Annotated in this window: 60 protein-coding genes, 1 tRNA gene and 1 pseudogene (1 of these 62 only partly in view); 29 read left to right on the forward strand and 33 right to left on the reverse strand. The window is 73.9% G+C overall.

The window, feature by feature from the left end; genetic code table 11:
• A pseudogene (locus QWJ41_RS15400) lies at positions 1–459 on the reverse strand (hypothetical protein); the annotation flags it as partial.
• 38 nt (positions 460–497) lie between these two features.
• Entirely contained in the window at positions 498–839 is a 342-nt protein-coding gene (locus QWJ41_RS15405) for an NADH-quinone oxidoreductase subunit A (protein ID WP_204797296.1), read from the reverse strand.
• Between the two features lie 59 nt (positions 840–898).
• Between QWJ41_RS15405 and QWJ41_RS15410 the strand changes: the two genes are divergently transcribed.
• Genes QWJ41_RS15410 through QWJ41_RS15420 form a run of 3 tightly spaced genes read left to right on the forward strand, consistent with a single transcriptional unit; the run spans position 899 to position 2927 of the window.
• Positions 899–1273, forward strand: coding sequence for an ArsR/SmtB family transcription factor (locus QWJ41_RS15410; protein WP_193667614.1), 375 nt, complete (start codon positions 899–901; stop codon positions 1271–1273).
• Complete coding sequence (locus tag QWJ41_RS15415) at positions 1270–1440, forward strand: hypothetical protein (protein WP_302709290.1); 171 nt, start codon at positions 1270–1272, stop codon at positions 1438–1440. Before QWJ41_RS15410 ends, QWJ41_RS15415 begins: the two co-directional genes overlap by 4 nt.
• Positions 1437–2927, forward strand: a complete 1491-nt coding sequence (locus QWJ41_RS15420) for a multicopper oxidase family protein (RefSeq protein WP_302709291.1) — start codon at positions 1437–1439, stop codon at positions 2925–2927. Before QWJ41_RS15415 ends, QWJ41_RS15420 begins: the two co-directional genes overlap by 4 nt.
• Positions 2928–2946: 19 nt before the next feature.
• Here the strand turns inward: QWJ41_RS15420 and trxA are convergent, their stop codons facing one another.
• The 10 genes from trxA to QWJ41_RS15470 form a co-directional block, all read right to left on the reverse strand.
• Positions 2947–3312 (reverse strand): thioredoxin, encoded by a 366-nt coding sequence (gene trxA, locus QWJ41_RS15425; RefSeq protein WP_193667611.1) that lies wholly within the window; start codon positions 3310–3312, stop codon positions 2947–2949.
• 29 nt (positions 3313–3341) lie between these two features.
• Positions 3342–4229, reverse strand: a complete 888-nt coding sequence (locus QWJ41_RS15430) for a cytochrome c biogenesis CcdA family protein (RefSeq protein WP_302709292.1) — start codon at positions 4227–4229, stop codon at positions 3342–3344.
• Positions 4226–4969 carry a DsbA family protein gene (locus QWJ41_RS15435; RefSeq protein ID WP_302709293.1) on the reverse strand — a complete coding sequence of 248 codons (744 nt, stop codon included), beginning with the start codon at positions 4967–4969 and terminating at the stop codon, positions 4226–4228. Before QWJ41_RS15435 ends, QWJ41_RS15430 begins: the two co-directional genes overlap by 4 nt.
• The gene (locus QWJ41_RS15440) at positions 4966–5439 is read right to left on the reverse strand and encodes a hypothetical protein (protein ID WP_302709294.1); all 474 of its coding nucleotides are present in this window, start codon (positions 5437–5439) and stop codon (positions 4966–4968) included. The genes QWJ41_RS15435 and QWJ41_RS15440 overlap by 4 nt, the downstream gene beginning before the upstream one ends.
• Complete coding sequence (locus QWJ41_RS15445; RefSeq protein ID WP_302709295.1) at positions 5436–6104, reverse strand: ArsR/SmtB family transcription factor; 669 nt, start codon at positions 6102–6104, stop codon at positions 5436–5438. Before QWJ41_RS15445 ends, QWJ41_RS15440 begins: the two co-directional genes overlap by 4 nt.
• A 108-nt stretch (positions 6105–6212) precedes the next feature.
• The gene (locus QWJ41_RS15450; RefSeq protein WP_193667606.1) at positions 6213–6413 is read right to left on the reverse strand and encodes a DUF8730 family Cys-rich protein; all 201 of its coding nucleotides are present in this window, start codon (positions 6411–6413) and stop codon (positions 6213–6215) included.
• 67 nt (positions 6414–6480) lie between these two features.
• Complete coding sequence (locus QWJ41_RS15455) at positions 6481–8652, reverse strand: MMPL family transporter (protein ID WP_302709296.1); 2172 nt, start codon at positions 8650–8652, stop codon at positions 6481–6483.
• A 31-nt stretch (positions 8653–8683) separates the two neighbouring features.
• A complete protein-coding gene (locus tag QWJ41_RS15460) occupies positions 8684–9508 on the reverse strand; it encodes a sulfite exporter TauE/SafE family protein (protein ID WP_193667604.1) in 825 nt (274 codons plus the stop codon).
• 2 nt (positions 9509–9510) lie between these two features.
• Positions 9511–10896 (reverse strand): MBL fold metallo-hydrolase, encoded by a 1386-nt coding sequence (locus QWJ41_RS15465; protein ID WP_302709297.1) that lies wholly within the window; start codon positions 10894–10896, stop codon positions 9511–9513.
• 8 nt (positions 10897–10904) lie between these two features.
• Entirely contained in the window at positions 10905–11207 is a 303-nt protein-coding gene (locus QWJ41_RS15470; RefSeq protein ID WP_193667602.1) for a rhodanese-like domain-containing protein, read from the reverse strand.
• A 153-nt stretch (positions 11208–11360) separates the two neighbouring features.
• Here QWJ41_RS15470 and QWJ41_RS15475 point away from each other — a divergent pair, with 153 nt between their 5' ends.
• Genes QWJ41_RS15475 through QWJ41_RS15485 form a run of 3 tightly spaced genes read left to right on the forward strand, consistent with a single transcriptional unit; the run spans position 11361 to position 12759 of the window.
• On the forward strand, positions 11361–11783 hold the full coding sequence (locus tag QWJ41_RS15475) for a DUF302 domain-containing protein (RefSeq protein ID WP_302709298.1): 423 nt from the start codon (positions 11361–11363) through the stop codon (positions 11781–11783).
• Positions 11783–12049 (forward strand): metal-sensitive transcriptional regulator, encoded by a 267-nt coding sequence (locus QWJ41_RS15480; RefSeq protein WP_302709299.1) that lies wholly within the window; start codon positions 11783–11785, stop codon positions 12047–12049. Before QWJ41_RS15475 ends, QWJ41_RS15480 begins: the two co-directional genes overlap by 1 nt.
• Positions 12050–12090: 41 nt before the next feature.
• A complete protein-coding gene (locus QWJ41_RS15485) occupies positions 12091–12759 on the forward strand; it encodes a glycine cleavage system transcriptional repressor (protein WP_302709300.1) in 669 nt (222 codons plus the stop codon).
• On the opposite strand, the gene QWJ41_RS15490 is transcribed toward QWJ41_RS15485, so the two are convergent.
• Positions 12680–13099 (reverse strand): DUF1801 domain-containing protein, encoded by a 420-nt coding sequence (locus tag QWJ41_RS15490; protein ID WP_302709301.1) that lies wholly within the window; start codon positions 13097–13099, stop codon positions 12680–12682. The two genes, QWJ41_RS15485 and QWJ41_RS15490, sit on opposite strands and share 80 nt — an antisense overlap.
• Positions 13100–13135: 36 nt before the next feature.
• Here QWJ41_RS15490 and QWJ41_RS15495 point away from each other — a divergent pair, with 36 nt between their 5' ends.
• On the forward strand, positions 13136–13834 hold the full coding sequence (locus QWJ41_RS15495) for a TVP38/TMEM64 family protein (protein ID WP_302709302.1): 699 nt from the start codon (positions 13136–13138) through the stop codon (positions 13832–13834).
• Here the strand turns inward: QWJ41_RS15495 and QWJ41_RS15500 are convergent.
• On the reverse strand, positions 13823–14191 hold the full coding sequence (locus QWJ41_RS15500; protein WP_302709303.1) for a Crp/Fnr family transcriptional regulator: 369 nt from the start codon (positions 14189–14191) through the stop codon (positions 13823–13825). The two genes, QWJ41_RS15495 and QWJ41_RS15500, sit on opposite strands and share 12 nt — an antisense overlap.
• A gap of 35 nt (positions 14192–14226) precedes the next feature.
• Between QWJ41_RS15500 and QWJ41_RS15505 the strand changes: the two genes are divergently transcribed.
• The 3 genes from QWJ41_RS15505 to QWJ41_RS15515 all read left to right on the forward strand — a co-directional run bounded on the left by QWJ41_RS15505 (position 14227) and on the right by QWJ41_RS15515 (position 17510).
• Positions 14227–15033, forward strand: a complete 807-nt coding sequence (locus QWJ41_RS15505) for a sensor histidine kinase (protein WP_302709304.1) — start codon at positions 14227–14229, stop codon at positions 15031–15033.
• 88 nt (positions 15034–15121) lie between these two features.
• Positions 15122–15712 carry a copper resistance CopC family protein gene (locus tag QWJ41_RS15510; protein ID WP_302709305.1) on the forward strand — a complete coding sequence of 197 codons (591 nt, stop codon included), beginning with the start codon at positions 15122–15124 and terminating at the stop codon, positions 15710–15712.
• Positions 15713–15776: 64 nt separating this feature from the next.
• Complete coding sequence (locus QWJ41_RS15515) at positions 15777–17510, forward strand: CapA family protein (RefSeq protein ID WP_302709306.1); 1734 nt, start codon at positions 15777–15779, stop codon at positions 17508–17510.
• Between the two features lie 50 nt (positions 17511–17560).
• Here QWJ41_RS15515 and QWJ41_RS15520 read toward each other — a convergent pair whose 3' ends face one another.
• The 4 genes from QWJ41_RS15520 to QWJ41_RS15535 all read right to left on the reverse strand — a co-directional run bounded on the left by QWJ41_RS15520 (position 17561) and on the right by QWJ41_RS15535 (position 21835).
• Complete coding sequence (locus tag QWJ41_RS15520; RefSeq protein ID WP_302709307.1) at positions 17561–18475, reverse strand: SGNH/GDSL hydrolase family protein; 915 nt, start codon at positions 18473–18475, stop codon at positions 17561–17563.
• Positions 18476–18610: 135 nt separating this feature from the next.
• Positions 18611–20386: a selenocysteine-specific translation elongation factor gene (locus tag QWJ41_RS15525; RefSeq protein WP_302709308.1), complete on the reverse strand. Its 1776-nt coding sequence runs from the start codon at positions 20384–20386 to the stop codon at positions 18611–18613.
• 5 nt (positions 20387–20391) lie between these two features.
• On the reverse strand, positions 20392–21696 hold the full coding sequence (gene selA / locus QWJ41_RS15530) for an L-seryl-tRNA(Sec) selenium transferase (RefSeq protein WP_302709309.1): 1305 nt from the start codon (positions 21694–21696) through the stop codon (positions 20392–20394).
• Positions 21697–21740: 44 nt separating this feature from the next.
• Positions 21741–21835: transfer RNA gene (locus QWJ41_RS15535), tRNA-Sec, on the reverse strand.
• A 122-nt stretch (positions 21836–21957) separates the two neighbouring features.
• On the opposite strand from QWJ41_RS15535, the gene QWJ41_RS22420 reads away from it, so the two are divergent.
• From QWJ41_RS22420 to QWJ41_RS15560, 6 genes are all read left to right on the forward strand, one after another.
• Positions 21958–22518 (forward strand): dehydrogenase, encoded by a 561-nt coding sequence (locus QWJ41_RS22420; protein ID WP_193667587.1) that lies wholly within the window; start codon positions 21958–21960, stop codon positions 22516–22518.
• A 12-nt stretch (positions 22519–22530) separates the two neighbouring features.
• Complete coding sequence (gene fdh, locus QWJ41_RS15540) at positions 22531–25221, forward strand: formate dehydrogenase (RefSeq protein WP_500684572.1); 2691 nt, start codon at positions 22531–22533, stop codon at positions 25219–25221.
• Complete coding sequence (locus QWJ41_RS15545) at positions 25218–26192, forward strand: 4Fe-4S dicluster domain-containing protein (RefSeq protein WP_302709311.1); 975 nt, start codon at positions 25218–25220, stop codon at positions 26190–26192. Before fdh ends, QWJ41_RS15545 begins: the two co-directional genes overlap by 4 nt.
• Positions 26189–27142 (forward strand): NrfD/PsrC family molybdoenzyme membrane anchor subunit, encoded by a 954-nt coding sequence (nrfD, locus tag QWJ41_RS15550; RefSeq protein ID WP_302709312.1) that lies wholly within the window; start codon positions 26189–26191, stop codon positions 27140–27142. Before QWJ41_RS15545 ends, nrfD begins: the two co-directional genes overlap by 4 nt.
• An 11-nt stretch (positions 27143–27153) precedes the next feature.
• On the forward strand, positions 27154–28146 hold the full coding sequence (selD, locus tag QWJ41_RS15555; protein WP_302709349.1) for a selenide, water dikinase SelD: 993 nt from the start codon (positions 27154–27156) through the stop codon (positions 28144–28146).
• A gap of 130 nt (positions 28147–28276) precedes the next feature.
• A complete protein-coding gene (locus QWJ41_RS15560; protein WP_302709313.1) occupies positions 28277–28735 on the forward strand; it encodes an arsenate-mycothiol transferase ArsC in 459 nt (152 codons plus the stop codon).
• Here QWJ41_RS15560 and QWJ41_RS15565 read toward each other — a convergent pair.
• A complete protein-coding gene (locus tag QWJ41_RS15565) occupies positions 28721–29908 on the reverse strand; it encodes an ArsO family NAD(P)H-dependent flavin-containing monooxygenase (protein WP_302709314.1) in 1188 nt (395 codons plus the stop codon). The genes QWJ41_RS15560 and QWJ41_RS15565 overlap by 15 nt on opposite strands.
• Positions 29909–30068: 160 nt before the next feature.
• On the opposite strand from QWJ41_RS15565, the gene QWJ41_RS15570 reads away from it, so the two are divergent.
• Positions 30069–30857, forward strand: coding sequence for a hypothetical protein (locus QWJ41_RS15570; RefSeq protein WP_302709315.1), 789 nt, complete (start codon positions 30069–30071; stop codon positions 30855–30857).
• On the opposite strand, the gene QWJ41_RS15575 is transcribed toward QWJ41_RS15570, so the two are convergent.
• Together QWJ41_RS15575 and QWJ41_RS15580 are read right to left on the reverse strand one after the other, a co-directional pair.
• Entirely contained in the window at positions 30832–32457 is a 1626-nt protein-coding gene (locus tag QWJ41_RS15575) for an MXAN_6640 family putative metalloprotease (RefSeq protein ID WP_302709316.1), read from the reverse strand. The two genes, QWJ41_RS15570 and QWJ41_RS15575, sit on opposite strands and share 26 nt — an antisense overlap.
• A 95-nt stretch (positions 32458–32552) precedes the next feature.
• Positions 32553–32969, reverse strand: coding sequence for an FAD synthase family protein (locus QWJ41_RS15580; protein ID WP_193667579.1), 417 nt, complete (start codon positions 32967–32969; stop codon positions 32553–32555).
• Between the two features lie 47 nt (positions 32970–33016).
• Between QWJ41_RS15580 and QWJ41_RS15585 the strand changes: the two genes are divergently transcribed.
• From QWJ41_RS15585 to QWJ41_RS15595, 3 genes are all read left to right on the forward strand, one after another.
• A complete protein-coding gene (locus QWJ41_RS15585) occupies positions 33017–34288 on the forward strand; it encodes a DUF445 domain-containing protein (protein ID WP_302709317.1) in 1272 nt (423 codons plus the stop codon).
• Between the two features lie 399 nt (positions 34289–34687).
• Entirely contained in the window at positions 34688–36022 is a 1335-nt protein-coding gene (locus tag QWJ41_RS15590) for an HNH endonuclease (RefSeq protein ID WP_302709318.1), read from the forward strand.
• 35 nt (positions 36023–36057) lie between these two features.
• Complete coding sequence (locus QWJ41_RS15595; RefSeq protein WP_302709319.1) at positions 36058–36318, forward strand: RNA-binding S4 domain-containing protein; 261 nt, start codon at positions 36058–36060, stop codon at positions 36316–36318.
• Positions 36319–36335: 17 nt separating this feature from the next.
• Here the strand turns inward: QWJ41_RS15595 and QWJ41_RS15600 are convergent, their stop codons facing one another.
• Both QWJ41_RS15600 and QWJ41_RS15605 read right to left on the reverse strand, forming a co-directional pair.
• Complete coding sequence (locus QWJ41_RS15600; RefSeq protein WP_302709320.1) at positions 36336–37499, reverse strand: lactate 2-monooxygenase; 1164 nt, start codon at positions 37497–37499, stop codon at positions 36336–36338.
• Positions 37500–37514: 15 nt separating this feature from the next.
• Entirely contained in the window at positions 37515–37883 is a 369-nt protein-coding gene (locus tag QWJ41_RS15605; protein ID WP_302709321.1) for an FKBP-type peptidyl-prolyl cis-trans isomerase, read from the reverse strand.
• Between the two features lie 73 nt (positions 37884–37956).
• Between QWJ41_RS15605 and lepB the strand changes: the two genes are divergently transcribed.
• Complete coding sequence (lepB, locus tag QWJ41_RS15610) at positions 37957–38733, forward strand: signal peptidase I (protein WP_302709322.1); 777 nt, start codon at positions 37957–37959, stop codon at positions 38731–38733.
• Between the two features lie 9 nt (positions 38734–38742).
• On the opposite strand, the gene QWJ41_RS15615 is transcribed toward lepB, so the two are convergent.
• From QWJ41_RS15615 to QWJ41_RS15660, 10 genes are all read right to left on the reverse strand, one after another.
• Positions 38743–39171 carry a hypothetical protein gene (locus tag QWJ41_RS15615; RefSeq protein ID WP_302709323.1) on the reverse strand — a complete coding sequence of 143 codons (429 nt, stop codon included), beginning with the start codon at positions 39169–39171 and terminating at the stop codon, positions 38743–38745.
• Positions 39168–40457 (reverse strand): FAD-dependent oxidoreductase, encoded by a 1290-nt coding sequence (locus QWJ41_RS15620; RefSeq protein WP_302709324.1) that lies wholly within the window; start codon positions 40455–40457, stop codon positions 39168–39170. The genes QWJ41_RS15615 and QWJ41_RS15620 overlap by 4 nt, the downstream gene beginning before the upstream one ends.
• Positions 40454–41347: a DICT sensory domain-containing protein gene (locus QWJ41_RS15625; RefSeq protein WP_302709325.1), complete on the reverse strand. Its 894-nt coding sequence runs from the start codon at positions 41345–41347 to the stop codon at positions 40454–40456. The genes QWJ41_RS15620 and QWJ41_RS15625 overlap by 4 nt, the downstream gene beginning before the upstream one ends.
• Positions 41348–41392: 45 nt before the next feature.
• Positions 41393–42475, reverse strand: a complete 1083-nt coding sequence (gene arsB, locus QWJ41_RS15630) for an ACR3 family arsenite efflux transporter (protein ID WP_302709326.1) — start codon at positions 42473–42475, stop codon at positions 41393–41395.
• A complete protein-coding gene (locus tag QWJ41_RS15635) occupies positions 42472–42885 on the reverse strand; it encodes an ArsR/SmtB family transcription factor (RefSeq protein WP_302709327.1) in 414 nt (137 codons plus the stop codon). Before QWJ41_RS15635 ends, arsB begins: the two co-directional genes overlap by 4 nt.
• Before the next feature lie 47 nt (positions 42886–42932).
• Positions 42933–43367 (reverse strand): CBS domain-containing protein, encoded by a 435-nt coding sequence (locus QWJ41_RS15640; protein WP_302709328.1) that lies wholly within the window; start codon positions 43365–43367, stop codon positions 42933–42935.
• A gap of 126 nt (positions 43368–43493) precedes the next feature.
• Positions 43494–44396: an inositol monophosphatase family protein gene (locus QWJ41_RS15645; protein WP_302709329.1), complete on the reverse strand. Its 903-nt coding sequence runs from the start codon at positions 44394–44396 to the stop codon at positions 43494–43496.
• Positions 44397–44405: 9 nt separating this feature from the next.
• Positions 44406–45425: a ribosome small subunit-dependent GTPase A gene (rsgA, locus tag QWJ41_RS15650; protein WP_302709330.1), complete on the reverse strand. Its 1020-nt coding sequence runs from the start codon at positions 45423–45425 to the stop codon at positions 44406–44408.
• 7 nt (positions 45426–45432) lie between these two features.
• Complete coding sequence (gene aroA, locus QWJ41_RS15655; RefSeq protein WP_302709331.1) at positions 45433–46773, reverse strand: 3-phosphoshikimate 1-carboxyvinyltransferase; 1341 nt, start codon at positions 46771–46773, stop codon at positions 45433–45435.
• Positions 46774–46810: 37 nt separating this feature from the next.
• Positions 46811–47350, reverse strand: a complete 540-nt coding sequence (locus QWJ41_RS15660; protein ID WP_302709332.1) for a DoxX family protein — start codon at positions 47348–47350, stop codon at positions 46811–46813.
• Positions 47351–47423: 73 nt separating this feature from the next.
• On the opposite strand from QWJ41_RS15660, the gene QWJ41_RS15665 reads away from it, so the two are divergent.
• The 8 genes from QWJ41_RS15665 to QWJ41_RS15700 all read left to right on the forward strand — a co-directional run.
• Positions 47424–48254, forward strand: coding sequence for an SOS response-associated peptidase (locus tag QWJ41_RS15665; protein WP_302709333.1), 831 nt, complete (start codon positions 47424–47426; stop codon positions 48252–48254).
• On the forward strand, positions 48251–48961 hold the full coding sequence (locus QWJ41_RS15670; RefSeq protein ID WP_302709334.1) for an alpha/beta hydrolase family protein: 711 nt from the start codon (positions 48251–48253) through the stop codon (positions 48959–48961). Before QWJ41_RS15665 ends, QWJ41_RS15670 begins: the two co-directional genes overlap by 4 nt.
• A 99-nt stretch (positions 48962–49060) precedes the next feature.
• Positions 49061–49744 carry a sigma-70 family RNA polymerase sigma factor gene (locus QWJ41_RS15675; RefSeq protein WP_302709335.1) on the forward strand — a complete coding sequence of 228 codons (684 nt, stop codon included), beginning with the start codon at positions 49061–49063 and terminating at the stop codon, positions 49742–49744.
• On the forward strand, positions 49741–50055 hold the full coding sequence (gene rsrA / locus QWJ41_RS15680; RefSeq protein WP_302709336.1) for a mycothiol system anti-sigma-R factor: 315 nt from the start codon (positions 49741–49743) through the stop codon (positions 50053–50055). Before QWJ41_RS15675 ends, rsrA begins: the two co-directional genes overlap by 4 nt.
• A 161-nt stretch (positions 50056–50216) precedes the next feature.
• Positions 50217–50636 (forward strand): TadE family protein, encoded by a 420-nt coding sequence (locus tag QWJ41_RS15685; protein WP_302709337.1) that lies wholly within the window; start codon positions 50217–50219, stop codon positions 50634–50636.
• Positions 50633–52273: a TadE/TadG family type IV pilus assembly protein gene (locus tag QWJ41_RS15690; RefSeq protein WP_302709338.1), complete on the forward strand. Its 1641-nt coding sequence runs from the start codon at positions 50633–50635 to the stop codon at positions 52271–52273. The genes QWJ41_RS15685 and QWJ41_RS15690 overlap by 4 nt, the downstream gene beginning before the upstream one ends.
• Positions 52274–52325: 52 nt before the next feature.
• Positions 52326–53105 carry a Flp pilus assembly protein CpaB gene (gene cpaB / locus QWJ41_RS15695; RefSeq protein ID WP_302709339.1) on the forward strand — a complete coding sequence of 260 codons (780 nt, stop codon included), beginning with the start codon at positions 52326–52328 and terminating at the stop codon, positions 53103–53105.
• On the forward strand, positions 53102–54187 hold the 5' portion of the coding sequence (locus QWJ41_RS15700) for a CpaE/TadZ family protein (protein ID WP_302709340.1). It continues 111 nt past the right edge of the window; 1086 of the gene's 1197 nt are visible here — the first part of the coding sequence; its start codon is at positions 53102–53104; its stop codon lies beyond the right edge, outside the window. Before cpaB ends, QWJ41_RS15700 begins: the two co-directional genes overlap by 4 nt.

Raw genomic sequence — 54187 nt, forward strand, 5'->3', positions numbered from 1 at the left:
GCCGTGGTCCATGTCGCCGTGGTCCATGTCGCCGTGGTCCATGTCGCCGTGGTCCATGTCGCCGTGGTCCATGTCGCCGTGGTCCATGTCGCCGTGGTCCATGTCGCCGTGGTCCATGTCGCCGTGGTCCATGTCGTCCTCGACCCAGGAGCCCGCGGGTTCGCGGTCGCGCTCGCGGGCGTCGAGGCGCTGCTGCGGGTCGTCGCGCAGGGACGCCTGGGCCCTGTCGAGCTCGGCGACGACGTCGTCGGGGCCGGTGGGACAGGCCCGGGTCCGGGGGCCCGGCAGCTGGTCCCAGAGCAGGTCGACGGCGCTGGCCAGCTCTTCGGGCACGCTGCCTGCCAGGAGCAGCACGTCGGCGCTCCCCGGCGCTGTGCCGGGGGGCCAGCCGCGGCGGTCGAGCTCGCGCTCGGCCGCCATCCGTGCCTGCGTGCCGCCCGGCATCTCGATCACGAGCACCCGCGGACGGCTGGTCGCGGCACGTACGAGGAGCTGTCTCAGGCCCAACGGAAGGCCCCCTCGCGGCGTGCCCAGGCAACGGCACTCAGCAGGATCGCCAGGAAGGCGAACATCTCGATGACGGCGCCGGGGCCGAGGTCCTCGACGACGACCGCCCAGGGGTACATGAAGAGCATCTCGACGTCGAAGGCCAGGAAGACGACGCTGGCCGCGTACCAGCGCGGGTGGTAGCGCGACAGCGCGTGCTGCAGCGGCACCCGACCTGAGGTGTGCGGCAGCACCAGCAGCGGCGTGGAGTCCACCGTGAGGACCCGGTGCCACACGAGGAGGGTGAGCAGCACCCCGGCCACCAGTGCCAGCGTGGTGACGAGCTCGAGCACAGTGCCTCCTCTTCCGCATGTCCGTACGATGGTGCGAACAAGCCTAGGAGAGGAGCTACATGAGCGTCCACACCCATCCGGTTGACCGGGCCGCGGTCGCACGGGCCCGTGACCGGCTCCCGTCCGCCGAGGTCGCCTCCGACGTGACCAGCGTGCTCACGCTGATCGCCGACCCGACCCGCATGCGCCTGCTGTTCGCGCTCGACGCCGCCGAGGAGCTCTGCGTGGGCGACCTGGCGCTCGCCCTGGAGGTCAGCGAGGACGCTGCCAGCTATGGCCTGCGGATGCTGCGCACCGCTGGCCTGGTGCGCCGGCGCCGCGAGGGAAGGATGGGGTTCTACCGACTGGCTGACGGGTTCCCAGAGCCGTTGCGCCAGCACTGCCTGCTGCGGCTGGGAGAGATGGGCACGCACTCCGAGGAGGACCTGACGTGATGCCGAGCGAGCTGGTGGTCATTCTTCAGGCCCTGGTGAAGGCACAGGGGACCCCCGGCGTCGAGAGCGGCGGCTGGGGTGTCGCCGACATCCGCTCGTGGTTGGTGACGCTGCTCGTGCTGGGCCTGCTCGCCGTCGTGGCGTGGTGGGCGCGAGGGCGGCGGTGAGCGCCGGCGGGTCGGGTCCGCAGGAGCGGGGGGTCACGCGCCGCGGGGCGCTGCGGATCGGCGGCGTCGGCCTGCTGGGGGGGGGCGCGGGAGCCGCTGGCTGGTGGCGCTTCGGGCCGGAGTCGGCCCTCGAGCCCCGCACCGGTGCGGCACTGGTGGAGCCGGCGGTCGTGAGCAGCGAGTCGGGCCTCCTGGACGTGCGGCTCGTGGCTGGTCGTGGGGAGCGCCTGGTGGCGGGGCGACGGGCCGACGTCCTCGGCTACAACGACGGGCTGCCGGGCCCGACGCTGCGGGTGCGACCGGGCGACACCCTGCGCATCGAGCTGGTGAACCGGCTCGATGCGCCCACCAACCTCCACGTGCACGGGTTGCACGTGTCCCCGGAGGGCAACGGCGACAACGTCTTCGTGGCCGTGCAGCCGGGGGAGTCGTTCGAGTACGAGCACCGGTTGCCCGACGACCACCCGCCGGGGGTGTTCTGGTACCACCCCCACCACCACGGCAACGTGGCCGACCAGGTCTTCGGGGGCCTGTACGGCGCCATCGTGGTCGAGGATCCCCCCGACGCCGCCGGCGGTGCGGAGGTCGAGGTGGCCCGTGAGCGGGTGTTGGTCGTCTCCGACATCAGCCTCGACGAGTCCGGGTCCCTCAAGGGGGCCTCGATGCAGGACCGGATGATGGGTCGCGAGGGCGACCTGGTGCTGGCCAACGGCCAGGTGATGCCCGTCCTCGAGGCGCGTCCTGGCGAGCGGGAGCGGTGGCGGGTGGTCAACGCCTGCGTCTCGCGCTACCTGGAGCTCGACCTCGGCGACCAGCAGCTGGACCTGGTGGCACGCGACCTCGGTCCGCTGACCGAGCCCAGCGCGGGGGAGGCCGTCGTGCTGGCTCCCGGCAACCGGGCCGACATGGTGCTGACGGCGGTCTCCGGCTCCACCACGGTCCGGCTCGTGCCGGTCGACCGGGGTGAGTCGGGGATGGGCGGGATGATGGGCGGCGACGGAGCCGCGTCAGATGCGGTCGACCTGCTGACCTTCGAGGTGGCGGGGACCGTTGTCGGGGGCGGGCGTCCCCTGCCCAGCCCCGTGGCGGCGCGCGACCTGCGCGGCCAGGAGCCCACGCGCCGCCGCGAGCTCGTCCTCGAGACCGGCATGGGGATGGGCGGGATGAGCTTCACCTTCGGAGGGCGCGCGTTCGACCCGGACCGCACCGACCAGGAGGTCGCCCTCGAGGCCGTCGAGGACTGGACGATCCGCAACGACAGCTCGATGGACCATCCGTTCCACCTGCACGTGTGGCCGATGCAGGTGCTCGACGCCGGTGACGGTCCGGTGCAGGACCCGGTGTGGCGCGACGTGGTCAACGTCCCGGCGCGTGGGACGGTGACGGTCCGGGTGGCCTTCGACCTGCCCGGCCGCACCGTCTACCACTGCCACGTCCTCGACCACGAGGACGCCGGCATGATGGGCGTCGTCCGGGTCGGGGGGTGAGCCCGGCGCGAGGGAATCCTCAGGAGCCGGACTGGGCGGCTGCCTCGGCCTTGGCCTTCTCGACGTCGAGGGCGCGCACGGCCCCGATCAGCTCGCCGAGCGCCGGCGCGGGCAGGGCGCCCGGCTGGGCGAAGACGAGGGTGCCGCCCTTGAAGGCCATCAGCGTCGGGATCGAGGTGATGTTGGCCGCGGCGGCCAGGCTCTGCTCGGCCTCGGTGTCGACCTTGGCGAAGACGATGTCGCTGTTCTCCTCCGAGGCCTTCTCGAAGACCGGTGCGAACTGGCGGCACGGGCCGCACCAGGAGGCCCAGAAGTCGACCAGGACGATCTCGTTGTCGCTGATGGTGGTCTCGAACGTGGCGGCGGTCAGGTCGGTGGTGGCCATCGGGTGGTCTCCTGTTCGGTCGGAAGTGGTCATCCCCTAGGGGGGTTACTGGTCCCAACAGGTGTCGCCTGGTCGTTGTTCCCGCCCGCGTCGCGGCGCACCCGGCGCAGCGCCGTGAGCCCGGCCACGACGAGGACCGCGGCAGGCACGACCCACAGGGGGATGGCGGCCGCCCACTCGCCGATCGCCTGCTGGGCGGCGAACTCGAGGTCGACCGTGTCGACGCCCAGCACGCCGGTGATGCCCGCGGTGCCGTCGTAGCGCAGGAACAGGACCCCGATGACGATGAAGAGCACGCCGGCGACCGCGGAGGTGGTGTGCACGCTGACGCGGCCCCACGACAGCGTGCGACCGCGCAGCCACCGCCGGCGGCCCAGGTCGTAGCGGTCCCACAGCGCGGCCAGGACCAGCAGGGGCGCGGCCATGCCCAGCGCGTAGACGGCCAGCAGCACCCCGCCCTGCCAGGGCGAGCCGGAGGTCGCGGCCACCGTCAGGATCGCGCCCAGCACCGGGCCGGAGCAGAAGCCGGCGAGGCCGTACACGGCGCCCAGCACCAGCGTCGACGCCCAGCCGCTGCCGCTGCGCGAGCCCGCCCACGACTGCAGGCGCGCCGAGAACGGCACGGCGAAGCCGCGCCCGAGCAGCTGCAGCACGCCGAGGGCGATGATCGTCCACCCCGCGACCGTGATGAGGGTGCCGCGGTGGCCGTAGAACAGCTCGGAGGCGAAGCCGGCGCCGGTGCCCAGTGGCACCAGGGTCAGCAGCAGGCCGAGGTAGAAGACCGTCGTGCGGGCCACCAGGGCACGGGCGTCGGCGAAGGCGTAGGCGAAGAACGACGGCAGCAGCAGCGCGCTGCACGGCGAGAGCAGAGCCAGCACGCCGGCGGCGAAGGCCGCGACCACGCCGATCTCGGTCATCGGGAGGCGGTGTCGTCAGCGGCAGCGTCGGCGGCGTCCTCGATGACTTGCTCGAAGGTCGCGGTCGGCTGCGCACCGATCACCGGCTGGCCGTTGATGATGAACGCCGGGGTGCCGGTGACCCCGATCTGCTGACCCTCGGTGAAGTCCGCCGCCATCGCCTGCTGCGCCTGGGGGCTGGCCATGTCGCGGCGGAAGTCGGCGACGTCGAGCCCGATCTCCTCGGCGATGGCGTCGAGGTACGCCTGGTCGATCGCGCCGCTGTTGGGGCTGGGCTGGTCGGCGTACATCGCGTCGTGGAACTCCCAGAACCTGCCCTGCGCCGCAGCGGCACGTCCGGCCAGGGCGGCGGTGGCCGACTCCTGGCCCAGGTAGGGGAAGTCGCGCCACTCGATGCGCAGGGTGCCGTCCTCCACGTACTGCTCCACCAGCTCCGGCTCGGTGTCCCGGGCGAACTTCCCGCAGAAGGGGCACTGGAACTCGGAGTAGCTGACCATCACGACGGGGGCGTCCACGTCGCCGAGGGCCATCGGGTCGCCCTTCTCCCGGCGCGGCAGCTGGGCGAGCGGGTCGTCCTCCGGCGCCACCTGGGGCGAGGTGTCGGTGACCTCGGCGCGGGCGCCGGCGTCGGGCTCGGAGTCGTCAGACCCGCCGGTGCCGACGAGCACGCCGACCAGGGCGACAGCGGCGATGCCGGCCACGGCGAGGGGAACGACGGGGGAGGTGCGCTTGCGGGTCACGAGGGATCACTCCGGACGGTGGTGGCGGGCACGTTCGTGGGGGTGGCGCAGCTGCGCTCGCCGGCCAGGCGGCGCTGCAGCGCCCAGGCCAGCAGGGCGACGGCGACCAGCTGGAGGAGGGGCTGCACGGGCTCGAACCAGGTCATCGCGCCGGCGCTGCCCAGAGCGAGGAGCACGAGCTTGTTGCAGACCGGGCAGCCGACGGCGAAGAAGGTGAGGGTGCCGCCGATCCAGCCGTCCCGCCCGGCGGGGTCGGGGCCCTGCTGCTCCGGCGCGGCGACGTACGTCGCCACCAGCAGGCCGGCCAGCAGCGAGGAGACGACCAGCGACGGCCAGGCCCACCAGGTCGGGGGCACCTCGCGGCCGAAGACCGGGGTGTCGACCAGGTCGGTGGGCACGGCCACGACCAGCGCGAACGCCAGGCTCGCCACGGCGGCGGCGCCCCACCGGCGCGGCGTCCAGGCGGTCATGCGCCGACCTCGACGGGGTGCCCGTGGGTGCGCCACTCGAGCATCCCGTCCTCGAGGCGGCGGGCATCGATGCCGGCGGCGGCCAGGATGCGCACCGCGTCGTGGGCCATCACGCAGAACGCGCCGCGGCAGTAGGCGATGACCGGGCCACGGGCGCGCAGGTCGTCGACCGCGGTGGCCAGCTCCGCCAGCGGCACGCTGCGGGCCCCCGGCACGTGCCCGGCGAGGAACTCCTCGACGGGGCGCACGTCGATGACGTCGGCGCTGCCCTCGTCGAGGGCCGCCGCGAGGTCGTCGCGGGTCACCAGGCCGACCTCGCCGGAGCCGGGCACGTCGAGGTAGGCCGCCAGGGCGCGCTCTACGTCGGCCGAGCGGTGCCGGCCCACGGTGCGCAGGGCGTCGTACAGAGCCGCGACGTCGTCACCGGCGAGGCGGTAGTGCACGCGCGTGCCCTCGCGCCGGGTGCTGACCAGGTTGGCCAGCTTGAGCACCTGCAGGTGGGCCGAGACCGTGGTGACGCCCATGCCCGCGGCGCGGGCCAGCGCGTCGACGGTGCGTTCGCCCTGGGCCAGCAGGTCGACCAGCTCGAGGCGGCGCGGGCTGGCGAAGGCCTTGCCGACCACCCCCAGCTCGTCGAAGAGGGAGCTGCGTCGCTCGTCGTCCATCCATTCCTCCAATGATCTTTGGAAGACCGTACCCGAGGCGTGGGGACGCGCAAGGGCCGGCGGGAGGTCTCCCTCCCGCCGGCCCCTCGGGTCACGTGCGGTGGTGCGTCAGCGGCCCAGCAGGCGGCTGAACCAGCCGCCCTGGGAGCCGGCGCCCTTGGCCGCCTCGCGCGCCTCGCGGAGCTCGGCCTGGGAGTGCCCGGGGCACCACTGGCCGGCGGGGACGCTCGCCTTGACCTGGGCGACGTGGTTGCCGCAGCCGGCCCAGGTGGTCTTCTGACAGGTCTTGCAGGTGGTGGGGCGGCACATGGTGCCTCTCCTTCCCGCGGCCTCGGCCGCAGTCGTCGTTTGATCGTCGATCAGTCGTGGTGGGGGATCAGTCGTGGGCGAAGGTGATGTTCGGCAGCACCTTGCGCAGCCAGGCCGGGGTGTACCAGGCGGCCTTGCCGGTCAGGCGCAGCATCACCGGCAGCAGCACCAGGCGCACCAGGAAGGCGTCGAGCAGCACCGCGATGCCGAGCACCACACCCATCTCCTTGGGCGGGATCGGGCCGGAGAGGGCGAAGGTGAAGAACACCGCCACCATCACCGCGCCGGCCGCGAAGATGACCCGGCCCGAGTGGGCCAGCGAGCCGACCATCGCCTGCTTGGGGTCGCCCGTGCGCTCGTAGTGCTCCTTGGCCGAGGCCAGCAGGAAGACCGTGTAGTCCATCGCGATCGCGAAGATCATCGCGAAGAAGAACACCGGCGCCCAGGCGTCGAGGAAGCCCTGGGGCTCGAAGCCGAGGAAGTCGGCGCCGTAGCCCTCCTGGAAGATCAGCCGGGCCACGCCGAAGGCCGCGGCCGTCGAGAGCAGGCTGGCCAGGGTGCCCAGCAGCGAGATGAGCGGTGCCTGCAGGGCGAAGAGCAGCAGCAGGAAGCCGAGCACCATCACGATGCCGATCACCAGCGGGGTGGACTCGTCGAGCTGGTCCTTGAGGTCGAGGTTCTCGACCGCGGCGCCACCGACGAGCGCGGACTCCGGCAGGTCGCCCCGCAGCCGGTCGACGGTCTCGCCGAGCTCGGGGTCGGACGGGTCGACGGTCGGGACGGCCTGGATGAGCACCAGGTCGCTGTCGTCGCTGGCCGGCATCGGGGGCATCGCGCCGGCGATGCCCTCGTCGGCCTGCAGGGTGGCAGCGGTCTCGTCGGCGTCGGCTGCGTCGGCCACCACCTGGAGGGTGCCGGGGGCGCCCTCACCGAACGACTCCTGCACCAGGTCGTAGCCGACCCGGGCCGAGGACTCCTCGGGCAGCACCTTGATCGAGGGCATCGCGGTCTTCAGGCCCATGATCGGCGCTGCGAGCGCGAGCAGGACCACCAGCGAGGCCAGGCCCCAGACCAGCGGGCGCTTCCACAGCCGCTCGCCCCAGGCCTCGAAGCGCGGCGAGCGGTGCTCACCGGACTTCGACCAGGGCAGCGCGCCCTTGTTGATCTTGTCGTCGAGCTTGTGCAGCACCAGTGGCAGCAGGGTCAGCGTGGCGGCGAGGATGAAGACGACCGAGAGCATGATGCCGCCGGCCATCGAGCGGAACGAGGGCGAGGGCACGATCATCACCGCGGACAGCGAGACCAGCACGGTCAGGCCCGAGAGGAGCACGGCCTTGCCGGCGGTGTCCATCATCTGCGCGATCGCCCACGGCTTGTCGTGCGGCCGCGCGGCCCGGGCGGCGCGGTAGCGCACCACCAGGAACAGCGCGTAGTCGATGCCCAGCGCGAGGGCGAACATCATCGCGAAGTTCATCGCCCAGATCGAGACCGGCACCAGCTCGTTGATCAGCACCAGCGAGCCCGCCGAGGCGACCAGGCCGGACAGGGTCAGGATGAGCGGGAGCCCGGCAGCCACCAGGGCGCCGAAGGCCAGCACCAGGATGGCCATGGTCACCGGCCACGACATCAGCTCGGACTGCAGCATCGCCTCGAGGTTGGCCTCGTTGAAGTCCGACCACAGCAGCGACGAGCCGGTCGGGTTGACCTGGACCGTGTCCGTGGACAGGCCCTGCAGCTCCTCCTTGATGTCGGTCGCGACGCGCACCATCTCGTTGGTGTCGACGCCGGCGCCCGCCAGCACGATGGCGGTCGAGCCGTCCTCCGACAGGGTTGCGCCCGGCTGGGGCGCGATCACGTCGGCGATGCGCGGCTCGTCCTCGAGGATCGCGGTGACCTCGGCGATGACGGCCTTGCCCTCACCCTCGGTGACCGGGCCCTCGTCGGAGTGCACGACGACCTGGATCGCCGAGGAGGCGTTGCCGCCGAAGCTGTCGCGGGCCAGCTCGCGCGCGGCCACGGACTCGGAGCCGTCGGCCTGCCAACCGGCACCGGAGAGGTTCTTCTCGACCTGCGGGGCGAAGACGCCCAGCCCGACGATCAGCAGGGCCCACACGATCGCCACGAGCTTGCCGTGGCTGGTGACCCACAGGCCCAGGCGGCCCAGGGGGCCGGCCGAGGGCGGTGCGGTCTCGTCGGGCGGGGTCCCGGCCTTGTGGGCCGGGGTCGTGGTGGTGCTCATGGGGGTCCGTTCTGTGAGTCAGGTCTGTGGGTCAGAGCAGTGCGGGGAAGGCGCGGGCGGCGGTGTAGACCGCGACGCCCAGGACGAGGAGCGTGAAGGCTCCCTGGAGCTTGTCGGTGTCGATCCGGTCGGCCAGGCGGGCGCCCAGCACGGCCGCGATGGACGAGGCGATGGTGAGCGCCAGGACCAGCCACCAGTCGGGAGCGGCGCCGGCGCCGGCACGCACGACCAGGGCCGAGGCCGAGGTGATGGTGATGACCACCAGCGACGTGCCGACGGCGTACGTCATCGGCAGCGCCAGGGCCAGCAGCAGCGCCGGCACGACCAGGAAGCCGCCGCCCACGCCGAGGAAGCCGGTCAGCAGGCCGACCACGGTGGCGGTGACGAGCACCTTGAGTGCGCGCGGGCAGTTGCAGGCGAAGGTGGGGCTGAAGGTGATGATCGGGTCGTCGAGACCCGGCCGGCCGCCCCGGTCGGGCTTCGTCGGGTCGCTGTGGGCGAGCCGGCGCCAGGCCATCAGGGCGCCCACGAGCAGCATCAGCGCCGCGAAGCAGGCCAGCAGCACGTCGTCGCTGACCAGGGCGGCACCGGTGGCGCCGGCGGCCGCGCCGCCGATCGCGACGACGCCGAAGACGACGCCGCGACCCAGCAGCACGTTGCCCTGGCGGTGCGCGGAGACGGCGCCGGCCAGCGACGTCACCCCCACCACCACCAGCGAGCCGGTCGTGGCCTGCGTGGCCGACTGGTCGAGCAGGTAGACCAGCACCGGCACGGCCAGGATCGACCCGCCGCCGCCGAGCGCGCCCAGGGACAGCCCGATGAGCGCGCCCGCGGCGACGGCGAGGACGAAGGTCACGCTCAGGCCTCGGGGCCGACCAGGTGCAGGCCGACCTTCTCGGCGTTCTCGAAGCTGTCGTCGATCGAGACCAGGTCGCGACCGGCGGCCGCCAGGAAGGACGCGGCGACCGAGGCGCGGTAGCCCCCGGCGCAGTGCACCCAGACCTCGCCCTCGGGCACCTCGTCGACGCGCCGCGGGATCTCGTGGATCGGGATGTTCACGGCGCCGTCGATGGCGGCCTTCTCGTGCTCGTCGACACGACGGACGTCGAGCACGACCACCGGACGGTGGTGGCGCACCTGGGCGAGGTCGGCGAAGGTGGCGGTCTCGAAGCTGCCGAGGTCGCGGTCGCTCCAGTCTTTGGGGCCGCCGGTGGCGTGCGCCGCCGGGCGGTCGATGCCGATGCGCACCAGCTCGCGCTGGGCCTCGGCGACGTCGTCGGCGCTCTCGCCGAGCAGGGTCACCGGGGTGCCCCACTCGATGAGCCAGCCCAGGTACGTCGCGAACCCGCCGTCGAGCCCGAAGTTCACCGTGCCGGGCGCGTGACCGGCCGCGAAGGCGGTGCGGTTGCGCAGGTCGACGACCCACTCGCCGGCCTCGATGCGCCGGCGCAGCTCGGCCGCGTCGGCGCGCTCGGGGGTGCTCAGGTCGGGGGCGTCGGGGCCTTCGGCGTTGCGGCGGCCCATCTGCGCGTAGTACGCGGGGTAGGCGCCCAGGCCGTCGAGCAGCTCGCGGACGTAGGTCTCCTCGTCCTGGGTCAGCACCGGGTTCTGCGACTTCTCCTGGCCGATGGTCGAGGAGGTCGCGTCGCTCTGGGTGGCCGAGCAGAACGAGCCGAAGCCGTGGGTCGGGAAGACCTCGGCTTCGTCGGGCAGCTCCTCGGCCAGCTTGTGCGCCGAGGCGTGCTGGTGGCGCACCAGGGCGTCGGTGTGCTCGGGGCCCATCAGGTCGGGCCGGCCGGTCGCGCCGAAGAGCAGCGAGCCGCCGGTGAAGACGGCGAACGGCTCGCCGCCGTCGGTGACGGCGTACGACAGGTGGGTGAAGGTGTGGCCGGGGGTGGCGATGGCGCGCACCGCGATCCGGTCGCCGACCTCGACGACCTCGCCGTCGGCGACGGGGGTGCGCTCGAAGGAGACGTCGTCCTCGCCGTTGACGAGGTACGCGGCGCCGGTCTCGCGGGCCAGGGCGAGCCCGCCGGTCACGTAGTCGTTGTGGATGTGGGTCTCGAAGACGTGCGTGAGCCGCACGCCGTCGGACTCGAGGATCTCGAGGACCCGGTCGATGTCGCGCTGCGGGTCGACCACGATGGCGACCTCGCCGTCGTGGACGACGTAGCTGCGGTCGCCGAGGGTGGAGGTCTCGATGACCCGCACGGTCAGCTCGTCCTGCTGGGTGTGCTCGCTCATGGTGCTCCTCACTTCTCGGTCGGACGGCCGGCGCGGATCCACGCGGACGTGCCGCCGGCGATGTTGACGGCGTCGAAGCCCGATCCGGTCAGGAAGTCGGTCATCGCGCCGCTGCGGTTGCCCGAGGCGCAGACCACGTAGGTGGTGGTCTCCTTGTCGAGCTCGTCGGTGCGGCCGGGCAGCTGGCCCATCGGGATGTTCACGGCGCCGGGCAGGTGGCCGTCGGCGTACTCGGAGGGCTCCCGCACGTCCACCACGGTGGCGCCCTGCTCGAGCGCTGCGGCGGCCTGGTCGATGTCGATCTCTCGCATGTCGTCTCCTCTGCGAAGTGGTCGGGAGGGCTCGCTCTCGAACCCCTGGGGGGGATGCTTGCCAACCTAGCACAACCCCCTAGGGGGATGTATAGTTCGTGGAGCAAGCAGCCACGTCACCCGTCCGGGTGACGACTCGACGAGAGGACGTCCATGAGCAGCTACACGATCAGCACCACCCTGGACCGCCCGTACGACGAGACCGTCGCGGCGGTGCGCGAGCAGCTCTCCGAGGCCGGCTTCGGGATCCTGACCGAGATCGACCTGCGCGAAACCCTCAAGAAGAAGCTCGACGTCGACGTCGCGCCCCAGGTCATCCTCGGCGCCTGCCGCCCCCAGCTGGCCCACCAGGCGCTGGAGGTCGAGCCCTCGATCGCCGCGCTGCTGCCCTGCAACGTGGTCGTGCGCGCGCTCGACGACACCACCACCGTGGTGGAGGCCTTTGACCCCGACGTCATGATGTCGGTGGGACTCGGGGACGCCGACGGTCCTGCCGGCGACGCGATCCGCAGCGTCGCCACCGATGCCCGCGAGCGTCTCTCGAAGGCCCTCGCCTCCCTGGAAGGAACCACCTGATGGAGCTCGAGCCCGACGAGATCAAGGCGATCATCACCCGGATGAAGCGCGCCAACGGCCACCTGGCCAGCGTGATCCGGATGATGGAGGAGGGCTCGGACTGCGAGTCCGTGCTCACCCAGCTCGCTGCGGTCAACAAGGCGCTCTCGCGCGCCGGCTACGCCATCGTGGCCACCGGCCTGCAGCAGTGCCTGACCGCCAACGACGACGACCTCGACGGGGTCGACGTCAAGAAGATGGAGAAGCTCTTCCTGGCGCTGGCCTGAGCCGCGCCGGCCGGGGCCCGTGCGGGCGGTAGCCTGCGGCCATGGCCTCCCTGCTGCTGACCGTCATCGGCGACGACCGGCCGGGGCTGGTCTCGGCCGTCTCCGCGCTCGTGGAGGCCCGCGGCGGGTCCTGGCAGCGCAGCCAGCTGACTCGCCTGGCGGGGAAGTTCGCCGGCATCGCGCTGGTCGAGGTGCCCGACACCCAGCGCACCGGCCTCGAGGAGGCCCTCGCGGCGCTCGCCGCCGAGGGCCTCTTCGTGCGCGTGGAGGACGCCGGCCCCGCTGGTGCTGCCGACGCCCGGGACGAGGCCCCCGCGACCTTCACCCTGCACCTGGTCGGCCAGGACCACCCCGGCATCGTCGCCGAGATCTCCTCGGCCCTCGCCGCGCGCGGCGTGGGCATCGAGGAGCTGCTCACCGACGTCGTCGACGCCCCGATGGGCGGCGGCACCCTCTTCGAGGCCCGCGCCACCTTGCGGATGCCTCCCGGCGCCGACGCCGAGGTCCGCGCCGACCTCGAGCGGCTCGCCGCCGAGCTGATGGTCGACCTCGCGCTGACCCGTCCCGAATCTCGCGCTGACCCGTCCCGAATCTCGCGCCGAGTCGGCCCGAACTTCGCGCCGAGCCGGCTCAGTCCGAGTGGTTGGCCTCCCACGAGCGTGCGACCAGCTCGCGCAGCACCTCGTGGTCGAGGTCCTCGAAGCGCTTGACGTAGAGACAGCCCTTGCCGGTCGTGTGCGGGCCCAGCCGCTCGAGCAGGTCGGCGTTGCTGTCGTAGTAGGTCAGGCCGTAGAGCGTCAGCGCCGCCTTGCGCGGCGCCAGGCCGATCGCGAACCACTGGTGCTGCTTGCCGTCGGCGGTCGTGTAGTCCTGGCGACCGAACCCGACCATCGAGGCGCCCCACATCCGGGGCTCGACGCCGCTGACCTCGCGCATCAGCGCCAGCGCCGCCAGGGCGTCCTCGCGGCGGCGCGGCTGCTCGACGGAGTCGAGGTAGGCCTCCACGTCGGCGTCGGTCGGCTGGGTCTTGCGGGTGTCCCTGTCGGCCATGGGCACGATGCTCGCAGACCCGGCTAGCGTGGCGGGGTGCACCCGACCGACGACGCCACGCAGGCGCCCGTGACGCGCCCGGCGCGCGGCAGCGTCGTACGGCTCGCGCTGCTGGGGGCCCTGGTGCTGGCGCTGGTGCTGGCCTGGGCGACCGGGCGGGTGCCCGAGGTGTCGTCGCTGCGCGACCGGGTCGACGAGGCCGGCGCGTGGGGCCCCCTCGCCTTCCTGCTGGGGTACGCCGCCCTCGCGCTGCTGCCCACGCCCAAGGGGCTGATGACCGCGCTGGGGGCGGTGCTCTTCGGCTTCGTCGTCGGCGCGGTGCTGGCGTGGGGTGCGGCGATGCTGGCCGCGCTCGTCGCCTTCTGGCTCAGCCGGCTGCTGGGGCGTGACGCGGTCGACCGGCTGGTCGGGGGCCGCCTGGACCGGGTCGACGCGCTGTTCCGCGAGCACGGGCTGGTCGCGGTGGTCGCGGTCCGGCTGGTGCCGGTGGTGCCCTACACCGCCATCAACTACGCGGCGGGCCTGGTGCCGCTGGGCCTGGGCGCCTACCTGCTCGGCACCGCCATCGGGATGGTGCCCGGCACCATCGCCTACGCTGCGCTGGGTGCCTTCGGCACCAGCCCCGAGCGGCTCTTCGTGGGTCTCGCGGTGCTGGTGGCGCTGACCGTCCTGGCCGCGCTCGTCGGGCGACGGATGCTACGGGGCGGCGCGCCGAGGGGACGCTCAGCCGGTTGAGCCGTCGGGCCAGGGCGCGCGCAGGGCGTCGGGGTCGAGCACGGTGATGCGCCCGCGACCCAGTCCGACCACGCCGCGCGCGGCCAGCTCGCCGAGCACCTTGGTGGTGGTCTCGCGGGAGGTGCCGACCAGCGCGGCGAGCTGCTCGTGGGTGACCTGCACGACCGGCGCCCGCCCGAGGCTGCGCTGGGAGGCCAGGGGCAGCAGCGTCTCGCCGACCCGCTGCGGGACGCTCTTGAAGACGGTGTCGGACAGCCGCTGCTCGAGGGCGGCCAGGCGCCGGCCGAGGATCTCGGAGATGCGTGCCGCGACCCGCGGGTCGGCCAGCAGCAGGCGGCGTACGTCGCTGCGGCTCATCACGCACACGGTGACGTCGTCGAGCGCCTCGGCGTATGGCCACGGAGCAGATGGAGCGTGACGCCGACGAGCTCGTGGTCCTGCTCGTGGGCCTGGCAGTCGGGTCGCTGGTGCTGTTCCTGGTGGTGGTGCTGCCGCTCGCGCTGACGCTCGGCCGGCGCGTGCAGCACGCCGAGCAGGGACGGGCGAGGCTGCTGCGTCACGTCCTGCTCGCCTCCGACCTCGAGCGCCGCCGCATCGCCGCGGTGCTGCACGACGGGGTCGTCCAGGACCTGGCGGGGATGGGGTACGCGTTGCCGGCGGTGGCGGCTGCCCTGCCCCCGGAGGCGGAGGCCCCCGGTGTCCGGGGCGTCCTCGACAGGCTCACCGACCTGGTGTGCGACGACGTCTCCAAGCTGCGTCAGCTGTTGGTCGACATCCACCCTCCCGACCTCGACGGCGACGGGCTCGCCAGCTCGGTGCAGGAGCTGGTCGCCAACGAGGCGACGGCAGGGGCCATCGAGGCCGAGGTCCGCGTCGCTGCCGACCTGGGCCTCACGTCGGATGCCGCGCGCCTGGCGTACCGCGTCGTCCGCGAGGGGGTGCGCAACGTCGTCAAGCACGCCCAGGCCGAGCACGTGAGCGTCGACATAGGCCGCAGCGGCGGGCTGGTCCTGGTGCGCGTCAGCGACGACGGTCGGGGGCCCGTCCCGGGCCGGGACGCGGAGGCCGAGGGCCACCTGGGGCTGCGGCTGCTCCGTGACGCCGTGCGCGACCTGGGCGGGCGCCTGGACCTGGCGTCGGTCGCCCCGGTCGGCACCGAGCTGAGCGCCGCCTTCCCTGCGTCGCTCTCGACGCGGTGAGTGCAACCTGTCCCCAAGGTCGCGGCACGAGGCTGGGGCGAGAGCGGCCGGCGGTGTCGTCACGTCGCGGCGACGGAGGGAGAAGCAGATGAGGTGGCAGAGGTCGAGCGTGCCGGTCGTGCTGGTCGTGGCGGCGGTCGTCACCCTCGCAGCGTTGATCGGTGCTCCGGCGTCGGCCCACACCGGGCTCGTCGCCAGCACGCCCAGCGAGGGTGACCGGGTCGGTGCCGACGTCTCGCGGGTGGTGCTCGTCTTCGGTGCCCCGCTCGACCCCCGCCGGACCGAGGTGGTCGTGCAGGACGGCGACGGCCGCACCGTCTCCCACGGTGGCCCCAGCGTGAGCGGAGCGGACGTCGAGCAGTCGGTGCGCGTCACGGCGCCCGGTGTGCACACGGTCGGCTACCGCGTCGTCGGCCTGGACGGCCACGCGGTCGTGGGCTCGTTCGACTTCACCGTCACCGGCACCACAGCGCCCCCCACAGCGCCCCCGGCACAGACCCCACGGCCGGTCTCCGCCGGCAATGGTTTCGACGTCGCCGTCGCCGACCCCGGCGAGGGCGTCCCCCTCCCGCACCCGGTCGTGCTGGTCCTGGCGGTGGTGGCTCTCGCGCTGCTGGCCATGAGGGTCGGTGGCCACCGGGCCCGGGGTCCGCGTGCCGACGCCGGTCCGGGCGACTAGCTGGTCGGTCGGGTCCAGCGTGCCGGCTTGGAGGCCCGCGGAGGATGGCGGGGGAGGTCACGACATGTCCCGACACCGGCGCCGCGTCACTGTGGGGGTGGCGGTGTGCGCGCTCGTCGTCACCGTGCTGGGCCTCGCCGTTCGTCAGCACGACGACGGGCCTGGCGCCGACGTCCGCGAGCGCCCCCGGTCCGGCAGTACCGACGCGCGCGGGCCCAGCGGTGTCGTCACACTGGCGATCGGGGGTGACGTGCACTTCGAGGCCGGGGTGCGCGCCCTGCTGGACCGGCCCCGCGCCACGCTCGGTCCGGTCTCGACGGTGCTGCGCGAGGCCGACGTGGCGATCGTCAACCTCGAGAGCGCGCTGGCGACCCGGGCCTCGCCGACGCGCAAGGAGCTGGAGAGCCCGGACGACAGGTACTGGTTCCGCAGCCCTCCCGCAGCGCTCGACCTGCTGGCCCGCTCCGGCGTCGACGTCGTCTCGATGGCCAACAACCACGGCGCCGACCACGGTCGCGCCGGGCTGCGCCGGACGCTGCGGGCCGCCCGCGACGCCCCGGTCGCGGTGGTCGGTGTGGGCCGTGACGCGCGTGAGGCCCACCGCCCCCACCGCGTCGAGGTCGGGGCCACCACGGTGGCCGTGCTGGCCGCCGACGCCTCCCCCCGCGAGAGCGCCGACGGCATCTGGGCCGCCGGCGCCGACAGCCCCGGTCTGGCCACGGCGCGCCAGGACCCGCCCCGGCGGCTGCTGGCCGCGGTGCGCCGCGCCGACCGGGCCGGCGACCTCGTGGTGGTCTACCTGCACTGGGGGCAGGAGGGCGCGCGCTGCCCGACGGACGACCAGCGCCGCCTGGCCGGCGCGCTGGCCGAGGCGGGCGCCGACGTCGTCGTGGGCGCGCACGCCCACGAGCTGCAGGGCGCCGGCATGCTCGGTGACACCTACGTGGGCTACGGGCTGGGCAACCTGCTCTGGTACCACGGCCGCCGCCCGCAGACCGGTGTGCTGCGGCTGCGGGTGGTCGACGGCGAGGTGCGCCACGAGACGTTCCGGCCGGCGACGATCCCGGCCGGGGGCGGCCAGCCGCGGCTGCTCCGGGGCCGCGCCCGCGCCGACGGCGTCGCCCGGTGGCGCGACCTGCGCTCCTGCACCCGGCTCGCCCCGCTGCCGGGCGAGGAGCTCCGCGCGCCGCAGTCGGGTCCCGAGCAGGCCGGGCTGCCGGCGTACGACGCGAGCGTGCGGCGGATCGGGCCCGAGCTGGCCCGCCGGATGCGCAGCAGCCACGACCCCGACCGCTGCCCGGTGCCGCTGGGCCGGCTGCGGCACCTCACCGTCAGCCACGTCGACTTCGAGGGCCGCGCGCGCACCGGCGAGATCGTGGTGCACCGCGACCACGCCGTCGACGTGGTCGGGGTCTTCCGCGAGCTCTACGACGCCGGCTTCCCGATCCGCCGGATGCGCCTGGTCAGCGCCTACGGCGGCGACGACGACCGGTCGATGGCGGCCGACAACACCTCCGGCTACAACTGCCGGCGCGTGGCCGGCACCCGGCGCTGGTCGCGCCACGCGTTCGGCGAGGCGATCGACATCAACCCGCGCGAGAACCCCTACGTCACCGGCACCGGTGTGCAGCCACCGGCGGGACGCCGCTTCGCGGAGGTCTCGCGGGCGCCGGGGGCCGACACCGCGCCCGGGGTGGTCCGGCGCGACGACGTGGTGACCAGGGCCTTCGAGCGGATCGGCTGGTCGTGGGGCGGCGTGTGGAGCCGGCCCGACTACCAGCACTTCACCGCGCCGTGAGCGCGCCCGCCGGCCGCCAGCGGGTCAGGTCGGCGGGTCAGGTCAGCGGGTCAGGGCAGCGGGGAGGGCGTGATGGTGCCCGGCAGGCCGAGGACCTTCATCGTCCGACGCGCCATCTGCTCCTCGCCGAGCGCGTTGGGGTGCACGACGACCGGGTTGGTGCCGGCGAGCACCGGCTCGACCCACCGGGTGCCCGGCAGCTGGCAGGCGTCGTGGCCGTCGGAGGCCCTGTTGAGGTTCACGTACGTCGACCCGGTGGCCTTCGCAGCGCGCTTGACCGCGTTGTTGAGGGTGCGCTGGATGGTGCGCAGGTAGGGCACGTCGCCCCGGGCGACCGGCATCAGCGGGTAGCAGCCGACCCGCTCCGGCATGATCCACGGGTAGCCCAGGATCGCGACCTCGGCCTTCGGCGCCCGGCGGTGCACGTCGCGCAGCGCCCGTCGGATCGCGGGGAAGGTCGTCTGGCGGATGGTGTCGGTGAAGGAGTCGCCGTACTGGTCCTTGCAGGGGCTGCCCTGGCCGGCCGTGGTGACCCCCGCGGCGCCGCACTGCAGGATCGAGTTGATGAACACGCTGCTGTCGTTGCCGCCGATGGTCATCGTGACCAGCCGGGTGCGCCGGCCCAGCGCGTCGAGCTGGGGCGCCACGTCGGGGTGCTGCGAGCCGCGGTAGTCGCCGGTGTCGGCGGCCCCGCAGGAGACGTCGGTGAGCCGGGCGCCGACGGCCTCGGCCAGCACGTGGGGGTAGTTGCGCAGCGAGCGCAGGCACTGCGCCGGGGCGGCCGGGTCGAGGGGGAGCACGCCCGAGGCGGCGCTGTAGGAGTCGCCCATCGCGACGTAGCGCAGGCCCGCGCGCTCGGCGATCGCCGGCTCGGACGGGTCGGCGACGGCGGTGGTGCCCGACGGCAGCAGGGCGCCCACCAGGGCGAGGGCGGCGGTGGCGAGCAGGGCGGGGCGACGGGACACGGAGACTCCAGGCGGGCGGCGGGTGTGCACGAGGTGCGGCGGTGGCGGCTCGCGAAGAGTAGGCCGGTGCAGTGGCGTGGGCCACACCCCGCCCATGGTGCGGACGCAGTCGCAGGAACTGGCGCCGGCTCGCGGTCAGGTGCGCAGGCGGCGGGTGTCGTCGGCGAGGCGCACGGTGCGCCCGCCCTTGTCGAGGTGGGCCAGCAGTGCGAGGGCGACCCGGCGGCTGGTGCCCAGGGCGGTACGGGCGGCGGTGACGGGGAACGGCTGGTCGAGCTCGCCCAGCACCGCCAGCGCCTGCGCGTCGGCGCCGGCGCGCACCACCACGCCGCCGCCCAGGTGCAGCAGCGCGCCGGCCCGGTCGAGGCGGGCCAGCGCCCGGGCGTCGAGGCCCAGCTCGCGCAACCGGTCGGCGCTGGGCGCGACGAACGGCCCGGCCGCGAGCTCGTCCTGCAGCAGTGCCAGCGCCGGGGCCAGGTCGGCCGGGACGTCGGGCGCCCCGGGAGTGCCGGTGCGCCAGCGGCCGTCCTCCAGACGGGCCCCGGGGGGTCCGCCGGGCCCGCGCAGCACCGGCTCGAGCAGCGCGGGGTCGGGCAGGCGGGCGGCCTTCGCGAGCTCGGCGGGCGCCAGCCCGTCGGCGGCCCCGGGGTCGGCCAGTGCCGCCGACGCCAGCTCCAGGGCCGCGGTCGCCCGGGCCGGGTCGAGCACCCACCCGCCGGCACGCACGGAGCCCGCCGGAGCACGGGCGGGGTCTAGCCCGGCGCGGCGCAGGTCGGCGTCGCGGGCCAGTCCGCGCACCCGCAGGTCGGCGGCGGTGGACCCGTCGAGGCCGGCGAGGTCGACCGCCCGTGCCCGGGCCGCACCGCGGCGGCGCAGCGAGGGCGGCCGCGGGTCGAGCACGCGGACGCCACGCACGACCCGGTCACCGGTCGAGCGCAGCACCGCGCGGTCGCCGACGCGCAGCGGCAACGGCCGGTCGAGCCGCAGCCGGGCCAGCCCGGGGGCCAGCGGACGCGCGTGCACCTCGAGCTGGGCCGAGCCGACGTGCAGCAGGGGACGCTCGGGCAGGGCGTCGAGGTCGGGGCCGCTGACCGCGACGTCGACCTGGTCGACCGCCAGGAAGGCACCGGGGCTCAGCAGCGCGTCGCCGCGGCCCAGGGCGGCCACCGCGCCGGGGGAGCGGTCGACCAGCGCCAGCGCCACCCGGGCCACCCCGCTCACTGCGTCGCGACGGCGGCCCAGCGACTCGACGCGGCGCACCCGCACCGGCCCGCCCGGGCCTGCGAGCTCGTCGCCCTCGCGCACGGTGCCGGCGGGCAGGGTGCCGGTGACGACCGTGCCGGTGCCGCGCACGTGGAAGACCCGGTCGACCCACAGCCGCACGTCGGCACCCGGGTCGGGCGACGGCACGTCGCTGAGCACCCGTGCGAGCGCGGCCCCGACCTCCTGGCGCAGGGCGCCGAGCCCGGCCTCGTCGCCGGCCCGGGTCACGACGTGCGGCACCCCGGCCAGGCCGGTGCGGGCGAGCTCGTCACGGGCTCGGGCCAGGGCGGGGACAGGGTCGGCCAGGTCGGCGCGCGAGACCACCAGCAGCCCGTGCCGCACGCCCAGGGCGTCGAGCACGGCCAGGTGCTCGGCGGTCTGCGGCATCCACGGGTCGTCGGCGGCCACGACCAGCACCGCGACCGGCACCGGCCCGACCCCGGCGAGCATCGTGGACACGAACCGCTCGTGGCCCGGCACGTCGACGAAGGCCACCTCGCCGGCGCCCGGCAGGTCCATCCACGCGTAGCCCAGCTCGATGGTCAGCCCGCGCCGCTTCTCCTCGGCCAGCCGGTCGGGGTCGGCCCCGGTCAGGGCGCGCACCAGCGTCGACTTGCCGTGGTCGACGTGGCCCGCGGTCGCCACCACGTGCACTAGCGACCGCCCTCGGCGTCGTGCGCGAGCAGGCGGCGTACGCCGTGGGCGACGGTGTGGTCGTCGTCGGGCGGCAGCGCCAGCAGGTCGAGCAGCAGCCGCCCGTCGTGCACGTGGCCGACGATGGCGGGGGAGCCGTGGCGCAGCGGTGCGGCCAGCCGGTGCGGCAGGGCGACCGCGGCGCTGGGCAGGGGCACGCCGGGCGCGCCGCCACCGCCCACGTGGCCCTGCGAGACCACGGCCTCGGCCGGCGCGCCGATCGCCGCGGCCAGCCGCCGGGCCCGCTCGAGGAGCTCCTCGGGCCGGGTGGCCAGGGCGGCCGCGACCGGCGGCACCGGACCGGTCAGGGTGGCCTCGAGCGCGGCCAGGGTCAGCTTGTCGACGCGCAGCGCGCGGGCGAACGGGTGGCGCCGCAGCCGCTGCACGAGCCCGGCCTCGCCGAGCAGCAGGCCGGCCTGCGGGCCGCCCAGCAGCTTGTCGCCCGAGGCCGTGACCAGGTCGGCGCCCGCGCGCAGCGTGGTCGCGGCGTCGGGCTCGTCGGGCAGCCGGGGGTGCGGGGCCAGCAGCCCCGAGCCGATGTCGGCCACGACCGGCACGCCCAGGCCCTGCAGCCCCTCGACGGGCACGGCGGAGGTGAAGCCCTCGACCCGGAAGTTGGAGGGGTGCACCTTGAGCACGAACGCCGTGCGGTCGCCGACCGCCCGCTCGTAGTCCTCGCGGCGCACCCGGTTGGTGGTGCCGACCTCGCGCAGCCGCGCGCCCAGCGACTCCATCAGCTCGGGGATGCGGAAGCCGTCGCCGATCTCGACGAGCTCGCCGCGTGAGACCACGACCTCGCGCCCGGCCGCGAGGGCGCAGGTCACCAGCGCCAGCGCGGCGGCGCCGTTGTTGACCACGTGCACGCCGCCGGCGTCGGGCACGGCGGCGGCGAGGGCGGCCAGGGCCGCCGCGCCGCGCCGTCCGCGCAGCCCGGTCTCGAGGTCGAGCTCGACGTCGGTGGCGCCGGCCGCCAGGGCCAGGGCCTCGACGGCCGCCGCCGACAGCGGTGCCCGCCCCAGGTTGGTGTGCACGACCACGCCGGTGGCGTTGAGCACCCGTCGCATCGACACCGGCGCGGCGGGCAGGTCGGCGAGGACCGCGGCGACCACCTCGTCGGGCGCCAGGCGGCCCTCGCGGCAGGCAGCCTGCGCCGCCGTGACCGCGGCCTTCACGCGCGGCCGGCCCAGGCGGGCCAGGGCCGGCGCCAGGGCCGGGTCGCCCAGCACGGCGTCGGTGCGCGGGACCCGGCGTCGGGCGTCCTCCACGGCGGTCCTCCGGCGACGGTTGGGCGACGGTTGCTGGGCAGAGCTGGCGGAGGCGGACGGGAATCGAACCCGCCTGACCGGGATGCCCGGTCACTACGGCTTTGAGGGCCGCGCCCGTCACCAGACGAGGTACGCCTCCGCACTCAACATAGCCCGGCGCCGTCCCGCCCCCGTCCCACCCCCACGCCCAGCCCCGGGCCCGCCACGCCCCACCCCCTCGGGTGCTGGCAACCGGGTGGGACGTACGGCAGGGTGCAGCCCATGGAGCAGTTCCTCGGGTGGCCGCTGGTGCGGCAGGTCCTCGGTCGAGACAAGCTGGGACGCGGTGCCGCGGCGATGTCGCAGCGCAGCCGCACCCTCGAGCCACGCACCGTGCAGGCCGACCGGGTCGTCGACTCGGTCTGCCCGTTCTGCGCCGTGGGATGCGCCCAGAAGGTCTTCGTCAAGGACGAGAAGGTCGTGCAGATCGAGGGCTCCGCCGCGAGCCCCATCTCGCGGGGTCGCCTGTGCCCCAAGGGCAGCGCCAGCAAGCAGCTGGTCACCTCCTCGAGCCGGGTCACCAAGGTCCGCTACCGCCGCCCGCACGGCACCGAGTGGGAGGACCTCGACCGCGAGACCGCGCTCGACATGATCGCCGACCGGGTCATCGCGACCCGCAAGCAGTTCTGGCAGTGGGAGGACGAGGAAGGACGGCGCACGCGCCGCACCCTCGGCATCGCCAGCCTCGGAGGGGCAGCCCTCGACAACGAGGAGAACTACCTCATGAAGAAGCTGTACACGGCCATGGGGGCGATACAGATCGAGAACCAGGCCCGTATTTGACACTCCTCCACGGTGCCCGGTCTGGGTACCTCGTTCGGCCGTGGTGGGGCTACCACCAGCTTGCAGGACCTGCAGAACGCTGACTGCATCCTCATCGAGGGCTCCAACATGGCGGAGGCCCACCCGGTGGGCTTCCAGTGGGTGATGGAGGCCAAGCGCCGGGGCGCGACGATCATCCACGTCGACCCCCGGTTCACCAGGACCTCGGCGGTCTCCGACCTGCACGTCCCGATCCGCGCGGGCAGCGACATCGCGTTCCTGGGCGGTCTGGTCAACCAGGTGCTGAGCAACGACCTCGACTTCCGCGAGTACGTCGTGGCCTACACCAACGCCGCCAACATCATCGACGCCGACTACCAGGGCCCCGACGACCTCGACGGGCTGTTCTCCGGCTTCGACCCCGAGACCGGGCAGTACGACCCGATCTCGTGGCGCTACGAGCCGCCCGAGGAGATGAACGAGGAGGAGCGCCAGCGCGACCGCGAGCTGCGCGAGGAGGCGGACGCGGCCGGCACCGGACAGGACGCGAAGCGCTCGCACCAGGCCGCCCGCTCCGAGAGCCACGGCTCCGGTGGTGCTCCGGTGAACTGGAAGGGGCTGCGCGACGAGACGTTGCAGCACCCGCGCTGCGTCTTCCAGATCCTCAAGCGGCACTTCGCCCGCTACACCCCCGAGATGGTCGAGGAGGTCTGCGGGATCCGGCCCGAGCAGCTGCACCAGGTGGCCGAGGCCCTGACCTCCAACAGCGGGCGCGAGCGCACCACCGCCTTCGCGTACGCCGTGGGCTGGACCCACCACAGCACGGGCGCGCAGATGATCCGCACCGCCTCGATCCTGCAGCTGCTGCTGGGCAACATCGGGCGGCCGGGTGGCGGCATCCTGGCGCTGCGCGGGCACGCCAGCATCCAGGGCTCCACCGACATCCCGACGCTGTTCAACATCCTGCCCGGCTACCTGCCGATGCCGCTGGCCGACCACCACCAGAGCCTCGACGAGTGGGTGCGCGCCGACGAGGGCAAGGCCGGCTTCTGGGGCAACATCCGCTCCTACGCCGTCAGCCTGCTCAAGTCCTACTGGGGCGACGCGGCCACGCCCGAGAACGACTTCTGCTTCGACTACCTGCCGCGCCTGACCGGCGACCACTCGACGTACAGCACCGTCAAGGGGCAGATCGAGGGCAAGGTCAAGGGCTACTTCCTGGTGGGGGAGAACCCCGCGGTGGGCTCGGCCAACGGCAAGATGCAGCGCCTGGGCCTGGCCAACCTCGACTGGCTGGTCGTGCGCGACCTGCAGATGATCGAGTCCGCGGACTTCTGGAAGAACGGCCCCGAGATCGAGACCGGCGAGCTGGTCACCGAGGACATCGGCACCGAGGTCTTCTTCATGCCCGCGGCCAACCACGTCGAGAAGGCCGGCTCCTTCACCCAGACCCAGCGGATGCTGCAGTGGCGCGACCAGGCGGTCCAGCCGCCCGACGACTGCCAGAGCGAGCTGGAGTTCTACGTCGACCTCGGCAACCGGATCCGCGAGAAGCTCGCCGGCTCCACCGACGAGATGGACCGTCCGCTGCTCGACCTGGCCTGGGACTACCCGGTCGACGAGCACGGCGAGCCCGACGCGGAGGCGGTGCTGAGGGAGATCAACGGCACCGGCCCCGACGGGGCGCCGCTCTCGTCGTACACCGAGCTGAAGGCCGACGGGTCGACCTCCTGCGGCTGCTGGATCTACTGCGGCGTGTTCGCCGACGGGGTCAACCAGGCCCGGCGGCGCAAGCCGCACTGGGAACAGGACCAGGTGGCCTCGGAGTGGGGCTGGGTGTGGCCGGCCAACCGGCGCATCCTCTACAACCGGGCCTCCGCGGCCCCCGACGGCACCCCGTGGAGCGAGCGCAAGCGCTACGTGTGGTGGGACGCCGAGCAGGGTCGCTGGACCGGCTCCGACGTGCCCGACTTCGTCGTCGACCGGGCTCCCGACCACGTGCCGGCGGACGGGGCGAAGGGTCCCGACGCGATCGGCGGCCAGGACCCGTTCGTGATGCAGACCGACGGCAAGGGGTGGCTCTTCGCCCCGGTCGGCGTCGCCGACGGTCCGCTGCCGGCGCACTACGAGCCGCCCGAGTCGCCGGTGCACAACCCGGTCTACGCCCAGCAGAACAACCCCGGGCGCAAGCAGCTCTCGACCCCGTCGAACCCGATCAACCCGAGCTTCTCGGACGTGTTCCCCTACGTGTTCACCACCTACCGGCTCACCGAGCACCACACGACGGGGGCGATGAGCCGCACGCTGCCCTACCTGACCGAGCTGCAGCCCGAGCCGTTCTGCGAGGTCTCGCCGCGCCTGGCGGCCGAGCGTGGTCTCGAGCACGGCGAGTGGGTGACCATCGTGACCGCCCGCACCGCCATCGAGGCGCGGGTGCTGGTGACCGAGCGGCTGCGCTCGCTGCGACTCGGCGAGCAGTGGGTCGAGCAGGTCGGTCTGCCCTACCACTGGGGCGTCAACGGCATCTCGAAGGGCGACTCGCCCAACGACCTGGTCAACGTGACCATGGACCCGAACGTCTCGATCCAGGACAAGGTCGGCACCTGCGACATCCGGCCCGGTCGTCGCCCGCGCGGCCCCGAGCTGACGGCGTACGTCGAGGACTACCGCAGGCGCGCCGGCGTCGACCTGGACAACCCCACCGACGGAGGCACCGACACGTGAGCAGGCTCAGCGAGTTCCTCTCCCCGGAGTCCCTGTGGGGACGCCTCGACGACCCCAGCCAGAACGCGGGCTACGAGGACCACCCCACCCGCAAGGGCTTCTTCACCGACACCTCGGTGTGCATCGGCTGCAAGGCCTGCGAGGTGGCGTGCAAGGAGTGGAACCAGGTGCCCGACGACGGCTACCTGCTCACGGGGATGTCCTACGACAACACCCAGCAGCTCGGCGCCAGCACCTGGCGCCACGTCGCCTTCATCGAGCAGCCGGTGGGAGCACCCTCGACGGGGGCCCCGCCGACCGACCTGGGGATGCCGGGCAGCAAGCCTCCCGGCTGGGAGCGCGAGGTGACCCTGGGCGAGGACCTCGTCGACGGCGACCCGCAGGGGGCGGCCTCCGGCGACAGCGGGGTGCGCTGGCTGATGTCCTCCGACGTCTGCAAGCACTGCACGCACGCGGCCTGCCTCGACGTGTGCCCGACCGGCTCGTTGTTCCGCACCGAGTTCGGCACCGTGGTGGTCCAGGAGGACATCTGCAACGGCTGCGGCTACTGCGTGCCGGCCTGCCCCTACGGCGTCATCGACCAGCGCAAGGACGACGGCCGCGCCTTCAAGTGCACGCTGTGCTACGACCGGCTCAAGGAGGGCCAGACGCCGGCCTGCGCGCAGGCCTGCCCCACCGAGTCGATCCAGTTCGGTGACCTCGACGAGCTGCGCGAGCGGGCGGCCGCCCGGGTCGAGCAGCTGCACGACCAGGGCGTCGACGTGGCCCGGCTCTACGGCGCCGACCCCGACGACGGCGTCGGCGGCGACGGGGCGTTCTTCCTGCTCCTCGACGAGCCGGAGGTCTACGGCCTGCCGCCCGACCCGGTGGTCACCACCCGCGACCTGGGCTCGATGTGGCGCCACGTGGGCGCCGGGGCGCTGGCCCTGGCCGGCCTGGGTGCCGCGTCCTTCCTCGGGAGGCGCCGATGAAGCGCGGCGAGCAGTCGATGGTGCCGGAGCCGGAGTTCCAGTCCTACTACGGGCGCCCGATCCTGAAGGAACCCACCTGGAAGACCCCCGACGTCCCGATCTACCTGTGGATCGGTGGCATCGCCGGCGGCTCGTCGCTGCTGGCCGAGGGAGCGGCGCTCAGCGGACGCCCGGGCCTCGAGCGGGTCACCCGGCTCACGGCCGCGACCGGGGCCGCGATCGGCACCGTCGCGCTGGTGCACGACCTGGGCCGCCCCGAGCGGTTCCTCAACATGCTGCGGGTCTTCAAGCCCACCTCGCCGCTGTCGGTCGGGTCCTACATCCTGGCCCCCTTCAGCAGCCTCGCCGGCGCGGCCGCCGCCTCGCACGTCACCGGGGTCGCGCCCCGCCTGGGCCGACTGGCCGGAGCCGGCGCGGCCGTCTTCGGACCCCCGCTGGCGACCTACACCGCCGCCCTGTTCTCCAACACCGCCATCCCGGTCTGGCACGAGGCCCACCGCGAGCTGCCCTTCGTCTTCGGCGCCTCGGCGGCGGCCGCCGCCGGCGGCACCGCGATGATGCTGGCCCCGGCCGCCGAGAGCGGTCCCGCGGTGCGGATGGCGGGCATCGGCGCGGTCGCCGAGCTCGGGCTGGCCCACCACATGGAGCAGCGCCTCGGGATGCTCGCCGAGCCCTACGAGAAGGGCCTGGCAGGCAAGCTGACGAAGCTCTCGCGGGCTCTGACCGTCACCGGTCTCGGGCTGAGCGCGCTCGGGCAGCGTCGTCCGTGGCTGCGCCGGGTGGCGGGGGCGTCGTACTCCGCCGGCTCGCTGGCGCTGCGCTTCGCGGTCTTCGAGGCCGGGCGCGAGTCGGCGCGGGACCCCAAGTACGTCGTGGTGCCGCAGCGCGAGCGGATTCGCGCCCGGGAGGAGGAGGCGCGTCGCCAGGGATCCGGCACTGTGTCCGTGTGACCGGTGAGACGATCCCTCAAGACTCCCTCCGACTGACCCAGTACGCCTCTGGGGGCGGCTGCGCCTGCAAGGTGCCGCCCGGCGAGCTCGAACGCGTGCTGGCCGGGCTGCCGGTGGCCGCCGGCCCCGACCTGCTGGTCGGTCTCGAGCACGGCGACGACGGTGCGGTGGTGCGCCTCGACGACGACCGCGCGGTGGTGCTGACCACCGACTTCTTCACCCCGGTCGTCGACGACCCCTACGACTGGGGGCGCATCGCTGCGGCCAACGCCCTCTCCGACGTCTACGCGATGGGCGGGGAGCCGCTGGTCGCGGTCAACCTGCTGGCCTGGCCGCGCGACCGGATCCCCTTCGAGGTGGCCGCCGAGGTGCTGCGCGGGGGAGCGGCGACCTGCGCCGAGGCCGGCTGCCTGCTGGCCGGCGGGCACAGCATCGACGACCCGGAGCCCAAGTACGGCCTGGCCGTGACCGGCACCGCCGACCCCTCCCGGCTGCTGCGCAACGACGCCGCCGCCCCCGGCACCCCGCTGACGCTGACCAAGCCGCTGGGCCTCGGCGTGCTCAACAACCGCCACAAGGCGACCGGCGAGCGCTTCGAGGAGGCGGTCGCGGTGATGACCTCGCTCAACCGCGACGCCTCGCGCGCCGCGCTGGCCGCGGGCCACACCGCCGCCACCGACATCACCGGCTTCGGGCTGCTGGGCCACCTCTACAAGATGTGCCGGGCCAGCGGGGTCGACGCGGTGGTCGACGCCGCGGCCGTGCCCTACCTCGAGCCGGCGCGCGCGTCGTACGCCGCCGGGTTCGTGCCGGGCGGCAGCCGCCGCAACCTCGACTGGGTGCGCCCCCACCTCGACGCCGGGGTCGACGAGGACGAGCTGGTGCTGCTGGCCGACGCACAGACCTCCGGGGGCCTGCTGGTCGCCGGCGAGCTGCCCGGCCACCCGGTCGTCGGCGAGGTCGTGGCCCGCGCGGGGGCGGACGCCCGCATCACGGTGCGCTGACGAGGCACGAGCAGTCGATTGTTCACCTCCGAGCAGTCGATCGTGCACCCTCGCGTGGTACGAACATGACCGGTCGATGGTGCGCAAGTGACTGCTCGGCCGGCCGTCGACCCGATCCCCAGGAGCCCTGATGAACGACACCCCCAGCACCTCCGGCGGCGCCGACGCCCCGCAGGTGGTCTTCGCCTGCGTGCGCAACGGTGGCCGCTCGGTGATCAGCCGGGTGCTGACCGAGCACTACGCGCAGGGGCGGGTGCGCGCACTGTCGGCCGGCACCCAGCCCGGCGAGCACATCCACCCCGAGGTCGCCGACGCCCTCGAGCGCCTCGGCCTCGACACCTCGAGGGAGGAGCCGACCCGGCTCACCCGCGAGACCATCGCCGACAGCACCATGGCGATCACGCTGGGCTGCGGCGAGGAGTGCCCCTACGTGCCCGGCGTGAAGTACGTCGACTGGCCGGTCGCCGACCCGGGCGGGCAGGACCCCGAGACCGTGCGCGCGATCGTGGCCGACCTCGACGAGCGGGTCCGCGGGCTGCTCGTCGAGCTGGTGCCCGACCTCGACCTGGGGCCCTCAGTCCTCTCCTGAGCCGGTAGCCCCGTCGACCCCGTCGACCCCGTCGACCCGGTCGGCCCGGTCGACCAGGGCCTCGACCGCGGCCACGGCTTCCCGCGCCGGGCGACCCACGCCGACCAGGGTCGCCGACGCCGGCCCGCACCAGTCGCCGTACCCCAGCAGCAGCACGCGGGGCTCCCCGGCGGCCTGCACCGGCATCGTGCCGCCCGCGGGCGCCTCGGTGAGCAGGCGCCCGTCGGTGGCGGCCAGGCCCAGGGCCCGCAGGTGGCCCAGCGCGGGCCGGAAGCCGGTGGCCCACACGACCGCGTCGAGGGGCTCCTCGCGCCCGTCGGGCCAGCGGGCGCCGGTGCGGGTCAGCCGCTCGACCATCGGCACCGCGCGCAGCCTGCCCCGGTCGCGCGCCTCGCGCACCGGCGGCACGGCCACGACGTCGCCCAGCGAGGCCACGCCCGGGGTCGGCCGCCCGGCGGCCCGGTCGCGCACCGCCTGGGTGGCGGTCTCGAAGAGCACCCGGCCGTCGACGTGGTCGGGCAGGTAGCGGGGCGGGCGCAGCGCCGCCCAGTGCAGCCGCTCGACCACCGGCAGCAGGTCGGCGGCCACCTGGGCCGCGGAGTTGGCGCCGCCCACGACGAGCACGCGCTGCCCGGCGTACGCCGCGGGCCCCCGGTAGCCGGCGGTGTGCACCTGGGTGCCCTCGAAGTCGTCGGCGCCGGGCACGGCCGGCACGAAGGGCCGCGACTGCGTGCCGGTGGCGCTGATGACGGCCCGGGCCGACCAGTCGCCGTGGTCGGTGCGCACCCGCAGCCGTTCGCCGGCGTCGCGGCGCACCTCGTGCACCCGCACCGGGCGACGCACGTCGAGGCCGTAGCGCTGCTCGTAGTCGCGCAGGTAGGCGACCACGTGGGAGGCGGGCGGGTTGTCCTCGCCGCTCCACCGCGGCATCGGCCAGCCGGGCAGCGAGCTGTAGGCGGCAGGGGAGAAGAGCCGCAGGCTCGGCCACGTATCGGGCCAGGAGCCGCCCGGCCGGTCGTGCGCGTCGAGGACCACCCACGACAGCTCGCCGACGCCCCGGCGGCGCCGCTCGCGGTCGGCGCGCTGCAGGTAGAACCCGGCCGCCAGCCCGGCCTGCCCGGCCCCGATGACGCACACGTCGACCTGCGGGTCGGTGCCCCGGCGCTCGCTCACCCGCCCGACCCTAGACAGCGCCGTCGTCCTTTCGGTCATTTCCTCTGGTCCACCCGGGCCTCGGGGCGCGCGGGGGCTGCACCCGGGCCCCCGGGCTCGCTAGCCTCCGGCTGGGAGACTCGACGACGAGGTGGTGGCAGTGGTGCGCAGACGCAGGGTGGTGACCCGACGCGACCGTGACCTGCGCCTGGGCTACGCCGGCCTGGTGGTCGGCGCCGGTGCCTTCGTCGGTGCCCTGGTGGTCACCACGACCGTGGTCGACGTGCTGCCCGACCTGGGCGGCGAGCGGCCGGTGCTGGCCGCCGAGCAGTCGATGGTGCCCGGTGCGCAGCTGCGACCCGGTGCCGGGGTCGGCACGCGCCCGGACCGGGCTGGGGACACGGTCGGACGGGCCGCTTCCCCGGCGGCGGCCGAGCCCCAGCGATCGACCCAGCCGCCCCAGTCGTCGGGCCAGCCGGTGGTCCAGCCGGCCGCCGCGCCGGCCCAGCCCGCCTCCCCGCCCTCGGGGCAGGGGCCGCGCGGCCCGCAGGGCCCGCAGGGTCCGCCTCCCACGTCTCCTGCTCCGCCGTCCGGTGGTGGCGGCGACGGGCCGGTCTCCGCGGTGCTGAACCCCGCCGCCGGCACGGCCGCCCAGGCCCTCGACGAGCTCACCGGCGGGCTGAGCCAGCCGGTCGGGCAGGGCGTCGTCGGCGTGGTCGGCACCCTGGGTGAGGCCGCCGACGGCCCCCTCGGGGGCGGGGCCAAGGCGTCGCCGGGCAAGGCCCCGCAGGTGAAGGTGAAGGGGTTCTCCGGCAAGGCCCCGCAGGCCAAGGCCAAGGGCTTCCCGGGCAAGGCCCCGCAGGTGAAGGTGAAGGGCTTCCCGGGCAAGGCCCCTCAGGCCAAGGGATCGCGTGGGAAGGGCTCGCGCGGCAAGGGTCCGCGGCTCAGCGCCGGAAAGCCGTGGCGGTGACGCGGAACGGCTTCTCGTCGTGCTTGGCCGCGCCCGAGCACGAGTAGGGCTCGTCCTCGTAGCAGTCGAAGCTCGTCGCGGTGTTGACGAACGAGACGGTGACCCCCTCGACGCGTGAGGCCGAGAACGGCACCGTGGTGCTGGCTCGTCCGTCGTCGCCGAAGCCCAGGATCTTCTGGGTGCCCTCGCCCTTCGTGGTCGTCACGGTCACCACCGCCATCGGCCGGGAGGCCGACCCCGGCCCCTCCAGCGCCAGTCGCAGCCGCCACCGGCGCCCCTTCAGCGCCCCCGCGGGCCTGACGTCGACGTGCTTGGCCGCCATGTGGTCGACCGCGGTGCGCCGGGTCGCGGTCGGGGCGTCCTTCGTCAGGCGCGCCCTGGCCGCCCGGGTGGGGCTCGGCCAGTGCCGGCCCTCGGCGTACGACGCGCGGGTGTCGAGGTTGGCGGCGACGAAGCGGGTGTACTCGCGGCTGAAGCCGCCCTTCGGGCCGAGCACCGTGGTGAGGGCCTTGGTCGAGTAGTCGCGCCCGGCGCCGCGGAACTGCCCGGCCTGCTTCCAGACCTTCGCCACCACGGCGTTGCCGTGGCGCTGGCTCAGGTGCTCCCACCAGGCCCAGTTGCCGTAGTGGCGTCCAAAGGTGGTGCTGAAGACGTCGAGGGGGGCGTCGGGCACCCGCACCTGGCCGACCGGCAGGAACTGCCGGTTGTCGTCGACGTCGTCGGCGAAGCGCTCCTCGATCCAGGTCGCGGTCGACTCCATCAACCAGCGGTCCTCGCGGTAGTCGTAGTTGAACTGGATCGCGTGGAAGAACTCGTGGGCAGCGGTGACGCGCAGCGTGTCCTTGGGCTTGCGGCCGTACTCGGAGCGGGCGAAGTCGTCGTCGAGCACGCAGTAGCCGTTCGCGAGCCGCTTGTTGCCCTTGACCTCGTACTCGGGGGAGCAGTAGCCGTAGAGCCGCTGGGCGCTGAGCTCCTTGAGGTAGACGTCGAACTTGCCGTTGCCGCCGTTCTCCCGCTTCGGCAGGGTGCGGTCGCTGACCGGGGTGCGGTAGCCGAGCCGACCGGTCTCGAAGGCCCACACCCGCTCCATCACCGCGAGCGTGGTGCGCACCCAGGCCTGGCTGGAGGGCTTGTCGGCGCCCTTGGTCACGTAGTGCACGCACACGTGGTCGCCGCAGATCCGCTTCGAGCGACTGGTGTAGCCCTGGCCGACGGGGTCGGCGTCGCCGTCGGTGGGCCGGGCCAGCAGCGCCTCGCCCTGGTCGCGCTCATCCTCGGCGAGGCGGGGGAGTGCGACCTGCAGGTCGCGCAGCGCCAGGGTCGCCTCGCGCGGCTCGCCGACGGGTTGTCCGGGGCCGCGCCCTCCGGTGGTGGTCCCGGCCAGGCCTAGCGCCTCGCGGGCGGCGGCGAGCACCTGCTGCGGGTCGTCGCCGGCCGCGGCCGTGCCGGTCGCGAGGGCCGGCACGTCGGAGAGGCCCGGCCCGGGGGTCGAGGCCGCCGTGCCGGGGGCCGCGCTCGACAGCAGGGCGGCGGCGAGGCCGACGGCGAGGGCCGTCGCGGTCGTGCGGCGGCGGGGCGGAGCGGCGGGTCTGCGGCGCATCGTGGTCCTAGCGTCTGGGGCCGGCGTCTCGGGCCTGCGGGCGGTCTGGACCAGCCTGCACCGCGCCGGTGTCCCGTTCCGGGCGGACGCGCCGGTCAGCCGGTCGCGGAGATCTTCTCGATCAGCGCGGTCGTGGAGATGGCGGGGGTGCGCGGCAGGTAGACGACGTCGCAGATGTCGCGGAACTCGTCGAAGCGGCCCTCCCAGTCGTCACCCATCACGAGCACGTCGGCGCCGTGCTCGAGGATGTAGTCGCGCTTGAGCTCGAGGCTCTCCTCGAGGAAGACCGCGTGCACCGGCTTGAGCGCGGCCACGATCGCCATCCGCTCGCCCTCGCTGAAGACGGGCTCGCGGCCCTTCTTGCGCATGTTCAGCTCGTCGGCGGAGACACCGACCACGAGCCGGTCGCCGAGGGCGGCGGCGCGCTCGATGACGCGCAGGTGCCCGACGTGGAAGACGTCGAAGGTCCCGAAGGTGATCACGGTGCGGGCCGTGGAGGAGGGTGCCGACATGCCGCGAAGTCTCGCACCAGACACCCGTGCGCGAGAATCTGGCCTTGATGAGCACCCAGACCGCGGCCCCGGCGCCCCACACCGACACCACGCAGGACGACGTACGCCGTCGAGCCCTGCGCCGCATGCGCAGCGTGGCCCTCGGACTGCTGGTCCTGGCCGCCGTCGTCTACGCCCTGACCCGTGACCTCGACGGCTTCTGGGGCTTCGTCAACGCCGGCGCGGAGGCGTCGATGGTGGGCGCGATCGCCGACTGGTTCGCGGTGACCGCGCTGTTCCGGCACCCCCTGGGGATCCCGATCCCGCACACGGCGCTGATCCCGCGCCGCAAGGACGACCTGGGCCGCGGCCTGCAGGAGTTCGTCGGTGAGAACTTCCTGCAGGAGGAGGTCGTGCGCGAGCGCGTCGGCGCCGCCCAGGTCGCCGCCCGGGTCGGCGCGTGGCTCTCGGAGCCTGAGCACTCGCGCAGGGTGGTCGTCGAGGTCGCCGAGGTGGTCGCGACCGGGCTGGCCAAGGTGCGCGACGAGCACGTGCGCAGCCTGGTCGAGGACGCGCTGGTGCCGCGCTTCCACGAGGAGCCGATCTCGCCGCTGCTGGGCAACCTGCTGGCCGAGGCGATGCGCGATGACCTGCACCACGGGGTGATCGACCTGGTGCTCGACGAGCTGCACGGGTGGCTGGTCGACAACCCCGACACGGTCGCCGAGGTGCTGGGGGAGCGTGCGCCGTGGTGGGCGCCGCAGAGCATCAACGAGCGGGTCACCTCGCGCATCCACCTCGAGCTCGTGCGCTGGGTCTCCGACATCCGCGACGACCCGCGCCACCGCGCCCGGGCCGCGCTCGACTCGATGCTGCGCCAGCTCTCGCACGACCTGCTGGAGGACCCCGGCACCCGCGAGCGGGCCGAGGCGCTCAAGGACCGCCTGCTCGACCAGCCCCAGGTGATCGCGACCGCCATCGCGCTGTGGGACGCCCTGCGCCGGGCCCTGACCGAGTCGCTCGGCGACCCCCGCGGGGCCGTGCGCGAGCGGCTGCAGACCGAGGTCGACCGGTTCGCCCACCGCCTGGTCACCGAGCCCGACCTGCGCGCCGGCCTCGACGCCGCCGCCGCCGACGCCGCCGTCTTCGTCGTGGAGCGCTACGGCCAGGAGGTCACCGCCGTCATCACTCACACCATCGAGCGCTGGGACGGTCGCGAGGCCGCCGAGCGCATCGAGCTGCACGTGGGCCGCGACCTGCAGTTCATCCGGATCAACGGCACCATCGTCGGCGGTCTGGTCGGCGTGCTGATCCACACCCTCGACGTGCTGCTGCCCTGACCCGAGCCGGCGCGAGTTCCGCGCGAGCCGGCGCCAGTTCGGAACTGGCGCCGGCTCGGCGTTCGGCTGGGAGAGGGTTGTGCGCCCGCGCAGTCAGAGGCGCGCGGTGGGTCAGGAACCGTTCTGACCGCGGCTTCGGTTGCCAGCGCACCGCTGGGCTCTACCCGCCCAGGCCCGCGGTGCGTCAGCAACCGGGGGTGGGTGAGGAACGGTTGCTGGGTCACCGATGACCGACGCACTCAACCCTCGGCGGTTCTGCGGTGATGGGCCGGCGAGGTGGGGCCACGGGTCGGGGGGTGCGCGGGCTCCCGTCAGGAGGGCGGTGACGGCTCTGAGAGGTCGAAGTCGGAGTCGTCACACCCCTTGCGCTCGAACACGTGTTCGAGTAAAGTGACGAGCATGGCACCCGCTCCCGCACCCGGTCTCGACCTGGCCGACCTCTCCGAGGTCGAGCTGGTCGAGGTGCTGCGGGCGGCCGAGGAGGAGAAGTGCCGGCTCGAGGCGTTGCAGGTCGAGCTGACGGCCCGTCTCGACGAGGTCGTACGCCGCCGCCACGCCGCAGCCGGTGTCCGCGCTGAGAAGCAGGGCGCCGGAGTGGCCTCCCAGGTCGCGCTCGCTCGGCGGGAGTCCCCGAACCGGGGCGCCCGTCACCTCGGGTTGGCGAAGATCCTGGTGACCGAGCTGCCGCACACGCTGGCAGCGATGCGCGCGGGCTGGTGCACCGAGTGGCGTGCCACGTTGGTGGCCCGCGAGACCGCCTGCCTGTCACTGGAGGACCGTCGCCGCATCGATGCCGAGCTGATGGCCGACCCCGCCACCACCGAGGGCTGGGGCGACCGACGGCTGGTCGCGGCGGCACGGGCACGGGCCTACGAGCTCGACCCGCACGCCGCCCTCAAGCGATCCCGCAAGGCCGAGGGGGAGCGGCACGTCTCGCTGCGCCCCGCGCCGGACACGATGACCTGGCTGACTGCGCTACTCCCGGTCGCCCAGGGCGTCTCGGTCTACGCCGCCCTCACGCGGACCGCGGACCAGGCCCGGGCCGCCGGCGACGAGCGCAGCCGCGGTCAGGTGATGGCCGACGCCCTCGTCACCTCTCTCACGACTCCCACAAGCTCAGAGTCCGCCGAGCCGGCGCCAGTTTCTGGCCCGGTGCCGGTGGCGGTCAACCTGACCGTCTCGGATGCCACCCTGCTCGACGGTGGGCACGCGCCGGGCTGGATCGCCGGCTACGGGCCGGTGCCGGCCGGGGTGGCCCGCGACCTGGTCGCCACCGCGCTGGCGGAGGCGCACGCGACGCTGCGGCGGCTCTACACCACCAGCACCGGCGCCCTGGTCGCGATGGACGCCCGCTCCCGCACCTTCCCAGCCTCGCTGGGGCTGTTCATCGACCTGCGGGACCAGTCGTGCCGCACCCCGTGGTGCGACGCCCCGATCCGGCACCGCGACCACGTCGTCCCCGACCATGCGGGCGGCCCCACCAGCGGCGGCAACGGCCAGGGGCTGTGCGAGGCCTGCAACCAGGCCAAGGAAGCCCTGGGCTTTACCGCCACCGCCCACGACGGCGTGGTCACGACGACGACGCCCACCGGTCACCAGGTCCGCTCCCGCGCTCCCGCCCTGCCACCCGGCGACCCACCAGCCGAGCAGCGACCACCAGGACCTCGCCCCGGGGTCCGGATCTACCGCCCCCACCTCCAGGTCGTCCTCGCCGGCGACTACCGGGCGGCCTGAGGCGCGCGCCGTCGCGCGAGTGGTTGACTGGGGGAGTGCCTGAACCCGTGGAGCCCTTCGACGTCCCCGTCCGCGAGGAGTCCGTCATCCGCCTGGGCCAGTTCCTCAAGCTGGCCAACCTGATCGAGTCGGGCTCGCAGGCCAAGGAGGTCGTCGCCTCCGGCGAGGTGCTGGTCAACGGCGAGGTCGAGACCCGCCGCGGTCGCCAGCTCGCCATGGGCGACGTGGTGCGGCTCGGACCGCAGGCGGCGCGGGTCGCCGACGAGGCGACGTACGACGACGGGCTGCCCTGGTAGGGCCCTGACGGCCGCGCTCAGACGCGGACCAGAGCCTCCGGGCCCAGGTCGCGGTGGCTGGCGTAGCCGGCGTTGCCCAATGTCAGGTCGAGCTCGGCCAGCAGGCAGCGCAGCACGTGCTCGACACCGGGCTGCCCGCCCAGCGCCAGGCCGTAGAGGTAGGGCCGGCCCAGCAGCACGGCCTCGGCGCCCAGCGCCAGCGCCTTGAGCACGTCGGGGCCCGAGCGCACACCGGAGTCGAAGAGCACGCACAGGTCGTCGCCGACGGCCTCGGCGATGCCGGGCAGCACGTCGAGCGAGGCCACCGCGCCGTCGACCTGGCGGCCGCCGTGGTTGGAGACCACGATGCCCTCGACGCCGTGGTCGCGGGCCAGCCGCGCGTCGTCGACGTGCTGGATGCCCTTGAGCACGATCGGGCCGGGCCAGCGCTCGCGCAGCCACGGCAGCTGGTCCCAGCTGAGCCCGGGGTTGGGGAAGACACCGGCGAACGCGATGCCGGCGCCGACCGGGTCCTCGTCGGCGGGCTTCTCGAGGCGGGCGTTGAAGACCGGGTCGGTGGTGTAGGAGGCGATGCCCTGGTTGGCCAGGAACGGCAGGTAGCCGCGGTCGAGGTCCTGGGGGCGCCAGCCCAGCATCGTGGTGTCGAGGGTGACGACGAGGTGGGTGTAGCCCGACGCCTGGGCCCGGGCCAGGAAGCTCTCGCAGAGCTCGGGGTCGGAGGGCCAGTAGAGCTGGTACCACCGGGCGCCGTCGCCGGAGGCCTCGGCGACCTGCTCGATGGAGTGGTCGGCCTGGGTGGACTGCACGAACGGCAGCCCCATCGCGGTCGCGGCGCGGGCGCTGGCCAGCTCGCCGTCGGGGTGGGCGAGGGTCTGCACCCCCACCGGCCCCAGCAGCACCGGGGCGGCCATCGCGGTGCCGAGCACCTCGGTGGACAGGTCGCGGGTGGCGTGGTCGCGCAGCATCCGCGGCACGATCCGCCAGCGCTCGAAGGCCGCGACGTTGGCGCGCGCCGTCGAGCCCCCGCCCGCGCTCGGCACGATGTAGCCGAGCGGGGCGGGGTCGAGCACCTGGGCCGCAGCGGTCTCCAGCGACGCCAGGTCGGTGGTGATCGCCGGCGTGGTGCCGCCGATCATCCCGTCGACGTAGATCGAGATCTGGTGGTCTCCGAAGTGGCCCATGTGCTTACGGGGTGCTCAGGAGACGTCGAGCAGGTCGACGACGAAGATCAGCGTCTCGCCGGGCTTGATGACGCCACCGGCGCCGCGGTCGCCGTAGCCCAGGTGCGGCGGGATGACGAGCTTGCGGCGGCCGCCGACCTTCATGCCCTGCACGCCCTGGTCCCAGCCGCTGATGACCTGGCCGATGCCGAGGCGGAACTGCAGCGGGGTGCCGCGGTTGTACGACGCGTCGAACTCCTCGCCGGTGGAGTGGGCCACGCCCACGTAGTGCACCGACACGGTCTGGCCGGAGGAGGCCTCGGCGCCGTCGCCGACGGTGACGTCGGTGACCACGAGGTCGGCGGGCGGGTCGAAGTCGGGGAAGTCGATCTCAGGCTTGTCCATGGGTCAGACCCTAGTGCCCTCCGGGTAGGGTCTGCCGCGACCGGTGGGGTGCCGGCGCAGCGAGGGAGGGCACGTGCCGGACGAAGCGTCAGCCGCCGACAAGGCAGGCAAGCGCCACTCGATGCCGCTGTGGCAGGAGTCGCTGCTGCTGATGGGCCTGGCGGTCGTGCTCGCGCTCGTGGTCAAGACCTTCCTGGTGCAGGCCTTCTACATCCCCTCGGGGTCGATGGAGCCGGGCCTGGAGGTCAACGACCGGATCCTGGTGCAGAAGGTCTCCTACTGGACCGACGAGCCGCAGCGCGGCGACATCGTCGTCTTCGAGGACCCCGGCAGCTGGCTCAGCCCCGCCGAGTCGGCCGGTCCGACCGGCGCCGTGGCCAGCACGCTGAGCCGGATCGGGCTCTACCCCGCCGGTGGTCACCTGGTGAAGCGGGTCGTCGGCGTCGCCGGCGACACGATCACCTGCTGCGACGACCAGGGCCGGCTGCTGGTCAACGGCGAGCCGCTCGACTCCAGCGACTTCACCCGCAACGACCGCGACTGCGACGGCCCGATGATCGCCTCGTGCGAGTGGTCGGCCGGGCCGGTGCCCGAGGGGTCGGTCTTCGTGATGGGCGACCACCGCGACGACTCCGCCGACTCCAGCTTCCACCTGAGCTGCGACGTCACGAAGGAGCGCGAGCGCCGCCGTGGCGACGAGGTCGAGGCCGCCCCCGAGGCCGGCAGCTGCGACGCCGGCGACGCCTACGTGGCCACCGACCTGGTGGTCGGCAAGGTGTTCGCCCGGGTCTGGCCGGCCAGCCGGTTCTCGCTGCTCGACAAGCCCGACGCCTTCGACGCGCTCGACTGACGGCCGGCCTCAGGCCAGCACGACCAGGCCCGCCCCGGCGGCGGCCACCACGGCTCCGGCCAGGCGCACCCGGTCGGCGAGCAGCAGGCGGCGTACGAGCGCGGGGGTGGGGCCCTCGCGGCCCAGCCGGCCGTGCGTGGGCGCGGCCGACACAGCGGTCGCACCGATCGCGACCGCCACGCCCAGGAGCGCCACCCAGCCGGCGGCGCCGGGCCCGTCGACGACCAGCCACGCCCCGCTCAGCACCAGCGCGGGGTAGAGCACCGCGACGAGCGGCGCGATGCGGCGGCTGTGCTGCTCGTGCGCACGGCCCCACTGCGGCTCGCCCGCCAGCCGGGCCAGCGCCGGGTAGACCAGCACGGTGACGGTGGCCTGGAAGCCCAGGTGCGCGGTCGTCACCAGGGCCAGCACCACCTCGGGCGTGCTCGCGGCGCTCATCGCGCGCCGACCAGCCGGCGCGCCGCCGACGCGGCGCGGTGGCCGCTGACCAGCGCGCCCTGCAGCGAGGCCGTGTCGCGGTGGTCGCCGCAGACCACCAGGGAGGGTCCGAGCACCTGCTCCTGGCGGTGGGCCAGGGGAGCGGGCTGCGCGGGCAGGGCGTCGCGCACCTCGTGGCGCGCCACGGTCTCCCAGCCCGTGCCGCCGGCCCCCAGCAGCTCGGCGGCGTGGCGGCGCATCGTGGCCTCGTCGGGCGCCGCCCGGTCCTCGCCCAGCAGCGCCGAGGCCTGCACGAGGTGCCGCCCCGCCGGTGCGTACGACGGCGCGGCGGCCGAGACCACGGCGGTGTTGACCAGCGGGCCGGTCGGACGGCTGCGGGCGTCGACGTGCAGCAGACCCGGGCCGGGCGAGACCTGGCCGGGCGGCACCGCCCACCAGTGGGTGACCACGCCACGGGTGCGGGTCGTCGGCAGCGCGGCGTCGCCGACCAGGCAGGAGGCGGCCGGCCCCGAGGTGGCCACCACCACGACCCGGGCGCGCACCGGACCGTCGTCGGTCTCGACCGTGGCGCCGACGTCGTCGTGACGCAGGGCGAGCGCCGCGCGTCCCAGCCGCAACCGCGCACCGAGCCCGCGGGCCAGCTGGTCGGGCAGCGCCTGCATGCCGCCGCGGGGCAGCGACGGCGTGCCGTCGAGGAACGCCCGGGTCAGCAGCAGCGCGAAGTGGTCGGAGGTCCCACCGGTGTCGTCGAGCACCACCCCGGCCAGGAACGCGTCGAGCACCCGGCGCAGGTCGCCGCGCACCCCGTGGTCGTCGAGGGCGTCGCGCAGCGACCGGTCGGCCCGGGTGGCCGCCGCACGCCGCACCAGGCCGCGGTGGTCGCGGGTCAGCAGCGGACGGCCCCACCGGGCCGCCGCGGGCGCGCCGCGCAGCAGCCGCAGCGCTCCGCGCAGCGTGGCCGGGAGCAGCCCCGGCTCGCGACGCGGGTCGGCCACCCGCACGGTGCCGCGGTCGAGGCGCGCGGCCACCCCCGCCGGCAGGGGCTGCAGGCCCAGCGCCGCGGTGTCGACCCAGCGGCGCACCGCGGGGTAGGAGGGGTTGAGCAGCTGGAAGCCGCGGTCGACCGTGTAGCCGTCGACGTGCTCGGAGCGCACCCGGCCGCCGACCGCCTCCGCGGCCTCGAGCACGACCACGTCGAGCCCCGCGCCGACGAGCTCGCGGGCGCACTGCAGGCCGGCGAGCCCGGCGCCCACGACCGCGATGTCGACGGGGGCGGGCCCGCTCACGCGTGCGAGCGCGGCGCGCGGTCGACGTACGCGACGACCCGGTTGAACAGGGTGGTGACCGAGCGCAGGTCGGCCATGCCCGGCCCGGGCTCGTCGGCGAGGTGGTAGAGCGTGGCGGGGGCGCCCGGCGCCCCGGCGTCGGCGGCGACCCGGGCGCAGACACGCGCCGCGTCGCGCACCGCGGCCGGCTCGACGGTCCAGGCCGACTCGAAGATCTTCTCGCGGTTGGGGACGTCCTCCTGCCCGGGCAGCTCCCACGCGGTCAGGGCGATGGGCAGGTCGACGCTGTCGACGACCACCGCCCACTCGCGACGCATCGGGGCATCGACGGCCAGCGGCACCCGCACGGGGCGCCGGATGCTGCTCGTCGACAGGTCGGGCACGTCGTCGAAGTCCGCGAAGACGTACGTCGAGGCGGCCACCCGCGCCAGCTCGTCCCACCGGTGCTCGGCGCGCTCGAAGTTGCGCTGCACCTGGAACAGCCCGAAGAGGTGCGCGCGGTCGGCGCGGGCCGCGAACTCGTCCTCGATCGCCCACGACAGCGCCAGCAGGGTCGACTTGGTGAGCCGGTGCGCGTCGAGGTACGGGTGCCGGCGGCGCAGCTCGGCCCACACCGAGGGCGTGCGGGGCTCGGCCTCGGCCTGCACGGCCCGCACCGCCTGCTCGATGGCCACGTCGAGGCGGGTGCCCGCGTCGCGGCTCTCGAGCACCCGGCGTACGGCGTCGACGTCGGTCTCGAGGTAGCGCCGGTGCCCGCTCTCGAGACGCTGCGGCACCGGGAAGCCGTGGCGCTGCTCCCACATGCGCAGCGTGGCGGGGGAGACGCCGGTCTGGTCGGCGAGGTCGCCGATCGACAGGCGGGCGTCGTGGGCGGTGGGCGGCTGCGTCATGTCGAGAGCATAATACTCAACAGGCTGTTGAGGAAACTGTGGAGATCAGCGCGGGAAGAACTTCTTCCTCGCCCACAGCGAGACGTAGACCAGCGCCACCAGCACCGGCACCTCGATCAGCGGCCCCACGACGCCGGCCAGGGCCTGGCCCGACGTGACGCCGAAGACCCCGATCGCCACCGCGATCGCCAGCTCGAAGTTGTTGCCGGCCGCGGTGAAGGCGAGGGTGGTGGTGCGCTCGTAGGTCATCCCCAGCGCCATCGCGAAGAGGAAGGAGCCCGCCCACATCAGGGCGAAGTAGGCCAGCAGCGGCAGGGCGATGCGGGCGACGTCGAGCGGCTGGCTGGTGATCGTGTCGCCCTGCAGCGCGAAGAGCACCACGATCGTGAAGAGCAGGCCGTAGAGCGCCCACGGACCGATGGCGGGCAGCAGCCGGGCCTCGTACCACTCCCGGCCCTTCGCCCGCTCGCCGAGCGTGCGGGTCAGGAACCCGGCCAGCAGTGGGATGCCGAGGAAGATCAGCACCGAGACCGCGATCGACCAGACCGAGACGTCGAGGCCGCCACCGGCGCCGTCGTCGCCGAGACCCAGCCAGCCGGGCAGCACGTCGAGGTAGAACCAGCCCAGGCCGGCGAAGGCGACGATCTGGAAGACCGAGTTGATGGCCACCAGGATCGCGGCGGCCTCGCGGTCGCCGCAGGCCAGGTCGTTCCAGATCAGCACCATCGCGATGCAGCGCGCCAGGCCGACGATGATCAGGCCGGTGCGGTACTCCGGCAGGTCGGGCAGCATCAGCCAGGCCAGCGCGAACATCAGCGCCGGCCCGACGAGCCAGTTGAGCACGATCGAGGCCACCAGCAGCCGCCGGTCGGCGGTGACGTGGCCCAGCTCGTCGTAGCGGACCTTGGCCAGCACCGGGTACATCATCACCAGCAGGCCGATCGCGATCGGCAGCGAGACCGAGGCCACCTCGACCCGGGCCAGGGCGTCGTCGAGGCCCGAGACGCTGCGGCCCAGCAGCAGTCCGGCGGCCATCGCCACCAGGATCCACACCGGCAGGAACCTGTCGAGGGTCGAGAGCCGGGCCACGACCGCGTCGTCGGGGGCCTGCTGCTGGGTGGTGCTCATGCCGGTGCTCCTGCGGTGGTGGTGGCGGGGGTTGCGACGCCCGTCGGGTCGACGAGCGGGTCGGGGACGGCGGCGAAGAGCGTCAGGAACGCCTGCATCGCCTCGGGCCGCACCCGGTAGTAGACCCACACGCCCCGCTTCTCGCGGTGCAGCAGGCCGGCGTCGTGCAGCACCTTGAGGTGGTGGCTGATGGTGGGCTGGGAGAGGTCGAAGGCCGGCTGCAGGTCGCACACGCACGCCTCGCCGTCCTGGTGCGAGAGCACCAGCGAGAGCAGGCGCAGCCGCACCGGGTCGGCGACGGCCTTGAGCATCGGGGCGATCGCGGCGGCCTGCTCGGCGCTCAGCGGCTCGCGGGCCAGCGGGGTGCAGCCGGCCAGGGGGTCGTCAGGGGCGCATCCGGACATCGACATGCATGAATAGTGACATGCGTCGATGTCTTGCGGGTGAACGGGGCGGGTCAGGCCTGGTGAAGGTAGTGGTCGAGCTGGTCGCGCTCGAAGGTGAGCTGGTCGATCTTGTGCTTGACCACGTCGCCGATGCTGATGATGCCCACCAGGGCACCGGCCTGGCGCACCGGCACGTGGCGGATGCGGCGCTGCGTCATCAGCTGCATCACCGTGTCGAGGTCGGTGTCGGGCTCGGCGCACTCGACCACCGGCGTCATGATCGCGCCGACGGTGTTGTTGACGACCGTGCCGTCCTGGGCCAGGCGGCGCACGACGTCGCGCTCGCTGACGATGCCCTCGATCGCGCTGCCGTCGCTGCTGACCACGACCGCGCCGATGTTGTGCTCGGCCAGCAGCGCCACGAGCTCGCGCACGCCCGCCTCGGGGGAGATGGTCACGACGCCCTCGACGCCGTGCTTGTCGCTCAACAGGTCCGCGATCTTCATCTGCCTGCACCTCCGTGACCGTGGGGCGTCGGCGTCGACACCCGCTGTCTCGACCGTACAAGTGTGAGCGGCCTCACGCACGAGACCTGCCCAGGTCGTGGACGTGCGTTCGGCAAAAACTCCTGGTCAGGACTGGTCGTTGCCCCGGCGCCCGCGCAGCGGCGAGACCGAGCCCGGTCCGCTGCGCGGCCAGTCGGGGTCCTCGCCGCCGTCGTGGTCGTCGGGCAGCGAGCCGAGGAAGGTCAGTGCCGCCTCGTGCAGGTGGGAGTTGGTGGCCAGCGCGTTGCCGCCGAACGGTCCGTCGTTGCCGTCGAGGCTGGTGAAGCGGCCGCCCGCCTCGCGCACGATCACGTCGAGGGCGGCCATGTCGTAGACCTCCAGCTCGGGCTCGGCGGCGATGTCGACCGCCCCCTCGGCCACCAGCATGTAGGACCAGAAGTCGCCGTAGGCGCGGGTGCGCCAGCAGCGGCGCATCAGCCCGACCATGTCGTCGAGGCGCCCGCGCTCGTCCCAGCCCGAGAGCGAGGAGTAGGACAGCGAGGCGTCCTCGAGGCGGCGTACGTCGGAGACCTGCATGCGGGTGGCCTTGAGCAGCGAGCGGCCGGTCCACGCGCCGTTGCCGGACGACGCCCACCAGCGCCGCTGCAGCTGGGGCGCGGAGACGACACCGAGCACCACCTCGTCCTCGACGACCAGCGAGATCAGGGTCGCCCACACCGGGACGCCGCGCACGAAGTTCTTGGTGCCGTCGATCGGGTCGATGATCCAGCGGCGCTGGCTGTTGCCGGTGGTGCCCTGCTCCTCCCCGGTCACCGCGTCGCGCGAGCGCACCCGCGACAGGGTGCGCCGGATCGCCTCCTCGACCGCCTGGTCGGCGTCGGTGACCGGCGTGAGGTCGGGCTTGCTCATCACGTGCAGGTCGAGCGCCTTGAAGCGCGCGGTGCTCAGCGAGTCGGCGTCGTCAGCCAGCAGGTGGGCCAGGCGCAGGTCGTCGGTGTAGTCGTGCGCAGGGGTCGCGTCGGAGGGCACGGGCACAGGCTAGTGGTCGGAGGCCGAGCGGGCGGCCAGCAGCCGCCGGAAGGACGTCACCCGGTCGGGGTCGGCCGTGCCGGCCTCGACCGCCTCGTCGAGCCCGCACTCGGGCTCGTCCTCGCCGTGGGTGCAGCCGCGGGGGCAGCCCTCGGTCATCTCGTCGAGGTCGGGGAAGGCCTCGATGAGGTGCTCGGGCTCGACGTGGGCCAGGCCGAAGGAGCGGATGCCCGGCGTGTCGACGATCCAGCCCGCCTCCGCCTCGGAGCGGCCCGGCAGCGGCGGCAGCCGCAGCATGTACGCCGACGTGGAGGTGTGCCGGCCGCGGCCGGTGACGGCGTTGACGTGGCCGACCTCGCGGTGCGCGTCGGGCACGAGGGCGTTGACCAGCGTCGACTTGCCCACGCCGCTGTGCCCGACCATCACGCTGACCTGCCCGGCCAGCCGCTCACGCAGCTCGTCGAGGTCGCCGCCGCGCTGGGTCACCACCCAAGGCACGCCCAGGGAGCGGTAGGTGGACAGCAGCACCTCGGGGTCGGCGAGGTCCGACTTGGTCATGCACAGCAGCGGCGCCATCCGGGCGTCGTACGCCGCCACGAGGGCGCGGTCGAGCAGCCGGGGGCGGGGCTCGGGGTCGGCGAGCGCGGTGACCACGACCAGCTGGGTGGCGTTGGAGACGATCACCCGCTCGACCGGGTCGTCGTCGTCGGCGGTGCGGCGCAGCACCGTGCTGCGCTCGTGCACCTCGACGATGCGCGCCAGGGAGCCGTCGTCGCCGGTGGTGTCGCCCACGACGCGCACCCGGTCGCCGACCACGACGGCCTTGCGTCCCAGCGGCCGGGCCTTCATGGCGGTGACGGTGCGCTCCTCGACCAGCAGCGTGTAGCGGCCGCGGTCGACGGTGACGACCAGCCCGTCGAGGGCGTCGTCGTAGGTGGGGCGCTCCTTGGTGCGGGGGCGGGTGCGCCGGCGCGGGCGCTCGTAGTGCTCGTGGTCGTGGGTCGAGTAGCGACCGCGCACCGGGCTCACCGCCGCCTCAGCCCCGCTCGTCCGCGGTCGGGCCCAGGAGCCCGGACCAGAAGGAGGCGAAGTCGGGGAAGGTCTTGCCGGTGGTGGCCACGTCCTCGACCAGGACGCCGTCGACGCCGGCGCCGACGATCACCGCGGCGTGCGCCATCCGGTGGTCGGCGTAGGTGTGGAAGACCCCGCCGTGCAGCGGCGCCGGGCGCAGGCTCAGCCCGTCGGGGTGCTCCACGACGTCGGCGCCCAGCGCCCCGAGCTCGGCGGCCAGCGCGGCCAGGCGGTCGGTCTCGTGGTGGCGGATGTGCGCGATGCCGCGCAGGTGGCTGGGGCCCTCGGCCAGCGCGCACAACGCCGTCACCGCGGGCGCCAGCTCGCCCACGTCGTGCAGGTCGTAGTCGATCCCCTGGAGGCGGTCGGGGCCGGTGACCCGGAGGCCGCGCCCCGAGCTGGCGTCGGGCACCTCGACCATGGCGACCTCGCAGCCCATCAGGGCCAGGATCTCGCGCAGCGCGTCACCGGCCTGCGTGGTGCTCGTGGGCCAGTCGCGCACCGTCACGGTGCCGCCGCTGAGCGCGGCCAGCGCCAGGAACGGCGCGGCGTTGGAGAGGTCGGGCTCGATCAGGTGGTCGACGGCGCGCACCGGGCCGGGCGCCACCGACCAGCGGTTCGGCGAGGAGTCGTCGACCTCGACGCCGTGCGTGCGCAGCATCGCGGTGGTCATGTCGATGTGGGGCTGCGAGGGCACCGGCTTGCCGTCGTGGCGCACGTCGACGCCGTGCTCGTAGCGCGCCCCGGCCAGCAGCAGCGCCGAGACGAACTGGGAGGAGGCCGAGGCGTCGAGCACGACCGTGCCGCCGCGCACCGACCCGTGCCCGCGCACGGTGAAGGGCAGCGCGCCCCGACCTGCGTCGTCGACGTCGACGCCCAGGCCGCGCAGGGCGGTGAGCACCTCGCCGACCGGGCGGTTGCGCATGTGCGGGTCGCCGTCGAAGGCGACCTCACCATCGGCGAGCGCGGCGACCGGCGGCACGAAGCGCATCACGGTGCCGGCCAGGCCGCAGTCGACCTCGGCGGGCCCGCTCAGCGCGCCGGGGCGCACCTGCCAGTCGTCGCCGTCGGTGTCGACGTGGGCACCCATCGCGCTCAGCGAGCGCGCCATCAGCGTCGTGTCGCGCGAGCGCAGCGCCCGTCGTACGACGCTCGGGCCGTCGGCGATGGCGGCGAGCACCAGCGCCCGGTTGGTCAGCGACTTGCTGCCCGGCAGCGAGAGCGTCGCCGAGACGGGGCCGCGCGCCCGGGGCGCGGGCCAGTGCTCGGAGGGGGCGGGCCGGGGGTCGGTGGCTGCGTCGGGCACCCGCGAAGACTACCGACCCCGGGCCGGGCCCGGACCCTCAGCCGACCGGGGACTTGGCGCGCGCGAGGCGGGCCTCCTGCTTGGCGGCGCTGGCCAGGTGGTGGGCCTCGCGGCGCGCGTCCTTGCCGGCGTGCCGGGCGCGCCAGGCCATGCCGGGCCGGCCGTCGGTGTCGCCGCTGGCGACGAGCAGGCCGCCGATGATGGAGAGGTTCTTGAAGAACGCCATCTGCTGGGTGCGCTTGGCCTCGGGGTCGCTCTCGCTCCAGAAGGCGTGCGCGGCGACGGTGCTGGGCACCAGCGAGGCGGTGAGCACGCCGGCCGAGAGGCGGGGGGCGCGCCCGGTCGCCAGCGCCAGGCTCGCGGCGATCTGCACGCCGGCGTTGATGCGCACCAGCGTGGCCGGGTCGTCGGGGATGACGCGGGCCTGCGGCACGGCCTTCTTCGCGGCTGGCACCACCTTGTCGGTCACCGTCGCGGCCTTGGGGGCCAGGTCGTCGGTGTGGCGCAGGGCGTTCTGGGCGCCGTACAGGATGCCGGCGGCGATCAGGGGACGGGCGAACATGCGGCTCAGGGACATGCGCCCCTGTCTACACGAACCGACCGGCGCTGAGGTCGCCTCCCGGGGTGAGGGCGCGACTAGGGTGGAGGCCATGTGCGGCAGGTACGCCTCGAGCCGTCGGCCCGAGGACCTCATCGAGGAGTTCGAGATCGACCAGCCGCGCATCGCGGCCCCGCTGGAGCCCGACTACAACGTCGCGCCCACCAAGGAGGTCTACGCGGTGGTGCAGCGGCCGCCTCGCGCTGCCGACGAGACCGGCGGTGCCGACCCCGAGCCGGAGCGCCAGCTGCGCGTGCTGCGCTGGGGACTGGTGCCCTCCTGGGCCAAGGACCCCTCGATCGGCAACCGGATGATCAACGCGCGCAGCGAGACCGTGGCCGAGAAGCCGGCCTTCAAGCGGGCCTTCGCCCGGCGGCGCTGCCTGCTGCCGGCCGACGGGTACTACGAGTGGTACCCGACCTCGCAGACCACCGCGGCCGGGCGGCCGCGCAAGCAGCCCTTCTTCATCCGCCCCACCGACGGCGGGGTGCTGGCCATGGCCGGGCTCTACGAGATCTGGCGCGACCCGACCCGCGACGACGACGACCCCGACCGGTTCCGCTGGACCTGCACGGTGCTGACGACCGAGGCCGAGGACTCCCTGGGTCGCATCCACGACCGGATGCCGATGATGGTCGAGCGCGAGCGCTGGGCCCAGTGGCTCGACCCGACGACCACGCCCCGGCCCGCCGACCTCGAGGCGCTGCTCAGCCCCGCCGCCCCCGGTCGGCTCGAGGCCTACCCGGTCGCACCGCTGGTCAGCAACGTGCGCAACAACGGTCCCGAGCTGGTCACGCCGCTGCCGCTCGACGACCTGCCCGACGGGGTCGCCGAGGAGCTCGCTGGCGACCTGGTCGGCGCCCGGCCCGAGGGAGCGTCATGAGCAGCCACGACGAGACCAGCAACGAGACCAGCACCGAGGTCAGCACCGTCGAGACCCCGCACGGGCCGGGCCGGCTGGTCGTCACCCCCGCCACCGACGAGGGGTGCCGGCTGCTCCTGAGCCACGGCGCCGGGGTCGGCATCGACACCCGCGACCTCGAGGCCCTGACCGCGGCGCTGCCCGCCAACGGCATCACCGTGGCCAGGTTCGAGCAGCCGTGGCGCCTGGCCGGGCGCAAGGTCGCCTCCCCGCCGCCCACGCTCGACGACGGCCTGCGCGCGGCGGCCGCGGCCCTCGAGTCGTCGCGGCCCACGGGTACGCCGCTCGTGGTCGGCGGGCGCTCCGCCGGGGCCCGCTCGGCGGCCCGGTGCGCCCGCGACCTCGGCGCGGCCGGCTGCCTGGCGCTGGCCTTCCCGCTGCACCCGCCCGGCAGGCCCGAGCGCTCGCGGCTCGACGAGCTCACCGGCTGCGGCGTACCCACGCTGGTGGTGCAGGGGGAGCGAGACACGATGGGACGGCCCGAGGAGTTCCCCGACGAGCTGCCCGCCGACGTGGTGCTCTCGGTGGTGCCCGGCGCCGACCACGGGTTCGCGGTGCTCAAGCGCAGCGAGCTGACGCAGGAGGAGGCGCTCGCGGTGCTCGTCGAGACCACCTTGGAGTGGCTGGTGCGCGACGTGGTGGGCAGCAGCGCCGACGGCCGCGGCTGAGGGGTCTCCCGGCGCCGGGAACATCCGGTCGTCCTCGCTGGTTCCCCCTGCGTGATGGCCCTGCTCGAACCGACCGCACCGCGGCTAGGCTGGGACTCGATGAGCGACACCACCGAGTCCCCGGCCCCCGTGCCCGCGGACCTGCCCCCTGACGACGCCTCGCCGACCCCCGAGGTCGTCGACCGCGACACCGAGACCGACACCGAGCGGTCCGCGCGCTTCGAGCGCGACGCGCTGCCCTTCCTTGACCAGCTCTACTCGGCGGCGATGCGGATGACCCGCAACCCCGCCGACGCCGAGGACCTGGTGCAGGAGACCTTCGCGAAGGCCTACTCGTCCTTCCACCAGTTCAAGCCCGGCACCAACCTCAAGGCCTGGCTGTACCGGATCCTGACCAACACCTTCATCAACACCTATCGCAAGAAGCAGCGCCAGCCGCAGCAGTCGATGGGTGAGGACGTGGAGGACTGGCAGCTGCACCGTGCCGAGTCGCACACCTCCTCGGGGCTGAAGTCCGCCGAGACCGAGGCGCTCGAGCACCTGCCCGACTCGCAGGTCAAGGACGCCCTCCAGCGCCTGCCCGAGGAGTTCCGCCTCGCGGTCTACCTCGCCGACGTGGAGGGCTTCGCCTACAAGGAGATCGCCGAGATCATGGACACCCCCATCGGCACGGTGATGTCGCGGTTGCACCGCGGCCGCCGTCAGCTGCGCGACATGCTGTCCGACCACGTACGCCGCAACGACCTGCTGCCCGCCTCGACGGTGCCGGGGGAGGTGTCATGACCAGCAACGAGACCCCGTCCCAGGAGGACCGGCCCCACGACGAGCACCACCACGACGAGGTGTCGGCCGAGGAGTGCGTCGACTTCCTCGAGCGGATCGTCTACTTCCTCGACAACGAGCTCGACGCCTCCGACTGCGACGCCGTGCGCCTGCACCTCGACTCGTGCAACCCGTGCCTGGCGAAGTACGACCTGCAGCGCACCGTCAAGCAGATCGTCGCCCGCTCCTGCTCGGAGGCCGCGCCTGCCGAGCTGCGCGAGCGCGTGATGATGCGCGTGCGCCAGGTGCAGGTGGAGATCACCGAGCGCTGAGCCATCGACGGGCGGCTCCGCTGACGAACGTGCCCCAAATGGGCTAGACGCCCTTTACTTTGGCATCGCCAAAATGGGGCACAACCACCTTGACTTTACTTTAGCTCTCTGCTCGCCCCCCTAGCGTCACGCACCTGTACATCGGTGCAAGGGGGGATCTGATGGCGTCACGTCGTGCAGCACGTGCCTCGGACAGGGGAGCGGCGGCAGTCGAGTTCGGACTGGTCGCGCTCGTCCTGTTCACCCTGGTCTTCGGGATCCTCCAGTTCAGCTTCTGGTTCTGGTCCTGGCAGGCGGCCGGTCACGCGGCCCGCGAGGCCGCCCGGGTCGGCGCCGTCGACCCGTGCGACTCGGCGGCGGTCCAGGCTGCCGGGGCCAAGGCCCTGGAAGGCGTCCCGACCGGCACCGGTGCCACGGTGACCGCGACCAAGGCCGCTGGCGCGGGCGTCGGTGACGAGATCACGGTCACCGTCACCTTCGACAGCATCGACATGGGGTTCTTCCCCTTCTTCGACCCGTTCATCGACAAGTCGGCGACCTCGCGCATCGAGAACGTGCCGGCCGGCGGGTGCGGGTCATGAGCACCCGCCGGGCCCTGCGCCAGGGCACGCGCGACGACCGCGGCGCCGTCGCGATCCTCTTCGCCGTGCTCGCCGTGGTGCTGCTGGGGGTCGGGGCCTTCGCGGTCGACCTCGGCCAGGCCTACGCCAAGAAGTCGCTGCTCCAGACCGACGTCGACATCGCCGTGATGGCCGCCGTCGCCGAGCTCGACCAGGAGGTCGGCTGCAACAGCGAGGTCGTCAGCGCCGCCGAGGACTACCTGACGCGGGCCGGCAACGCCGTGCCCGGCCAGTACCCGATCGACCTCGGCGGTGCCCCCGGCGACCAGGACGGCTTCATCCGCTGCCCCGGTGACTGGAAGGTCGAGCTGTGGGCGCCCCGCTCGGAGGTGCCGCTCGGCCTGGGCCGCGTCCTGTCCGACGACGACAGCTTCGACGTCGCGGCGCGGGCCGCGGCCCAGGTGCGCTCGCCCGGAGCCGGTGGCGTCCTGCCGTTCTTCGGGGTGCAGGGCTGCGACTACGGCGCGCAGACGATCCGCGACGACAGCGGCCCCACCACCACCTCGGCGCCCGTCCCGGCCCTGGACCCCGACTCCAGTGATCACAACAAGGCGACCTTCACCCTCAGCCCGACCTCGACGCCCGAGGGCACGTCGTCGATGACGCTGACGCTGTCCGGGAAGTCCCTCGGCAAGGTCGACGGCGTCGGGTTCACCGGTGCCGGCGGCCCGCCGTACCACCACGTGGTCGCTCCGTCGACGACGAGCAAGGACACCATCACCGTGCAGGTGCCGTCGGCGGTGCTCGACGTGCCCGATGTCTGGTACGTCCGGGTGCTGGAGGATGGCAAGTGGTCGGAGCTGGGTGGGGCCCAGCGGTTCACGGTCGGGGAGGACAAGCTCTACTGCGACACCTCCCTGGAGGGGAACTTCGGCACCATCGACGTGCCGCGCTCGGACTCCAACAGCTTCACGCTCGAGCGCAACATCATCCTCGGCGTCGAGCCGGCCCTGGCGCTCCACCCGAGCCCGTCTGGCGAGTGCAGTGGCAAGCCCGGCAGCGTGGAGTCCAAGAGCGCGCCCGTCGACGGCACCAACTGCCTGGCCAGCGAGCCCGGACTGAAGATCTCGGCGACGAACGCCGGCCTGGTCACGGGCAAGGGCGGCCTGCCCGGTCGCCTCGACGCCGCCTCGACCAGCGGCTGCAGTCGCGGCGGAGACGACAGCCGTACCGCGGCCGAGGTGCTCGGCAAGCACATCAACGACGACCTCCTGAGCTGCTACATCGTGAACGGCGCGCACCTCAGCGACCTCGTCGCCGGCAACGCGGTGGGCACCGCCGCGCTCTCGGCCGACATCTTCGCCTCGCCGCGCTTCTTCTGGATCCCCATCGTCGACACCGACCCGGCCACCGGCAAGAAGTCCTGGCCGATCGTCTCCTTCCGTCCCGGCTTCATCACCGACCAGGCCCTGTCCGCCACGCGGGCGGCACCAGGCTCCATCGGCGCACTCAACGGCCTCGTCACCGAGCCGTCCGGCATCCGGGAGGTGCGCGTCGTGCTGTTCAGCCAGGACGCGCTGCCGCCCACCGCACCGGCGGTCGGCGACGAGGTCGCCTACACCGGCTCGGGCACCAAGGTCCTGGTCCTCGTCGCCTGACGACGCGGCCAGCCACCCCACCCATCCCGCACCACGATCGAAGGACACTCTCATGGCACGACGAAGCATCCTCTTCGGGACCGCCTTCCTGATCGCCGCGCTCGGCGCCACGATGGTCCTCCTCTACGTCCAGGGCATCGAGACCCGGGCGACGGCTGGCCAGGACCGGGTCGAGGTCCTCGTCGCCACGGAGACCATCGAGGCGGGCGAGTCCGTGGCCGACGCACAGGCGGCTGGCAAGCTCGCGAAGGACGAGGTGCTGCGCGACGACCTGGTCGACGGCGCCCTGGCCTCCTCCGCCTCCATCGACGACGAGGTGGCCCTGGCGGCCATCTACCCGGGCCAGCAGATCATCGGCCAGCAGTTCGGGGCTCCCGGGTCGGGCGAGACCCTGACGATCCCCGAGGACCGGCTGGCGATCAGCGTCGAGCTGACCGACCCGGCGAGGGTCGCGGGCTTCGTGGCCCCCGGCTCGCGGGTGGCCATCTTCGCCTCGGGCGACCCGGAGGTCTACAAGCCCGACGGCACCACGCAGAAGCTGGCGCCCTACACCCGGCTGCTGCTCCCGGACGTGGAGGTGATCGGTGTCGGCGCCACCTCGATGGCGGCGCGGACCACCACGACGGAGGAGGGCGAGCAGACCACCGAGCAGATCCCCCGGACCATCCTCACGGTCGCGGTCGACCAGGAGCAGGCCGAGCGGGTCATCTACGCCTCCCGCAACGGCGACCTGGCCTTCGCGCTGCGCACCCAGGAGTCCAAGGTGAAGAGCAACCGGGGCGTCACGGCCCGCGACATCATGCCGGAGATCTTCGCCGGGAGCGCGTCGTGACCGCCGTGGTCGAGCAGGACACCGCCCTGGTGGACCTGTGGCACGAGGCGCTCGGTGTCGCCGCCACCGCACTCGGCACGCTCGAGGAGCTCGACCGGCACCTCGCCGCACACCCGCACGAGCAGGTCGTGGTCCTCGGGACCTCGGTGGCCCTGGCCGATGCGACCCGCTTCGCCGAGCAGCAGCGGCTGCTGCGGCCGTGGCTGGCCGTGGTGCTGGTCCGGGGCGACATCGACACCGCGGTGCTGACCGAGGCCCTCGGCGCCGGCGTCCGCGCCGTGGTCGACGTCTCCGACGTCGACGGGCTGGTCGGCGCCGTGGCACGGGCCAGGGACCTGGCCCAGCGCTCCGCCGGCGTCGCGCCGGCGCCGGTCGCACCCGGTCCGGCCGAGGCGGGGCTGGTCGTCACCCTCTTCTCCGTCAAGGGCGGGGTCGGCAAGAGCCTGGTGGCCACCAACCTGGCCGCTGCGCTGGCCGACGAGGGCCGCACCGTGTGCCTGGTCGACCTCGACGTCACCTGCGGCGACGTCGCCATCCTGCTGGGTCTCACCCCGGCGCACACCCTGGCCGACCTGGCCCGCCTCGACGGCGAGATCGACCCCAGCGGGGTCCGCTCGCTGCTGACGAGGCACTCGGAGCGGCTGTCGGTGCTGGCCGCGCCGATCCACCTCGGCGAACGGGTGCCGGTGGATCCGATCGGCGACGTGCTGCGCACCCTGGCCGGGATGTTCGACGTCGTCGTGGTCGACACCGGCGGCACGTTCGACGACGCCGCGCTGCAGGCGCTCGACCACTGTGACCTGCTGCTGCTCGTCGGCACGCCCGACATCCCCTCCCTCAAGAGCCTCAAGCTGGCCACCGGGACCCTCGACCTGCTCGACCTGCCCCGGGACCGCTGGCGGCTGGTGCTGAACCGCACCGACTCCAGGGCCGGGCTGGCGGCCTCGGAGTTCGAGTCCACGCTGGGCCTGCCGGTGCTGGTCGACGTGCCGGCCCACCGGGCCGTGCTCTCCTGCGTCAACCGCTCCGAGACCATCGTGCGCTCGCACCCCGGCCACGCGGTCGCCAAGGCGCTGCGCTCC

Origin of the sequence: Nocardioides cremeus (assembly GCF_030518195.1) — a bacterium.
GTDB classification, from domain to species: domain Bacteria; phylum Actinomycetota; class Actinomycetes; order Propionibacteriales; family Nocardioidaceae; genus Nocardioides; species Nocardioides cremeus.

Excerpts from the sequence above, each read along its gene's own strand:
- QWJ41_RS15410 (WP_193667614.1), top strand. The coding sequence starts at position 899 with ATGAGCGTCCACACCCATCCGGTTGACCGGGCCGCGGTCGCACGGGCC.
- trxA (WP_193667611.1), bottom strand. The coding sequence starts at position 3,312 with ATGGCCACCACCGACCTGACCGCCGCCACGTTCGAGACCACCATCAGC.
- QWJ41_RS15430 (WP_302709292.1), bottom strand. The coding sequence starts at position 4,229 with ATGACCGAGATCGGCGTGGTCGCGGCCTTCGCCGCCGGCGTGCTGGCT.
- QWJ41_RS15440 (WP_302709294.1), bottom strand. The coding sequence starts at position 5,439 with ATGACCGCCTGGACGCCGCGCCGGTGGGGCGCCGCCGCCGTGGCGAGC.
- QWJ41_RS15445 (WP_302709295.1), bottom strand. The coding sequence starts at position 6,104 with ATGGACGACGAGCGACGCAGCTCCCTCTTCGACGAGCTGGGGGTGGTC.
- QWJ41_RS15450 (WP_193667606.1), bottom strand. The coding sequence starts at position 6,413 with ATGTGCCGCCCCACCACCTGCAAGACCTGTCAGAAGACCACCTGGGCC.
- QWJ41_RS15455 (WP_302709296.1), bottom strand. The coding sequence starts at position 8,652 with ATGAGCACCACCACGACCCCGGCCCACAAGGCCGGGACCCCGCCCGAC.
- QWJ41_RS15465 (WP_302709297.1), bottom strand. The coding sequence starts at position 10,896 with ATGAGCGAGCACACCCAGCAGGACGAGCTGACCGTGCGGGTCATCGAG.
- QWJ41_RS15470 (WP_193667602.1), bottom strand. The coding sequence starts at position 11,207 with ATGCGAGAGATCGACATCGACCAGGCCGCCGCAGCGCTCGAGCAGGGC.
- QWJ41_RS15475 (WP_302709298.1), top strand. The coding sequence starts at position 11,361 with ATGAGCAGCTACACGATCAGCACCACCCTGGACCGCCCGTACGACGAG.
- QWJ41_RS15480 (WP_302709299.1), top strand. The coding sequence starts at position 11,783 with ATGGAGCTCGAGCCCGACGAGATCAAGGCGATCATCACCCGGATGAAG.
- QWJ41_RS15485 (WP_302709300.1), top strand. The coding sequence starts at position 12,091 with ATGGCCTCCCTGCTGCTGACCGTCATCGGCGACGACCGGCCGGGGCTG.
- QWJ41_RS15490 (WP_302709301.1), bottom strand. The coding sequence starts at position 13,099 with ATGGCCGACAGGGACACCCGCAAGACCCAGCCGACCGACGCCGACGTG.
- QWJ41_RS15500 (WP_302709303.1), bottom strand. The coding sequence starts at position 14,191 with ATGAGCCGCAGCGACGTACGCCGCCTGCTGCTGGCCGACCCGCGGGTC.
- QWJ41_RS15505 (WP_302709304.1), top strand. The coding sequence starts at position 14,227 with ATGGCCACGGAGCAGATGGAGCGTGACGCCGACGAGCTCGTGGTCCTG.
- QWJ41_RS15510 (WP_302709305.1), top strand. The coding sequence starts at position 15,122 with ATGAGGTGGCAGAGGTCGAGCGTGCCGGTCGTGCTGGTCGTGGCGGCG.
- QWJ41_RS15515 (WP_302709306.1), top strand. The coding sequence starts at position 15,777 with ATGTCCCGACACCGGCGCCGCGTCACTGTGGGGGTGGCGGTGTGCGCG.
- QWJ41_RS22420 (WP_193667587.1), top strand. The coding sequence starts at position 21,958 with ATGGAGCAGTTCCTCGGGTGGCCGCTGGTGCGGCAGGTCCTCGGTCGA.
- nrfD (WP_302709312.1), top strand. The coding sequence starts at position 26,189 with ATGAAGCGCGGCGAGCAGTCGATGGTGCCGGAGCCGGAGTTCCAGTCC.
- QWJ41_RS15560 (WP_302709313.1), top strand. The coding sequence starts at position 28,277 with ATGAACGACACCCCCAGCACCTCCGGCGGCGCCGACGCCCCGCAGGTG.
- QWJ41_RS15575 (WP_302709316.1), bottom strand. The coding sequence starts at position 32,457 with ATGCGCCGCAGACCCGCCGCTCCGCCCCGCCGCCGCACGACCGCGACG.
- QWJ41_RS15580 (WP_193667579.1), bottom strand. The coding sequence starts at position 32,969 with ATGTCGGCACCCTCCTCCACGGCCCGCACCGTGATCACCTTCGGGACC.
- QWJ41_RS15585 (WP_302709317.1), top strand. The coding sequence starts at position 33,017 with ATGAGCACCCAGACCGCGGCCCCGGCGCCCCACACCGACACCACGCAG.
- QWJ41_RS15590 (WP_302709318.1), top strand. The coding sequence starts at position 34,688 with ATGGCACCCGCTCCCGCACCCGGTCTCGACCTGGCCGACCTCTCCGAG.
- QWJ41_RS15600 (WP_302709320.1), bottom strand. The coding sequence starts at position 37,499 with ATGGGCCACTTCGGAGACCACCAGATCTCGATCTACGTCGACGGGATG.
- QWJ41_RS15605 (WP_302709321.1), bottom strand. The coding sequence starts at position 37,883 with ATGGACAAGCCTGAGATCGACTTCCCCGACTTCGACCCGCCCGCCGAC.
- QWJ41_RS15615 (WP_302709323.1), bottom strand. The coding sequence starts at position 39,171 with ATGAGCGCCGCGAGCACGCCCGAGGTGGTGCTGGCCCTGGTGACGACC.
- QWJ41_RS15625 (WP_302709325.1), bottom strand. The coding sequence starts at position 41,347 with ATGACGCAGCCGCCCACCGCCCACGACGCCCGCCTGTCGATCGGCGAC.
- arsB (WP_302709326.1), bottom strand. The coding sequence starts at position 42,475 with ATGAGCACCACCCAGCAGCAGGCCCCCGACGACGCGGTCGTGGCCCGG.
- QWJ41_RS15635 (WP_302709327.1), bottom strand. The coding sequence starts at position 42,885 with ATGTCGATGTCCGGATGCGCCCCTGACGACCCCCTGGCCGGCTGCACC.
- QWJ41_RS15640 (WP_302709328.1), bottom strand. The coding sequence starts at position 43,367 with ATGAAGATCGCGGACCTGTTGAGCGACAAGCACGGCGTCGAGGGCGTC.
- QWJ41_RS15660 (WP_302709332.1), bottom strand. The coding sequence starts at position 47,350 with ATGTCCCTGAGCCGCATGTTCGCCCGTCCCCTGATCGCCGCCGGCATC.
- QWJ41_RS15665 (WP_302709333.1), top strand. The coding sequence starts at position 47,424 with ATGTGCGGCAGGTACGCCTCGAGCCGTCGGCCCGAGGACCTCATCGAG.
- QWJ41_RS15670 (WP_302709334.1), top strand. The coding sequence starts at position 48,251 with ATGAGCAGCCACGACGAGACCAGCAACGAGACCAGCACCGAGGTCAGC.
- QWJ41_RS15675 (WP_302709335.1), top strand. The coding sequence starts at position 49,061 with ATGAGCGACACCACCGAGTCCCCGGCCCCCGTGCCCGCGGACCTGCCC.
- rsrA (WP_302709336.1), top strand. The coding sequence starts at position 49,741 with ATGACCAGCAACGAGACCCCGTCCCAGGAGGACCGGCCCCACGACGAG.
- QWJ41_RS15685 (WP_302709337.1), top strand. The coding sequence starts at position 50,217 with ATGGCGTCACGTCGTGCAGCACGTGCCTCGGACAGGGGAGCGGCGGCA.
- QWJ41_RS15690 (WP_302709338.1), top strand. The coding sequence starts at position 50,633 with ATGAGCACCCGCCGGGCCCTGCGCCAGGGCACGCGCGACGACCGCGGC.
- cpaB (WP_302709339.1), top strand. The coding sequence starts at position 52,326 with ATGGCACGACGAAGCATCCTCTTCGGGACCGCCTTCCTGATCGCCGCG.